54 protein-coding genes and 7 tRNA genes (2 of these 61 only partly in view) are annotated in these 57,671 nt (G+C 33.0%); 42 read left to right on the forward strand and 19 right to left on the reverse strand.

What is annotated here, in order from left to right; translation table 11 throughout:
- Window positions 1-189: the 5' portion of a rhodanese-like domain-containing protein gene (locus ACQY56_RS07380; RefSeq protein ID WP_428737283.1), read on the reverse strand. It extends 180 nt beyond the left edge of the window; only the first 189 of its 369 coding nucleotides appear in the window; the start codon lies at window positions 187-189; its stop codon lies off the left edge, out of view.
- Window positions 190-303: 114 nt separating this feature from the next.
- On the opposite strand from ACQY56_RS07380, the gene ACQY56_RS07385 reads away from it, so the two are divergent.
- Window positions 304-828, forward strand: a complete 525-nt coding sequence (locus ACQY56_RS07385) for a YtfJ family protein (RefSeq protein ID WP_428737284.1) — start codon at window positions 304-306, stop codon at window positions 826-828.
- Between the two features lie 134 nt (window positions 829-962).
- Here the strand turns inward: ACQY56_RS07385 and ileS are convergent, their stop codons facing one another.
- Window positions 963-3,722: an isoleucine--tRNA ligase gene (gene ileS / locus ACQY56_RS07390; RefSeq protein ID WP_428737285.1), complete on the reverse strand. Its 2,760-nt coding sequence runs from the start codon at window positions 3,720-3,722 to the stop codon at window positions 963-965.
- Window positions 3,723-3,844: 122 nt separating this feature from the next.
- Here ileS and ACQY56_RS07395 point away from each other — a divergent pair, with 122 nt between their 5' ends.
- The 8 genes from ACQY56_RS07395 (at window position 3,845) to ACQY56_RS07430 (ending at window position 8,374) form a co-directional block, all read left to right on the forward strand.
- Window positions 3,845-4,933 carry a CinA family protein gene (locus ACQY56_RS07395; protein ID WP_428737286.1) on the forward strand — a complete coding sequence of 363 codons (1,089 nt, stop codon included), beginning with the start codon at window positions 3,845-3,847 and terminating at the stop codon, window positions 4,931-4,933.
- Between the two features lie 76 nt (window positions 4,934-5,009).
- Window positions 5,010-5,085: transfer RNA gene (locus tag ACQY56_RS07400), tRNA-Lys, on the forward strand.
- A gap of 14 nt (window positions 5,086-5,099) precedes the next feature.
- A tRNA-Asp gene (locus ACQY56_RS07405) sits at window positions 5,100-5,176 on the forward strand.
- 5 nt (window positions 5,177-5,181) lie between these two features.
- A tRNA-Val gene (locus ACQY56_RS07410) sits at window positions 5,182-5,257 on the forward strand.
- A gap of 113 nt (window positions 5,258-5,370) precedes the next feature.
- A tRNA-Glu gene (locus ACQY56_RS07415) sits at window positions 5,371-5,446 on the forward strand.
- Between the two features lie 29 nt (window positions 5,447-5,475).
- A tRNA-Val gene (locus tag ACQY56_RS07420) sits at window positions 5,476-5,551 on the forward strand.
- Window positions 5,552-5,566: 15 nt separating this feature from the next.
- A tRNA-Asp gene (locus tag ACQY56_RS07425) sits at window positions 5,567-5,643 on the forward strand.
- 361 nt (window positions 5,644-6,004) lie between these two features.
- Window positions 6,005-8,374, forward strand: coding sequence for a putative bifunctional diguanylate cyclase/phosphodiesterase (locus ACQY56_RS07430; protein WP_428743743.1), 2,370 nt, complete (start codon window positions 6,005-6,007; stop codon window positions 8,372-8,374).
- On the opposite strand, the gene ACQY56_RS07435 is transcribed toward ACQY56_RS07430, so the two are convergent.
- The 3 genes from ACQY56_RS07435 to ACQY56_RS07445 all read right to left on the reverse strand — a co-directional run bounded on the left by ACQY56_RS07435 (window position 8,367) and on the right by ACQY56_RS07445 (window position 12,140).
- Window positions 8,367-9,269, reverse strand: coding sequence for a CorA family divalent cation transporter (locus tag ACQY56_RS07435; protein WP_428737288.1), 903 nt, complete (start codon window positions 9,267-9,269; stop codon window positions 8,367-8,369). The genes ACQY56_RS07430 and ACQY56_RS07435 overlap by 8 nt on opposite strands.
- Window positions 9,270-9,338: 69 nt before the next feature.
- Window positions 9,339-10,976 carry a hypothetical protein gene (locus ACQY56_RS07440; protein WP_428737289.1) on the reverse strand — a complete coding sequence of 546 codons (1,638 nt, stop codon included), beginning with the start codon at window positions 10,974-10,976 and terminating at the stop codon, window positions 9,339-9,341.
- A 51-nt stretch (window positions 10,977-11,027) separates the two neighbouring features.
- Window positions 11,028-12,140 (reverse strand): FtsW/RodA/SpoVE family cell cycle protein, encoded by a 1,113-nt coding sequence (locus tag ACQY56_RS07445; protein WP_428737324.1) that lies wholly within the window; start codon window positions 12,138-12,140, stop codon window positions 11,028-11,030.
- Window positions 12,141-12,243: 103 nt separating this feature from the next.
- On the opposite strand from ACQY56_RS07445, the gene ACQY56_RS07450 reads away from it, so the two are divergent.
- From ACQY56_RS07450 to ACQY56_RS07485, 8 genes are all read left to right on the forward strand, one after another.
- Window positions 12,244-13,239: an RluA family pseudouridine synthase gene (locus ACQY56_RS07450; RefSeq protein ID WP_428737290.1), complete on the forward strand. Its 996-nt coding sequence runs from the start codon at window positions 12,244-12,246 to the stop codon at window positions 13,237-13,239.
- Window positions 13,187-14,569 (forward strand): fibronectin type III domain-containing protein, encoded by a 1,383-nt coding sequence (locus ACQY56_RS07455; protein WP_428737291.1) that lies wholly within the window; start codon window positions 13,187-13,189, stop codon window positions 14,567-14,569. Before ACQY56_RS07450 ends, ACQY56_RS07455 begins: the two co-directional genes overlap by 53 nt.
- Window positions 14,569-15,738 (forward strand): tRNA (guanosine(46)-N7)-methyltransferase TrmB, encoded by a 1,170-nt coding sequence (trmB, locus tag ACQY56_RS07460; protein WP_428737292.1) that lies wholly within the window; start codon window positions 14,569-14,571, stop codon window positions 15,736-15,738. The genes ACQY56_RS07455 and trmB overlap by 1 nt, the downstream gene beginning before the upstream one ends.
- Entirely contained in the window at window positions 15,731-16,402 is a 672-nt protein-coding gene (locus tag ACQY56_RS07465; protein WP_428737293.1) for a cell division ATP-binding protein FtsE, read from the forward strand. Before trmB ends, ACQY56_RS07465 begins: the two co-directional genes overlap by 8 nt.
- The gene (locus ACQY56_RS07470) at window positions 16,389-17,201 is read left to right on the forward strand and encodes an ABC transporter permease (RefSeq protein ID WP_428737294.1); all 813 of its coding nucleotides are present in this window, start codon (window positions 16,389-16,391) and stop codon (window positions 17,199-17,201) included. The genes ACQY56_RS07465 and ACQY56_RS07470 overlap by 14 nt, the downstream gene beginning before the upstream one ends.
- Window positions 17,201-18,427, forward strand: coding sequence for a murein hydrolase activator EnvC family protein (locus ACQY56_RS07475; protein WP_428737295.1), 1,227 nt, complete (start codon window positions 17,201-17,203; stop codon window positions 18,425-18,427). Before ACQY56_RS07470 ends, ACQY56_RS07475 begins: the two co-directional genes overlap by 1 nt.
- 41 nt (window positions 18,428-18,468) lie before the next feature.
- Entirely contained in the window at window positions 18,469-19,941 is a 1,473-nt protein-coding gene (gene thrC, locus ACQY56_RS07480; protein ID WP_428737296.1) for a threonine synthase, read from the forward strand.
- A gap of 94 nt (window positions 19,942-20,035) precedes the next feature.
- A complete protein-coding gene (locus ACQY56_RS07485; protein ID WP_428737297.1) occupies window positions 20,036-20,446 on the forward strand; it encodes a hypothetical protein in 411 nt (136 codons plus the stop codon).
- A 5-nt stretch (window positions 20,447-20,451) separates the two neighbouring features.
- On the opposite strand, the gene ACQY56_RS07490 is transcribed toward ACQY56_RS07485, so the two are convergent.
- A complete protein-coding gene (locus ACQY56_RS07490) occupies window positions 20,452-21,054 on the reverse strand; it encodes a toxin-antitoxin system YwqK family antitoxin (RefSeq protein ID WP_428737298.1) in 603 nt (200 codons plus the stop codon).
- 57 nt (window positions 21,055-21,111) lie between these two features.
- Entirely contained in the window at window positions 21,112-21,873 is a 762-nt protein-coding gene (locus tag ACQY56_RS07495; RefSeq protein WP_428737299.1) for a pyrroline-5-carboxylate reductase, read from the reverse strand.
- A 59-nt stretch (window positions 21,874-21,932) separates the two neighbouring features.
- Between ACQY56_RS07495 and ACQY56_RS07500 the strand changes: the two genes are divergently transcribed.
- Window positions 21,933-23,165: a glutamate-5-semialdehyde dehydrogenase gene (locus tag ACQY56_RS07500; protein ID WP_428737300.1), complete on the forward strand. Its 1,233-nt coding sequence runs from the start codon at window positions 21,933-21,935 to the stop codon at window positions 23,163-23,165.
- A 10-nt stretch (window positions 23,166-23,175) separates the two neighbouring features.
- Here the strand turns inward: ACQY56_RS07500 and ACQY56_RS07505 are convergent, their stop codons facing one another.
- Window positions 23,176-24,330: a response regulator gene (locus ACQY56_RS07505; protein WP_428737301.1), complete on the reverse strand. Its 1,155-nt coding sequence runs from the start codon at window positions 24,328-24,330 to the stop codon at window positions 23,176-23,178.
- Window positions 24,331-24,455: 125 nt separating this feature from the next.
- On the opposite strand from ACQY56_RS07505, the gene rsmH reads away from it, so the two are divergent.
- From rsmH to ACQY56_RS07555, 10 genes are all read left to right on the forward strand, one after another.
- Complete coding sequence (gene rsmH, locus ACQY56_RS07510) at window positions 24,456-25,379, forward strand: 16S rRNA (cytosine(1402)-N(4))-methyltransferase RsmH (RefSeq protein WP_428737302.1); 924 nt, start codon at window positions 24,456-24,458, stop codon at window positions 25,377-25,379.
- Entirely contained in the window at window positions 25,379-25,657 is a 279-nt protein-coding gene (locus ACQY56_RS07515; RefSeq protein WP_428737303.1) for a hypothetical protein, read from the forward strand. Before rsmH ends, ACQY56_RS07515 begins: the two co-directional genes overlap by 1 nt.
- Before the next feature lie 13 nt (window positions 25,658-25,670).
- Window positions 25,671-28,781, forward strand: a complete 3,111-nt coding sequence (locus ACQY56_RS07520) for an efflux RND transporter permease subunit (RefSeq protein ID WP_428737304.1) — start codon at window positions 25,671-25,673, stop codon at window positions 28,779-28,781.
- The gene (locus tag ACQY56_RS07525; RefSeq protein ID WP_428737305.1) at window positions 28,781-29,218 is read left to right on the forward strand and encodes a globin; all 438 of its coding nucleotides are present in this window, start codon (window positions 28,781-28,783) and stop codon (window positions 29,216-29,218) included. Before ACQY56_RS07520 ends, ACQY56_RS07525 begins: the two co-directional genes overlap by 1 nt.
- 67 nt (window positions 29,219-29,285) lie before the next feature.
- A tRNA-Ile gene (locus tag ACQY56_RS07530) sits at window positions 29,286-29,362 on the forward strand.
- Between the two features lie 67 nt (window positions 29,363-29,429).
- On the forward strand, window positions 29,430-29,744 hold the full coding sequence (locus ACQY56_RS07535) for a hypothetical protein (protein WP_428737306.1): 315 nt from the start codon (window positions 29,430-29,432) through the stop codon (window positions 29,742-29,744).
- Between the two features lie 94 nt (window positions 29,745-29,838).
- Window positions 29,839-31,653 (forward strand): menaquinone biosynthesis decarboxylase, encoded by a 1,815-nt coding sequence (locus ACQY56_RS07540; RefSeq protein ID WP_428737307.1) that lies wholly within the window; start codon window positions 29,839-29,841, stop codon window positions 31,651-31,653.
- A gap of 99 nt (window positions 31,654-31,752) precedes the next feature.
- Window positions 31,753-32,088 (forward strand): cytochrome C, encoded by a 336-nt coding sequence (locus tag ACQY56_RS07545; protein ID WP_428737308.1) that lies wholly within the window; start codon window positions 31,753-31,755, stop codon window positions 32,086-32,088.
- 123 nt (window positions 32,089-32,211) lie between these two features.
- The gene (argH, locus tag ACQY56_RS07550; RefSeq protein WP_428737309.1) at window positions 32,212-33,612 is read left to right on the forward strand and encodes an argininosuccinate lyase; all 1,401 of its coding nucleotides are present in this window, start codon (window positions 32,212-32,214) and stop codon (window positions 33,610-33,612) included.
- Window positions 33,609-34,076 carry an OsmC family protein gene (locus ACQY56_RS07555; RefSeq protein ID WP_428737310.1) on the forward strand — a complete coding sequence of 156 codons (468 nt, stop codon included), beginning with the start codon at window positions 33,609-33,611 and terminating at the stop codon, window positions 34,074-34,076. Before argH ends, ACQY56_RS07555 begins: the two co-directional genes overlap by 4 nt.
- A gap of 15 nt (window positions 34,077-34,091) precedes the next feature.
- On the opposite strand, the gene ACQY56_RS07560 is transcribed toward ACQY56_RS07555, so the two are convergent.
- The gene (locus ACQY56_RS07560) at window positions 34,092-34,448 is read right to left on the reverse strand and encodes a histidine triad nucleotide-binding protein (RefSeq protein ID WP_428737311.1); all 357 of its coding nucleotides are present in this window, start codon (window positions 34,446-34,448) and stop codon (window positions 34,092-34,094) included.
- 112 nt (window positions 34,449-34,560) lie between these two features.
- Between ACQY56_RS07560 and pheS the strand changes: the two genes are divergently transcribed.
- The 7 genes from pheS (at window position 34,561) to serA (ending at window position 43,908) form a co-directional block, all read left to right on the forward strand.
- Window positions 34,561-35,553, forward strand: coding sequence for a phenylalanine--tRNA ligase subunit alpha (gene pheS / locus ACQY56_RS07565; RefSeq protein WP_428737312.1), 993 nt, complete (start codon window positions 34,561-34,563; stop codon window positions 35,551-35,553).
- On the forward strand, window positions 35,550-37,889 hold the full coding sequence (gene pheT, locus ACQY56_RS07570) for a phenylalanine--tRNA ligase subunit beta (protein WP_428737313.1): 2,340 nt from the start codon (window positions 35,550-35,552) through the stop codon (window positions 37,887-37,889). Before pheS ends, pheT begins: the two co-directional genes overlap by 4 nt.
- Entirely contained in the window at window positions 37,886-39,190 is a 1,305-nt protein-coding gene (aroA, locus tag ACQY56_RS07575; protein ID WP_428737314.1) for a 3-phosphoshikimate 1-carboxyvinyltransferase, read from the forward strand. The genes pheT and aroA overlap by 4 nt, the downstream gene beginning before the upstream one ends.
- Before the next feature lie 70 nt (window positions 39,191-39,260).
- Window positions 39,261-40,100 carry a 4-hydroxy-3-methylbut-2-enyl diphosphate reductase gene (locus ACQY56_RS07580; protein WP_428737315.1) on the forward strand — a complete coding sequence of 280 codons (840 nt, stop codon included), beginning with the start codon at window positions 39,261-39,263 and terminating at the stop codon, window positions 40,098-40,100.
- A gap of 75 nt (window positions 40,101-40,175) precedes the next feature.
- On the forward strand, window positions 40,176-41,837 hold the full coding sequence (locus ACQY56_RS07585) for a 30S ribosomal protein S1 (protein ID WP_428737316.1): 1,662 nt from the start codon (window positions 40,176-40,178) through the stop codon (window positions 41,835-41,837).
- Window positions 41,838-41,840: 3 nt separating this feature from the next.
- A complete protein-coding gene (locus tag ACQY56_RS07590) occupies window positions 41,841-42,320 on the forward strand; it encodes a hypothetical protein (RefSeq protein WP_428737317.1) in 480 nt (159 codons plus the stop codon).
- A 1-nt stretch (window position 42,321) separates the two neighbouring features.
- Window positions 42,322-43,908, forward strand: coding sequence for a phosphoglycerate dehydrogenase (gene serA, locus ACQY56_RS07595; protein WP_428737318.1), 1,587 nt, complete (start codon window positions 42,322-42,324; stop codon window positions 43,906-43,908).
- Window positions 43,909-44,047: 139 nt separating this feature from the next.
- Here the strand turns inward: serA and ACQY56_RS07600 are convergent, their stop codons facing one another.
- The 4 genes from ACQY56_RS07600 to ACQY56_RS07615 are packed head-to-tail and all read right to left on the reverse strand — an operon-like array spanning window position 44,048 to window position 49,453.
- Window positions 44,048-45,739: an efflux RND transporter permease subunit gene (locus ACQY56_RS07600; protein ID WP_428739624.1), complete on the reverse strand. Its 1,692-nt coding sequence runs from the start codon at window positions 45,737-45,739 to the stop codon at window positions 44,048-44,050.
- Window positions 45,739-47,352, reverse strand: a complete 1,614-nt coding sequence (locus tag ACQY56_RS07605; protein ID WP_428738715.1) for an efflux RND transporter permease subunit — start codon at window positions 47,350-47,352, stop codon at window positions 45,739-45,741. Before ACQY56_RS07605 ends, ACQY56_RS07600 begins: the two co-directional genes overlap by 1 nt.
- Before the next feature lie 2 nt (window positions 47,353-47,354).
- Entirely contained in the window at window positions 47,355-48,107 is a 753-nt protein-coding gene (locus ACQY56_RS07610) for an efflux RND transporter periplasmic adaptor subunit (RefSeq protein WP_428738716.1), read from the reverse strand.
- Complete coding sequence (locus tag ACQY56_RS07615) at window positions 48,107-49,453, reverse strand: TolC family protein (protein WP_428738717.1); 1,347 nt, start codon at window positions 49,451-49,453, stop codon at window positions 48,107-48,109. Before ACQY56_RS07615 ends, ACQY56_RS07610 begins: the two co-directional genes overlap by 1 nt.
- 187 nt (window positions 49,454-49,640) lie before the next feature.
- Between ACQY56_RS07615 and ACQY56_RS07620 the strand changes: the two genes are divergently transcribed.
- From ACQY56_RS07620 to ACQY56_RS07650, 7 genes are read left to right on the forward strand one after another with little or no spacing between them, the layout of a single operon-like run.
- A complete protein-coding gene (locus ACQY56_RS07620) occupies window positions 49,641-50,090 on the forward strand; it encodes a DUF4395 domain-containing protein (protein WP_428738718.1) in 450 nt (149 codons plus the stop codon).
- A gap of 55 nt (window positions 50,091-50,145) precedes the next feature.
- Window positions 50,146-50,355, forward strand: a complete 210-nt coding sequence (locus ACQY56_RS07625; protein WP_428738719.1) for a hypothetical protein — start codon at window positions 50,146-50,148, stop codon at window positions 50,353-50,355.
- A 9-nt stretch (window positions 50,356-50,364) separates the two neighbouring features.
- The gene (locus tag ACQY56_RS07630) at window positions 50,365-50,571 is read left to right on the forward strand and encodes a hypothetical protein (protein ID WP_428738720.1); all 207 of its coding nucleotides are present in this window, start codon (window positions 50,365-50,367) and stop codon (window positions 50,569-50,571) included.
- A gap of 15 nt (window positions 50,572-50,586) precedes the next feature.
- Window positions 50,587-50,907 carry a hypothetical protein gene (locus ACQY56_RS07635; protein ID WP_428738721.1) on the forward strand — a complete coding sequence of 107 codons (321 nt, stop codon included), beginning with the start codon at window positions 50,587-50,589 and terminating at the stop codon, window positions 50,905-50,907.
- Entirely contained in the window at window positions 50,907-51,524 is a 618-nt protein-coding gene (locus ACQY56_RS07640; protein ID WP_428738722.1) for a type III pantothenate kinase, read from the forward strand. Before ACQY56_RS07635 ends, ACQY56_RS07640 begins: the two co-directional genes overlap by 1 nt.
- The gene (gene hisG / locus ACQY56_RS07645) at window positions 51,518-52,144 is read left to right on the forward strand and encodes an ATP phosphoribosyltransferase (protein WP_428738723.1); all 627 of its coding nucleotides are present in this window, start codon (window positions 51,518-51,520) and stop codon (window positions 52,142-52,144) included. Before ACQY56_RS07640 ends, hisG begins: the two co-directional genes overlap by 7 nt.
- Window positions 52,137-52,820, forward strand: coding sequence for an SAM-dependent methyltransferase (locus tag ACQY56_RS07650; RefSeq protein WP_428738724.1), 684 nt, complete (start codon window positions 52,137-52,139; stop codon window positions 52,818-52,820). Before hisG ends, ACQY56_RS07650 begins: the two co-directional genes overlap by 8 nt.
- Window positions 52,821-52,856: 36 nt before the next feature.
- On the opposite strand, the gene ACQY56_RS07655 is transcribed toward ACQY56_RS07650, so the two are convergent.
- From ACQY56_RS07655 to ACQY56_RS07680, 6 genes are all read right to left on the reverse strand, one after another.
- Window positions 52,857-53,873 (reverse strand): cytochrome-c peroxidase, encoded by a 1,017-nt coding sequence (locus tag ACQY56_RS07655; protein ID WP_428738725.1) that lies wholly within the window; start codon window positions 53,871-53,873, stop codon window positions 52,857-52,859.
- A gap of 94 nt (window positions 53,874-53,967) precedes the next feature.
- Window positions 53,968-54,885: a 4-hydroxythreonine-4-phosphate dehydrogenase gene (gene pdxA, locus ACQY56_RS07660; RefSeq protein ID WP_428738726.1), complete on the reverse strand. Its 918-nt coding sequence runs from the start codon at window positions 54,883-54,885 to the stop codon at window positions 53,968-53,970.
- Complete coding sequence (locus ACQY56_RS07665; RefSeq protein WP_428738727.1) at window positions 54,882-55,667, reverse strand: pyridoxine 5'-phosphate synthase; 786 nt, start codon at window positions 55,665-55,667, stop codon at window positions 54,882-54,884. Before ACQY56_RS07665 ends, pdxA begins: the two co-directional genes overlap by 4 nt.
- 3 nt (window positions 55,668-55,670) lie before the next feature.
- Window positions 55,671-56,375, reverse strand: a complete 705-nt coding sequence (locus ACQY56_RS07670; protein ID WP_428738728.1) for a lysophospholipid acyltransferase family protein — start codon at window positions 56,373-56,375, stop codon at window positions 55,671-55,673.
- A gap of 31 nt (window positions 56,376-56,406) precedes the next feature.
- The gene (gene ppk2, locus ACQY56_RS07675) at window positions 56,407-57,333 is read right to left on the reverse strand and encodes a polyphosphate kinase 2 (RefSeq protein ID WP_428738729.1); all 927 of its coding nucleotides are present in this window, start codon (window positions 57,331-57,333) and stop codon (window positions 56,407-56,409) included.
- 11 nt (window positions 57,334-57,344) lie between these two features.
- Window positions 57,345-57,671 carry the end of a thioredoxin domain-containing protein gene (locus tag ACQY56_RS07680; RefSeq protein ID WP_428738730.1) on the reverse strand. It continues 1,605 nt past the right edge of the window, so only the last 327 of its 1,932 coding nucleotides appear in the window; its start codon lies off the right edge, out of view; the stop codon is at window positions 57,345-57,347.

Consider the following 57,671-nt stretch of genomic DNA (forward strand, 5'->3'; position numbering starts at 1 on the left):
GAGTTTGAGAAATACTTCTAAGTCAAATTGTCCTAGTGCATCAAAAAATGTGATTTTATGACTTCCTTCAATAACCCCATAATCTTCCCACTCATCATCTCTTCTTATATCAATAACAGCTATACCTTCTTCCCTTTTTTGTTGAAACTCTTTTGTTGAAAGAGATTTGAAAGGTCCAAAATCTAACATACAGTTCCTTTTGAGCAATATTTTAAAGAGGATATACATAAACTGTACTCAAAAATCTAGTTTCAGCTTGAACTAGATACAATAGTTTCAATATTTGAATTTTTGGAGAATGAGATGCGGGTAGTTTCTTTTTTATTTTTGATAGTATTTGGACTGAGTTTAAAGGCTATAACAATTGGTGAAATCCCTAAAAATGTAGTACTTTCAGGAGATAATGGTGGTTTAGTTAAAGATGGAACACAGTGGGATTCTACAACATTAAAAGATAAAGTGTTAGTGATGTTTTATGTTGATCCAGATGAAAAAGATCTAAATGAAGCATTTGCAGATGCTTTAAAAGAGAAAAACTTTGATAGAGAAAAGTTTGGAAGTGTTGCAGTGATAAATATGGCAGCATCATGGAAACCAAATTTTGCAATTCAGATGGCGTTAGAGAAAAAACAGAAAAAATTTCCACATACACTTTATGTCAAAGATATGAATAGTGTAATTGTAAAAGAGTGGGGTGTTGCTGATGACAATTCAGATATCTTGATCTTTTCAAAAACAGGGGAGCTTCTCTTTCATAAAGATGGAAAATTAAATGAAGAAGAGATTAGTAAAGCTTTAAAAATAGTGGAAGAAAATATTAGTTTATAACTACTTTATTTTTTTTCAATGTTTAGAGTTTTTCCCAAGTTTAACAAAAAGTATCCCTATAGCGATAAGTGCAAAGATTGCACCTATGCTTTCTAGGATAAAACTCATCTCTACAGGTTGAGTAAAATCAGGCATTATGCTACTACCTCAGAACATCTAGCACAAGTACAATCCTCTTGTGAAGCTTGAAATTTCCAACATCTTGGACATTTGTGAGCAGTTGCTTTAGCAATCGTAAATGTATCATCACCAACTTTAAAGCTTCCAAGAGCTTCCTCTTCAGGTTTATCTTCGTAAATTCCACTTACAACAAACCAATCTTCAGCATCAATACTTTTCATATCTAAAACAGTTTTAGATTCTGTATAGAGGATTAACTCAAGAGTTGCCTTAATGGTTTTCTCTTTTTTAAGTGCATCAACTACTGAACCAAAACCTTCACGTGCTTTTTCCATATATGCAGCATCAAATGGTGCACTCACTTCTGGAAGTGCTTCGTATGCTAGATCAAAGATATCTTCTGCATTACCTTTGAGAAGCTCAGGTGCATTTTCAATGATCTCATCTGCTGTATAAGTCAAAATAGGAGCTATAAGAAGTAACATTGATTTTGTGATCATTGCCATAGCACTTTGACTTGCACGACGACGAATATCATTTTTATCGTTACAATAAAGATTGTCTTTTGTCATATCGATATACATACCACTTAACTCATTTACGATGAAGTTATTGAGTGTATTCATCCCATTAACAAAGTTGTATTCACCAAAGAGTTTATGTATCTCATCAAACTTCTCTTTTGCAACACTTAGAATCCATTTATCAAGATCACCCATCTCATCAATACTAACTAGCTCTTCTAAGTCATTGATATTTGCAAGCATGATTCTAAATGTATTTCTTAATTTTCTATAGTTCTCTGCAACTTGTTTTAAGATGTCATTTGAGATTTTTTGATCGTTTTGAAAGTCACTCATAGCAACCCATAAACGAAGAATTTCACTTCCAAACTCTTTAATGATTTTATCTGGTGCGATAACATTGCCTTTAGATTTAGACATCTTTTCACCCTTACCATCCATTGTAAAACCGTGTGTTAGGATTGTTTTATAAGGTGCTTGATGCTCAACAGCAGTTGATAAAAAGAGTGAAGATTGGAACCATCCACGATGTTGATCACTTCCCTCTAAATAAAGATCAGCAGGGTAGGTACCTGCATCGTAGTTACGAGATTTCAAAACAGAATTCCAAGTTGAACCAGAGTCAAACCATACATCTAAAATGTCATTTACTTTCTCTAACTCTTCAGCTTTATAACCACTTCCAGGGTAGAGTAACTCTTCAATAGACATTGAGTACCAAGCATCACTTCCTTGCATCTCAAAAATCATAGCTACAAAGTTCATCACTTTCTCATCAAATAGTACTTCACCTGTAGCTTTTACTCTAAAAAATGCAATTGGCACACCCCAGTCACGCTGACGAGATATACACCAGTCAGGGCGGTTTTCAACCATAGAGTTTAGACGTTTTCTTCCAGTCTCTGGTACAAACTTAGTTTTTTCAACTTCTGCTAATGCAATCTCTCTCAGTGTTCTGTTTTCACCTTCTGGAGTACCATCTACCGAGATAAACCATTGTTTCGTTGCACGAAAAATGAGTGGTGTATGACTTCTCCAACAGTGTGGATATGAGTGCGTGAATTTTGTCACTTTAAGCACTGCATCACCCATAAGCTCAATAATATCATCATTAGACTTGAAAATATGACGCCCTAAGAAATCCTCAGCATTTGGAATCAGCTTTTCACGTACAATTGTTTGATCGTAACATCCAGTTTCATCAACAGGCATGATTACATCAAGATCGTATACAAGCCCAACACGGTAGTCATCCTCACCATGCCCAGGCGCTGTGTGAACACATCCAGTACCATTATCGACCAATACATGCTCACCTAAAACTATGCGAGATTCTCTACCATTAAGAGGGTTGATCGCAATCAAGTTTTCAAATACAGTGGCATCCAACTCTTTAGCAACTGCTCCACTAATTACACCATTTTCGATATTTGCATTATAAAGTTCTTTAGCAACGATATGCCCATCAGTTGTTAAAACATACTTTTCATTCGGATTTAAAGAGATACCAGTATTTGCTGGGATTGTCCAAGGTGTTGTAGTCCAGATAACAGGAGCTGCTTTACCAGTGATAGCAAGTTTTGCTTTTGCATCATCATTGAGTTCAAAGGCAATAAAAATAGAATGAGATTCTTTATCTTCATACTCAACTTCTGCTTCAGCTAAGGCAGTTCTCTCAGCCCATGACCAATAAACTGGTTTGCTACGCTCAACTAAAAGACCTTTTTTTGCAACTTCACAAAGTGTTCTATAGATATTTGCTTCAAATTTAAAATCCATTGTTACATAAGGCTTGTCCCAATCAGCAACAACACCAAGCATTTTAAATTCATCTCTTTGAATATCAACAAATTTTGCAGCATGTTCGCGGCAAAGTTTACGAATTTGAGCCGTTTCTAATTGCTCTTTTTTTTGTTTTCCACCAAGTTTTTTCTCAACTTGTTGCTCAATTGGTAGACCATGACAATCCCATCCTGGAGTAAAACGGACAGATTTACCATTGAAGTAGTTGTATTTAACAGCTATATCTTTAAGAATTTTATTGAGTGCATGACCAATATGGATATTTCCGTTTGCATAGGGAGGTCCATCATGAAATGTAAAGCTTTGCGCATCTCTGCGGTTGTTTTTCATTTTTTGATAAACTTTTTTCTCTTCCCAATTTTTATATCTGATAGGTTCATTATTTGTTAAATTACCACGCATTGCAAACGAAGTATTTGGTAAAAGTAATGTGTCTTTATAGTCCATATTTGCCTCAAATGTTTTAATAAAAGTTCGCGGATTATATCTTTTTTGCGTTTAAAAGTGGATAAAATGATATAATAGACTTCATATAAAAGATTTTAGTTGTAATTGAGGATAAAAAAAGAATGAAACTGCACGTAATGTTTATAGGAAATAAATTTATCTATAATGAACCTTTGCAAGAATACGTTTTAAGACAAATAACAAAAATGTGTGATCGACCAGAGTCTATAAACTTTTACCGAGATGGTGATAACTCTTTATTTTTAGAAATTGAAAAAGAGTTAAGTTCTCATCAACAAATTATTATTATCACAACTAAACAAAACTTTTCAACAATAGGAAAACTGATATCAACTGCTACAAATGATGTTCAAGTGTTAAAAGAGGGGAGTTTGATGCCCCAAAAAGCACTGATTTTTGAAGAGGGGAGCTATCTTCTAGAACATAGACAAACACTTGTAAATGTTATTCAGATGGATGAATCGATCAAAATGCCTCAAATTCTTTTAAAAAATGATGCTACAAATGCAACTGTCCATATATTTGATGAAGAGAAAGAAACATTAGTCAGTATATTGACTCCAATAGCACAAACATATGAAGTTACTTTTGATGTTACAACCATCATAGATGGTTGGCAGCAAATCGATATATCTTCAAAAATGTATGGGGATATCTCAAACTTTATAAGTGCATCCAAGAAACTTCTCTCAAATAAATTGATCCCTTTTGAGAACATTTTCGAGTATATCATTGAAACACTTGCATCTCAACATAAAAAGATTACATTTGCAGAGAGCTGTACAGGAGGATTGTTGAGTTATTATCTTACGAAAAATAATGGAGCATCTAAGATTCTCGATGGAGCACTTGTGACATATTCTAATGATTTAAAAGATAACTGGTTAGCTGTTAGCGAAGAGACGTTAGAAGCATATGGAGCTGTAAGTGCGGAAGTTGTAAGGGAGATGAGTGATGGTGCACTGCATGTAAGTCATGCAGATTATTCTATAGCTGTTAGTGGTATAGCAGGAGATGCAGGAGGGACAGAGTTAAAGCCAGTTGGTACTGTTTATATAGGTGTCAGAAGTCAACAAAAGCACCATGAAAAACACCTTCTTTTTAGTGGTGATAGAAATTTTGTACAACATCAAAGTGCTCTATATGCTATCAAAATGCTCTTGCTTTTAGACCAAGATACATTTTTTTAAAAATTTCGCCAAAACTCTTGACATAGAGTTGTAATTTGTCTATAATTCCAGCCTCTTAAATGAAAGAGAAATAGATGTCTTGTTAGCTCAGCTGGTAGAGCACGTCACTTTTAATGATGTGGCCGAAGGTTCGAATCCTTCACAGGACACCATTTTTAAATGAAATGCGGTGGTAGTTCAGTTGGTTAGAATACCTGCCTGTCACGCAGGGGGTCGCGAGTTCGAGTCTCGTCCACCGCGCCATTTAAGGGCGCTTAGCTCAGTTGGTAGAGCGCTACCCTTACAAGGTAGATGTCACTGGTTCGAGTCCAGTAGTGCCCACCATATTTTGATTATTTGCACTTAAGATTTTAGCTCACATAGTTTACTATGCTTCGCCAAAACCTTTAGCACAACTAAAACAAAATAACAACTATTAACCCTTTGTTAATGAGAGTGACCCTTTCGTCTAGTGGCCAAGGACACTATCACTTCATGGTAGTAACAGAGGTTCAAATCCTTTAGGGGTCGCCAAATATTGGTGTTTAAATTTCCCATTTTATGGGCGCTTAGCTCAGTTGGTAGAGCGCTACCCTTACAAGGTAGATGTCACTGGTTCGAGTCCAGTAGTGCCCACCATTTCTTTTTACATGCGCGGTGGTAGTTCAGTTGGTTAGAATACCTGCCTGTCACGCAGGGGGTCGCGAGTTCGAGTCTCGTCCACCGCGCCACTTTTTGATTATTTGTACCGAAGCTTTCAGCTCACGTACTGTTTGTACGCTTCGCTAAAACCTTAGGCACAACTAATCCAAAAATTAGAATGTTAATAAAACCTCTTTTTTTCGTCAATTTCATAAAATCTTAATTCTATTGTAGGTATTATCAAAAAAGATTATATATTAATGAGTGATAACCATGAAAATAAAAACCTTAAAAAATTCCTTTAGAATATCTATTTTAACTATTACAATCAGTTTATTTGTACTATTTTATTTTTTCTCTTCATATATATATACAAACATAACTATTCATGAAAATCAAAAAATATCAGAATCTTTATCAAAACAAGTTTTTAACTCAATGTATCAAGTTATGAGAAAAGGTTGGAGTAGAGAAGACTTAAAAGTATTCCTTACTGAAACAAAGAACTCTTTTGAAAATAGTAATTACGCTGTTGGGGTATATAGAGGAGAAAAAGTTGAAAAACTTTTTGGAAGTATCGAACAGGGAAAAATTAATGATGATATACAAAAAGTTTTTGATACAAAAACAAAACTTTCAAAAACTCAAAATAATAAAACAGAAATTTATACACCAATTATAGCAAAACAAGAGTGTATGCAATGTCATATAAATGCTCAAACAGGGGATGTGCTTGGGGTGGTTTCTGTTGAGTATGATTTCTCAGACATCATTGAAAGCTCTAAAAAGAAGCATTTACTGTTTTTTATTTTTATATTACCTATCATGTTTGTTGTAGTGTATATAATCTCTATTCTCTTTTTAAATAAAATCAATCTTTCTCTCAATGCATTTCAAAAGAAAATCAATGATGTAAATAGTGTTAAAGATTTTAAAAATCTTACCATTGTAAAGGACAAAAACTCATTTAAAGAGTTTGATCAGATTTTTGATGATTTAGATACATTAAGTAAAAAGCTCAAAGACATAGCTGTAGATAAAGATATCCTTGAGTTTGAAGTCAAACTCCTTGATAAAATGGTTATCACTTCAGATGTGATTAAAGACTGGAAAGATTATATTAAAGATTTATTGCATGAGATACACTTTGTTCTTCCTGTATATTGTTTGATTACAATTTTTAAGACAGAAGATGAACAGTATGAAGTAGAGGTATTTTGGTATGGGAAACCAAATGTAAAATTGATGGAACACTTTAATGGTGTTGCAACGGATATGATAAAACAGTTTCACCATTTAGAAACAAATGATACAAATATCAATCATAATTTTAGTGATGAGAATGTTTGTTTAACCGAATTAGCCATTAACGATATAGAGCATGAAGCAAAATCTTTACTTTTAGAAACTCCAAAAATTGGTGGTATTGTTGGGCTTGGTGTACAAGCAAGGTTAGAAAAAGATTCTATCCATTTAATTGTAATTGATTCTATTTTAACTACGCTTTTAAATTTAGTTGGTTCAATTAAAGCGATCAATAAATATACTGAACATTTAGAGTTTTATGCTACAAGAGACCCTTTAACAGGGTTATTTAGTCAAAGGATGTTTAGAGACCTTTTAGAGTATGAAGTAAAAAGGGCAGCAAGACATAAGTACTCTTTTGGGGTACTAGTAATCGATTGTGATAACTTTAAACCAATTAATGATACATATGGACATACTTTTGGAGATGATTTCTTAAAAGCATTTGCAGATTTACTCGAAGCATCAAAACGAGATGAAGATATCTTATCACGCTATGGTGGAGATGAATTTACATTAATCTTACCAGAGTCTTCCGCACAAGAGACTTATTCAGTAGCAAGTAGAATTTTAGATAATGTGCATAGTTTTGAGCTTAAAGCTCCAGATGGAAAAATGGTAAGCATGACAGTTTCTATTGGAATTGCAAGTTTTCCAGAACACTCTATGCAACCTAAAGAGCTTTTTGATATAGCTGATTCTATGATGTATAAAGCAAAATATGAGGGGAAAAACCTTATAAAATATCCTACAGATATAGATATTGAAGAGGTGCACCAAAAAGCACATGACCAATCTATTGCAGTGTTAGATGCCATTAAACAAAAAAGAATAGTACCGCATTTCCAACCTATTATGGATATTGAAACAAATCAAGTAGAGATCAATGAACTCTTGATGCGAATAGAGGTTGATAAAGAGATTATATCAGCAGCAGATTTTATAGAAACAGCCGAGGCATTAGGTGTAGTTCATCAAATGGATTATATGGTAATTGAAGCTGCTTTTGAAAAAATAAAAGCTATTGGATATACTGGAATTTTATTTATAAATCTCTCTCCAAAAGCACTAATGATTGGTGAGTTTATCAATAAAATAGTTGCACTAAGTACTCAGTATGATGTACAAAGAAGTCAAATAGTATTTGAAATTACAGAGAGAGAAACTGTAAAAAGTTTCTCTTTACTAGAAAAATTTGTGCAAAACCTCAAACTTGAAGGGTTTAGTTTTGCCATAGATGACTTTGGTTCTGGATTTTCAACATTCCATTATATTAAACGTTTTCCTATAGACTATATCAAAATAGATGGTGACTTTATAATCAATATTCACCAAGATAAAAAAGATTTAGCATTTGTGAAATCTATTATCTCTTTAGCAAAAGAGTTAGATATAAAAACAGTAGCAGAATTTGTTGAAAATGAAGAGATATTAACTTTCTTAAAAGCGATTGATATTGATTATGTTCAAGGATATCATATAGGAAAACCATCTAAAGAACTGAAAACTATTTAGACTGGTTATCGTGTGTTGTGAGTTTTTTTATCTTTGAAACAATTTTATTATAGATATGAAATTTACTAAGAATTTTTTGTAAAAAATATCCATGAATTAGACGTGTGAGTGGAAATATTATTAGTAATACTATAAATAAAAATATTAAAATAAACAACACATCATATGTCCCATCAGGATTGTTTGTAAAAAAGAGGTTTTGCGTATTCATCCCAAAAAAACCAACAACTAAATTGAGTGGTAAAAATATACCTGACAAGAGAGTCAATATATAGATATTATTGTTGATTTTGTCATTTTTCAAAGAGTTATAATAATTATAAAGTGTATCTAGTTTATGTGTATGAAGGTTTGCCAATCTTTGAAATCTTTGTGTATGTTCAATAATATTGGTCATGACATCACTTGGAAAATTACTATTTTTTTCGTTTACCTCTATATATTCTTTGAGAACGATATCTATACGATCAAGCATCCTATCTATTCTTGTGAGGTCTTTTTTAAGATCAAACCAAAGGTCTAAAAAAATAGCGGGTATTTTACGTGAATAAAGAGCATCTTCTAAAGTATCTATCTCGTCAATATAGCGTTTCACAAGTCTTTCTGCTTTTTTAGAATAAAGTTCAATAGAGTACAGCATATCTTTGAAAGAATTATATTGAACAAAATAGTTTTGGATTCTATCGTATCTAAAAAATTTATCGCCTTGAATAAGATAAGGGATAGAAACACCATGAAGTTCATCATTTTCAATTTCAAAAAATCGGATGATTAACAAAGAATACTCTTGTGTTGCAAAATAATAAGAGGGGTGTTCACGGTTGTTAATATCTTGAATATGTAAAGGATCAAGTGATGCACTTACTTTTGAAAAATCAACACTATTTGTTTGCATACTTAATCCTTTATGTAGAATATAGTTTCTTTGAATGATTATACATCAATTCTAAACTATTTGTTAGGTCTATTTTTTTGCTTTGAGTAACTCTTTTGTATTTTCAAAAAGAGCTTTTGAAGAGACGTTGTTTGGTAAGAGTTTAGAGATTTGATATAAATTAGATGCTGGTTTTTTACCTAAAATAATAATCTTTGGAATTATAAGGACATATCTTTTATAATATTTGAGAAAAGTATCTGCATCCATTTGTGCAAGTTGATCTTCGATAATAAGAACTTTTATACTATTTCTAATAGCCCATTTTAAAGCTTTTTTCTCATCTATAAAGGCTTTGATCTCATAATTGCTACCTAATTTTTTCATCTCAACTTCATAATCCATTGCATCTTGGGCAGAGCTTGAAACAAGTAAAATACAATCTTTATGTAGGGTGACTAAATAATCATAAACTTCATAAAGCTTTTTCGTCTCTTCATTCATTTTATTGCCATCTAATGAATCAAGATAATACTTCAAATAAGTTTTTGTATTTAATTCCCCTTCAATAGAGGAATTTTGAAAATATGCTTTTATCGCTTTTGAATGTTTTGCAACTTCCCAAAGTTTAGAGTCGAGTAAATATGCCTGAGCATTTAAGATATCTAGCAGATTTAATTTGTGTGCTTTAGTAGCAGAATCAAATAGTGCATTAAACTCCTGCTTATACTCTTTTTCAAAAGTATTTAAAAGCTCCATATCATGTTTATAACGCTCATCCAATTCACCCATCATATGAACGATATCTACATATGTACCATTTAAAGATCTAAGTTCATCTTGAAGAAGACCAAACTCAGCTGTATCGATATTTTTGGAAAGCTCCTCTTTTCTTACTTTTAAAGTACTCCCTATTTGTTCCTCACTTGTTCTTAAGCGAGAAAGTTTGTCCATCATATCTTGAGCACCTTTACTAATTTTTGTATACTCATCTTGACAGGCTAAAAAAACTTCTTGGTAAGCTAAAGAGGGATATTTTGTCTTTCGAAGTAAATCATAGTAGAGATTCCCCATAAGTTTTAAGTCGTCACTCAAAGTTTTGATTTGTGGAGTTATAATATTGCCATCTATCTCACGTAAATTGTTGAACATTGTCCATAAAAAGCGTCTAATTAAAAGATAGTTTAATCTACCTTTGAGTTTTTTATAACCCTCTCTATGAGTAATGTGTTCATTGATAATGTTAAAATAATTATTCACTGCTAGTTTGATATTAAGAGTTAGCGTAACACTCTCTTCACGTTCACCATACTCTTGATCTATGCCATACAGATGTTCCTCTTTTTCATGAGAGAGATCAAAGACCTCTTGATTAGCTACTACTTGGTCGGGAAATTCATACTCCTCTTCTTCTAAATCTTCTGACTTAGCTTGTTCTTGAATACTCCCTTCTATCTCTTGTTCAATTTCTTGATCTTCTTGTTCGAGAACATCTTCAGCTTTTGTTACAGTTTCGTGAGCCTGTGTAGGTATATCTGCTTCGTTTAAAGAGATATTTTTTATTTTACCATCTATATTTTCAAAGTAAACCTTTAAGCCAAGTTCAGGCATAACTTCAAAATCATTCCACTCTTCTATAGTAAATAAAAGTTTCTCTTTTGTAGAAGTTATAATGATTCCATGACCCTCTGTAAAGTTAAAAAAAAGTATTTTACCAAGTTGCTTCATAAGGTTATTGTACCTTTATTTTTTTGTAAGTGTCTTTATTTGAGATAGATTTTAGAGAAAACTTTTCGTTCCACGTTTATCGTACATATCTTTATAACGAAAAGTGATAAGATTTTGCATAATAGCAAAAAGGATCATAAAGTTTAAAAAACTACTGCCACCATAACTAAACATAGGCAGAGGTACTCCAACAACTGGTGCAAATCCAATAGTCATAGCAATATTGACCCCCATATAGATAAAAATCATAAAAGAGGTTGCCACAGTGACAACTTTTATGTAGTAGTCTTTGTTAAAGATACTTAAACTCAAAAGATGCAAAATTAAAATAATATAGTTCAAAATAAGTGCAAACGCTCCTAAAAAGCCAGTTCTCTCAACCACAAATGCAAAAATAAAATCACTCGTAGCAATAGGGAGAAATTTCATTTGTGTCTGTGTAGCATCTTCTTTGTCTTTCCCAGTCCAACCTCCTGAACCTATGGCAATAATCGATTGTTGCACATGGTAGGATGGTTTTTCACTTAGAAAGTCTTGAATACGCACCTTTTGATAGTCATGTAAAACATACTTGTATGCAAGTGGGGAGAGGATAAGTATAGAAGCAGCAATCACAGCTAAAATTTTCCAATAGATGCCAACAAAAAATAAAATCCCAAAACCGATAAGTAAAAGCACAAGCGCAGTTCCAAGATCAGGTTCTTTAGCTATTAAAATAAAAGGGATGAGGATATAGATACTTAAACGTGCAAAATCTTTTAGTTTGTAACCACCTATAGGTGGAGGTGTTTTGTCTATAAGGTAAGCTAGCATTAAAATGAGTGCTGGTTTTACAAACTCTGAGGGTTGGATAGTCGCATTGATAAAAGGGATATCGATCCAACGCTGTGCCCCTAGACGTGCATGACCAAAAAACTCTACACCTAAAAGTAAAAGTATGTTGAGCCAATAGATAAAAGGGATAACCCATTTCATTTTTCGGATGGGAAGAATAAAAACTCCCAAAAAAGCTATGATAGCAACACCTACATAGGCAAGTTGTTTTTCAGCAAGTGCAGGAACAGCTTCTCCAATGAGCCAATTTGATATGATAATAAGTGGAATAATGAGTATCATAGAAAAAAAGTCAAATTGTGATAAAATACTCTTATCAAATCTCCACAAGTTTGTAACTCCAAAAGAAATTAAGTTTTTAGCATAGTTATTCAAAGAATTTTCCATAATTATGCTAAAAATTTATAACGTGATTGTAACATAAAGGTAAGAAATGAGTGATGTAAAAGAGTATATTTGTGAAAAAGCGCAGAGATTAGATACATTTTTAGCTTTACAAATAACTCAAACACGTTCACAAATAGCACAACTCATTAAACAAGAAGCTGTTAGTGTAGATGGTAAGTTAGTAGCACGTCCAGGAGTAAAACTTAAGCTTGGGCAAAAAGTGAAGGTAATTTTTCCTAAACCACAGATAGATGAGGTCAATCACAATTTACTAGATGAAGTCAGCTGGGCAAAAGATGTTGAAATACTTTTTGAAGATGAAGATGTGTTAGTTATCAATAAACCTAGTGGGGTTACAGTTCATCCTGCTCCAAGTGTAAACGAACCTACTTTAGTTGATTGGTTGAAGTTTAAAGGGATACGACTTTCTACTATTAGTGGAGAAGAGCGTCATGGGATTGTACATCGCCTTGATAAAGGAACTTCTGGTGCTATGGTGATTGCAAAAAATAATGAATCGCACCAATTTTTAAGCGAACAATTACAAGATAAGAGTATGGGTAGATATTATCTTGCTATAATAGCACCTCCATTAAAAGATGATATCACTACTATTGAGTCAAATATTGGACGAAGTAGTGCAAATCGTTTGAAAATGGCAAGTGGATTAGAACATGGTAAAGCTGCTAAAACGGTTTTTAAACAATTGCTTTTAAGTAACGATGAAAAAATGCAGTTAATTGCTTGTAAACTTTTTACTGGAAGAACTCATCAAATTAGAGTTCATTTAGAAAGTTTACACAGACATATAATAGGTGAGCATCTCTATGCACAAAGCCCAAAAATGGAGAAATCGGAACGAATTTTGCTCCATGCATACCTAATATATTTTATACATCCAAGAACAAAAGAGTTGCTCTCTTTTAGGGCAGAGTATGATGAAAAAATGAAAAAATTTATAGAAAAAAAATTTGATATGGAGAAGATAAATGAAGTTATTCAAACTCAGTATATTACTAACAGTTTCACTGCTAACATTTAGTGCTTGTAGTGGTGTTAAACCTCAAGTAGATGAAAAAACAGCTATAGACAATACACTTCCAATAATTACACTTACAAATAATGGAATTATTAGTGATATGACAAGTATCGCATTTGAGTGGAATGCAATTGTAGACCCTAGAGTAGAGAAAATTTATATATATAGAACATCTCCAGAAGCTGAAAATAAAAAAGAGATGCAGTATTATGATACGATTAAAGGTAGATTTAAAACACACTATGTAGATGATAGCGTAAAACCAAATACTATTTATTCATATAGCTTTAGAGTTGCAACAGATGACTCACAAGGAAGATTGAGTAAAGTATATAAGGTAAATACAAAACCTGTCTTGCAATCTGTTTCATGGATACATAGTATTACTGGACTCCCTAGAAGTGCAAAAATTATTTGGCGTCCACATTCAAACCAAAGAGTACAAAAATATATCATTGAGAGAAAAACGCTTGAAGAGACAGAGTGGAAAGAGTTAGATACCATTAATGATAGATTGAATGCAGAATATCTTGATGGTGGTCTAAAAGATAATTATGTGTATATGTATAGAATTAGAGTAAAAACTTATGATGGAATAGTCTCAACACCTTCTCAGTTAGTTAAAGTTGTGACAAAACCACTTCCAAAAAGTGTAACAGATATAAAAGTAACACAAAACCTTCCTAAAGCGATTCAAATTGATTGGGAAGCTACAACACAAGAAGATTTTGATAGATATTATGTTTATAGATCAGAAAATATAAATGGAAATTATGAATTGATCGCAAAATTACATAACAATACATTTTCAGATAAAATTGATGCAGATGGAGTACGTTACTTTTATCGTGTGAGTGTTGTGGATAAAGATGGGTTAGAGAGTGAAAATGAAAAACATAGTGTAATGGGGATGACTCTTCCAAAACCTACGGCACCATCGGTTTTAAAAGCAGAACTTTCTGGTTCTTCTATTGTTTTAAATTGGTCAAATAATGATCCTCGTGTAAAAAGTTATATAGTTGTAAAAGAGACAAAAACAGGTTGGCTGGATACAAAAAGGGATGAGTTTAGAGATATAAGCACAACAAACTTTCAAGATACTGCAATTACAGCAGATACAACATACACATATAGTGTCTACAGTTTAGATGAAAATAAGATACTTTCAAAAGCAAGTGAACCTGTAGTTATTGTGACACCTGAATCTACTCAAAGAGTTGAAGCACCAAAAGCAAAAGAGGTTAAAGAAGAGGTTGTAAACAAACCAGTAGAAGTAAAAAGTAATGATAAAGTGATAGTACCAACAGAAGACTTGAATATGAACGAGTTATAATGCCGCATTTACATATTAAAGAGTTTAAAAAAATAGCGTTTCCTTGCACTGTTGATGAGGTAGAGTTTAATTTCTTAGCAGATAATATAACTCGTGATGATGAACAGCTTATCTCTACAACGCTTGATGGAGAAACATTCTTTTTATTAGTTAAAGTGGATGAAAATAGAGTATTGTTAAAAACAGATAAACTCACTCGTCCAGCTTCTATTACACTTGTGCATCGAGCACTTCTTGCTTATTCAAAAGCTGCTTCTTTAGAAGTGTTAGCTTCTAATGTTATTGATCGAAAAAATGTACATTTAGATGAGTCAACAGCTTTAAAAAAGATAGAGTATTTTGCAAAAGAGTTTCCTCAAGAAAAAGAGGTGCGTATAGAGGTCGGATTTGGTTCTGGACGCCATCTATTACATCAAGCAACAAACAATCCAGATGTACTTTTTATAGGGATTGAAATTCATCGACCATCCATAGAACAAGTACTGAAACAAGTAGTTATTCAAAAGCTTAATAATTTAATGGTACTTGATTATGATGCACGTCTTTTTATGGAGTTAGTACCTTCCAATTTAGTTGGAGCTGTGTATGTTCATTTCCCAGTTCCTTGGGATAAAAAGCCACATCGTCGTGTGATGTCAACTGCATTTATACAGGAGTGTAGACGTGCATTGAAAGTTGGTGGAACGTTGGAGCTTCGAACAGATAGTGAAAACTACTATGCGTATTCGTATGAAACATTTATAGCGTTTAATAAAACAATTTTGCATATCAACAAAAATAAAGATATTGCTATAAGTTCTAAGTATGAAGATAGATGGAAAAAGATGGAAAAAAACATCTATGATGTAATCATGATAAATGATGAAATTTCTGAAGAACTTTCAATCGATGGTGACTTTAGTTTTGATAAAGTACAACTATCTGATGGCGAAATGGTACAATTACATACAAAGACGCACAGATTTGATGGTGGTTTTATCCATTTTGAGCGGGTTTATAAACTTGAAAATGGTGTCATGTTGCGTATATCTATGGGAAGTTTTGACAGACCAGAACATCTTTATGTTATAGTTCAGGACTCTGAGGCAAAGTATTATCCAGAGTTTCCATTGAAATCACGAAGTAATTTAAAAGCGCACCAATATTTAAATGAGGTTCTACATGGATAAAGTTATAATTGCTGAAGATCTATCCTTATCGTATTCAAGTGAAGAAACTATCATAAACAAAGCAAACTTCTCTATTGATTCGAGTAGTTTTGTTTTTATTACAGGGGCAAGTGGAAGTGGAAAATCTACACTGCTAAAGTCTCTTTATGGTGCATTGAAACCTAAAGAGGGCTCACTTGTAGTTGGTGGAGTTGAACTTAAAAATGTTTCAACTTCAAAACTTAACTTTTTACGAAAACATTTAGGGATAGTTTTTCAAGATTATAAACTTGTAAAAGAGTGGAGTATTGAAAAAAATATCATGCTGCCACTTATCATCAATGGATATGATAAAACGGTAACACAAAATCAAGTAGATTCACTCCTTAAACATGTAAGACTAAAACACCAAGCTGGTAAATATCCGATGGAGTTAAGTGGGGGTGAACAACAGCGTGTGGCAATGGCGAGAGCTTTAGCACATAATCCGATTTTAATTTTAGCAGATGAACCAACAGGGAATCTTGATGATTATTCATCACAACTGATTTGGAACCTTTTAGAGGGTGCAAATGAGCAGCTAAAAACTACAGTGATTGTTGTAACGCACCATATTCCAGAAAATATGAAAGTAAGTTACAAACATTATCATATAGAGTTTGGAGATATTCGTGAAGTCCTTTAAAAACCATGTATCATTAGTGTTAGCTTTACTTGGAATCTTGTTTTCCTTACAAGTATTTTTGGTAGTTGAACGCTCTATCGATAGTTATAAAGAAAACTTGACAAATAGTTACTCAATGGTGGTTGTAAGCGAGAAAAATCTTCAAGAAAAAGAGCTTAAAGATATAAGTGACTTAGTTGCAAATGTAGAAGTTCTTTCACCAGACAATATTATAAAAAAGCTTGACCAGAGTATTACAAAAACCAATATGGATTTACTAAAAATTACTCTCCCAAAATTTTATAAAATTAGTTTAAATCATTATCCATCACCAAGCGAATTAAAAAAATTAACTAAACAGTTTTTAAATAATAAATACATCACAAAAGTTGAAACTTTTGAAAAGACACACGATACAACTTATAGATTATTACTCCTGTTCAAAAGTGTCATAGGTGTTTTTGCTTTAACTGTTGTACTTGTTACCATCTTGCTTATATCAAAAGAGCTACGAATTTGGCAATTTAAACATCATGAACGTATGAGTATCATGGGGCTTTTTGGTGCAGCAACTTGGCTTCGTTCGGCTGTACTTTTTCGTTTGGCTATTGTAGATGCTTTACTTGCATCTTTTTTAGCATTTATCCTTTTTGCATATGTTCAATCACTTCCAATTATCACGGAGGAGTTTAATCATATAGGGATAAAAGTAGTCTTTTTTGACTATGTTTATGACTTTGTATTAATGCTTGGAGTATCGATATTTGTATCAATTATGTTAGCAACTTTCGTCGTTTTAGGTCATAAAGAAGAGGTCTAATGATTCGAATATTTTTTCTTGTTTTTTTCTCTACTTTAGTACTTCTTGGTGCAAACGATATTGATAAAAAAATAAAAAATACCAATCAGCAGTTAAGTAGCTACAATAAAAACTATTCTAAAATCAATAAAAAAATGGCACAAACAGCCAAAGCTATAATTGAGCAAAAAAAAGAGCTTTCTAAACAAGAGCGATATCTTCAAGAACTAAAAGCTGAACTTGATTCAAAATCTACAAGTTATAAAGACAGTACTATTCAACTTGGAGAGTTGAAAAAAAAACAAGAGCTTTTAAAACAAAAACAGCAAAAGATAGAAGAAGAGCTTGTTTTTGTTATCGCAAAAAGTGTATCTCTTTCAATCATTTTACAAGAGAGTTTTAAAAGTGATGCAGATTCACTTATTGAGTTAGAAGTTTTAAAATCTATGTTAGAGGATTCTAAAAGAAAAGCACAAGAGTTAAGCAATAAATTTTTACAAACTTCCAATGATGTAGACTCTCTACGACAAAATGCTTCAGTATTAGAAGGCTCAATTAAAGAGATAGATGGTAAACGGAAAAAACTTTTAGTTACTCAAAAAGAGAATAAAAAAGCTTTACAAAAATTAGAAACTGCAAAAGCTTCATATAAAAAAGAGTTAGAAGCTCTTTTAAAAAGACAAAATACACTTAAAGAGACACTATCGCAATTAAATATTATAAAAGTTGATCAACAAAAAAAGGCACAAGAGGAAAAAGAGCGCAAAGAGGCATTATCTAAAAAAGATATTTATGTTGATAACACAAACTTACCTACAGTAAAAAAACATGGTAGCTCCTATCAGGCTATGAAAACTATAAAATATACAGGTCCAAAAACGATAGCACCAATTAATGGATACAAAATTACAAAAAACTATGGAACATATACTGATCCTATTTATGGAATCAAAATATTTAATGAATCTATCTCTTTAAAACCAAATACACCAAATGCAAAAGTAAGAACTGTATTTAATGGAAAAGTTATATACGCAGATAAAACAGCGGTATTAGATAATATAGTTATTGTTGAACATGATGGTGGTTTACATACTATTTATGCAAATTTATCGCAAATCGCTCCAAATATTCAAACAGGGAAAAAAATCAAAAAAGGGTATACAATAGGGCGTGTTAAAGATGAACTTATTTTTGAAGTTACTAAAAAGACATATCATATAAATCCTATAAGATTATTTAGATAGATTTCGCTATAATTGCGAAAAAATTTTAGACTGGAAATGATATGAACTTTATACAAACACGTGGAATTGATCCTACAAAACCTGCAACTGTGACTTTTTCACAAGCGATTTTAGACCCGATTGCTTCTTATGGTGGATTGTATGTTCCACAAAAACTTCCTGAACTAGGTGCAGCATTTTTAGATAAACACCTTAATTCGTCTTATAAAGTTTTAGCAAAAGATATGTTAGATGCTTTTAATATTGATATTGATTCTTCAGTGATAGAAGAAGCTCTCAATCTTTATGATAAATTTGATGATAAAAACAATCCTGTTCCTGTTGTAAAAGTAAAAGAAAATCTTTATGTAAGTGAACTTTATCATGGTCCTACACGTGCGTTTAAAGATATGGCTTTACAACCTTTTGGGATAGTCCTCTCATCAATTGCGCAAAAAAAGAATGAAAACTATCTGATCCTAGCTGCTACAAGTGGTGATACAGGTCCAGCAGCATTAGAGACTTTTAAAAATCGTGCAAATGTTAAAGTAGCTTGTTTGTATCCTGATGGTGGAACAAGTGATGTGCAACGTCTTCAAATGGTAACAGAGGATGCACAAAACTTAAAAGTGATCGGGATTCATGGTGTGTTTGATGATGCTCAATCTGCACTTAAAAGATTACTTGCTTCAAGTGAATTTAAGTCTGCACTTTCAGTGAAAAATACAAAACTTTCAGCTGCAAACTCAGTAAATTTTGGACGTATTATTTTCCAAATTATTTACCATATCCATAGTTACTTAGAACTTGTACGTAAAAATGTAGTTACAATGGGTGAGAAAGTTTACCTAAATGTACCAAGTGGAAACTTTGGAAACGCTCTTGGTGGATACTATGCTTGGAAAATGGGACTGCCAGTTGAAAAAATCATCATCTCTTCAAATGAAAATAATGTTTTAACACGTCTCATTAAAACAGGAAAATACGATCTTAACGGTTTTGATGTTGTAAATACAACATCACCTGCAATGGATATCTTAAAATCTTCAAATGTTGAGAGAATTTTATTTGATATGTTTGGAGAAGCTAGAACAAAAGAATTGATGCAAGACTTAGAAGAGAAAAATGTATATGAGTTGAGCACAGATGAACTTGCTACACTTCGTGAATCTTTCGATGCAGATTTTTGTAATGGAGATGAAGGTAAAGCTTATATAAAAGCTACTTTTGAAAAAGATGGTTATTTAATGGATCCACATACTGCTACTTGTTTTAAAGCTTATGAAACTTGTTGTGATCCAAAAATAAAGTCAATTATCTATTCAACTGCGGAGTGGACAAAATTTTCTCCTGTAATTGCAAATGCTTTAACTGGTGAAGTTGATGCTGAGGATATTATAGCGTTAGAGTCTATCTCAAAAACTGCTGATTTAAATATTCCTACAATGGTAAAAGAACTTTTTTCAAAAGAGATAGTGCAAAAAACTGTAATAAATAAAGAGAATATTGAAGAAGAGATTTTAGATTTTATTTAACCTAAAATCTGTAAAAATTAATTTTTCTTATAACTTTTAGACTTGTTTAATGATTAATGTCATAAAATAGTGGCATATACTAACAGGATTAGTGATGAGTATTGATGAAGAATTAGAACAAAAACGTCATATGATGTACTACAATCAAGTATTACAGAGTGATCGTCGAACAAAATTAAAGGGTGAGAAAAAGCGTAGAAAAAAAAAGGTAAGCTTTGGGGCACAAAAAGTTGACTTTAAAGATTATATATTTGTACCTGATAACTATGAAGGGATAGCATATATCATTTATTTTACTTTGATCCCTTATATTGCTGGTGCGATTTTTTTATTTTTGTTTATTGCTGGTGGTGATTTTCATAACTTTATGTTGCTTGATCTAAACTCGTTTATTATAGTCTGGTTAATAGGGTATGAGATAGTTGCAGCGTTCTTACTCTTTTGGATATTTATTATGTTTTTACAATATGAAAAGGATGATGACGAAGATATTGGGTTTGGATGAGAAAATTATCTCAACCTCTGTTCTTTTGCTGCATCTTTTGGAACAAGCCCATATTTTGAAAGATCGATATAAATATCTTCTCTTTTATCTTTAAGAAGTTTTTGTATTACAGGATTTCTATCCATTTTATACGTTTCGGTTTTGACAATACCGCCCTTATGGTCGTAGTACTTTTTTAATCCAACTTTATAATTGTTTTTATAATACACCTCTGAGTAAAGAAAACCTTCTTCGTCCCACTCTTTCATAACACCTTCACGTCGCCCCATATTATAATCTACTGTAGAGCCTAAAACACCATTGTCAAAAAAGATTTTTTGTATACCATCTTTTTGTCCATCAACATATTGAACAACAAGTTTTTTTGCACCATTATCATAAAACGATGTGTATAAACCTTGCTCTTTCCCATTTGTAAAATTTACTTGAGATTTTATCTTACCTGCATCTGTATACCAGTACGTCATACCATTTCTCTTACAGTTTTTATAAGTAGATTTTTGAGTATGATCCTTAACTATGTACTCATCTGGATTAGAACAGTAAAATTGTGTATCATTAGCAAAGATAGTTGTAGCAATTAATGCTAAAGAGAGATGCTTTAACATAATAATTCCTTATAAAATAAAGTTTTATTATGATAGCAAATTATTGTTATATTTTTATCACGATAATTCAGTAGCTCTTTTATATGCAGCTTCTATCGCATCGATACAAGCATTTCTAACATTACCTTTTTCAAGAGCTGCATATCCAGCGGCAGTCGTACCACCTGGACTCATAACACCATCTTTTAAAAGTGCTGGATGTACTTCATTAATTAGTTTTCCAAATCCGCCAAAAAGTCCACGCATGATTGCCATAGCATCATCGCGTTTTAAACCTTGTTTTACAGCTCCATCAGCTAAAGCTTCAGCTATAAGTGCTAAGTATGCAGGTCCACTTCCAGCAAGTCCAGTAGCAATATCAAGCTCTTTTTCACTTCCCAACCATACAGTTGGACCAATACAGTTAAATATCTCTAAAGCACTCTCTTTGAAATCTTCATCACCTGTTAATGTAGTCATAGAATGGTGTACTGAAGCTGCTAAGTTTGGCATAGTTCGAACAACTGTATTAGTATTAAAATTGTTTTTAATTTTTTCAATTGTACTTCCAGCAAGAACAGAGTAAATCACTTTAGATTTTCCACTTAATTGTTTGGATACTTCTTCAATATTATAAGGTTTTACACATAATATGATAGTTTTGTCTTGGATATTAAAACCATCTATTAGTGATTTTTCAACTGATACCCCTAGCTCTTGCTCAAATTTTTCAAGTTTAGAGATATTGCGACCAACAACTTCTATTTTATAGCGTTCTTTGAGACCTTTAGCAATACTTAACGCCATATTGCCATTACCAATAAAAGTTATTGTTTTCATAATTTCATCCTCAAAATTTTTTATGTTATTATAGCATTAATATTTCAAAGGAATTTTTGATGGAACAATTTTTACAAAATGCGAAAAATGGAAGTAGAGTTTTAAACAAATTAAGTGGAAAAGAAAAAAATAAAATTTTAAAAGAGATGGCAGGTGCATTACGAGCAAATGTGATGGATTTGATTGAAGCAAATGCAAAAGATATGGCAAATGGAAAAGTAAATCAACTCTCATCAGCACTTATGGATAGACTGTTTTTAGACGAGGGTAGAATTGAAGGGATGGCAGTAGCTATTGAAGAGATAGCAGCACTTAAAGAACCAACAGGAAGAGTACTTGATGGTTGGATCACAGAAACAGAGTTAAAAATTGAAAAAGTTTCTATCCCTATAGGTGTAATCGGAATCATTTATGAATCTCGTCCAAATGTAACGAGCGATACAGCTGCACTTTGTTTTAAAAGCTCAAATGTATGTGTACTCAAAGGTGGAAAAGAGGCAGAGAACTCAAACCAAGCAATTGCAAAAATTCTTCAAGCAGTACTAGAGAAAAATAACTTGCCAAAGGAGCTAATTTCCCTATTACCAGATAGCTCTCGTGAGGGTGTTGCAAAGCTTATAAAAATGGATAAATATGTTGATCTTATCATCCCTCGTGGTGGCGAAGCACTGATCCGTTATGTAAGTGAAAATGCAACTGTAAGTGTTGTAAAACACGATAAAGGTTTATGTCATACTTATATAGATAGTGACGCAGATATTGATAAAGCACTTAGAGTATGTGTCAATGCAAAATGTAGACGTGTAGGTATCTGTGGAGCAATGGAAACATTACTTGTAAATGAAACAGTAGCACCAGAAATATTACCAAAACTTCAAGAACAATATATACAATTTGGAACTCTACTAAAAGGGTGTGAAAAAACACAACAGATTATAAATGTTGAAGAAGCAACTGAAGAGGATTTTGAGACTGAATATTTAGATAATATTCTCTCAATCAAAATCGTGGCAGATGTTGATGAAGCGGTTGCACATATTGAGAAATATGGTTCAGCTCACTCTGATGCAATCATTACAGAAAACTATACAAGTGCAGAGATATTTTTAAATAGTGTAGATTCTGCGTGTGTATACTTAAATGCTTCAACGCAGTTTACTGATGGTGGAGAGTTTGGTTTTGGTGCAGAAGTTGGAATTTCAACAAATAAACTCCACGCTCGTGGACCTATGGGAATAGAAGGTTTAACAACGTATAAGTATAAAATCTATGGAAAAGGGCAAGGAAGATAAAAAGAGGTATCTATCTAAGATACTCTTTTATATCTTGAAGAAGTCTTTTTAGATGGTGTTGGTATTGCTGCATAAGTGTTAAGTAGCTTTTTTCTTCACTATCTGAAAGAGAATCTTTTATAGTTGTAGCTGTTTCATTGAGTCTTATAGCTCCAATGTTAGCTGATACACCAACAATATCAAGAAGTAGTCTATCTGCTTCTTGTAATTGTCCAGCTTCTAACATCGAAATAAGTGTTTCATCTGAATCACTATATGTTTGTAAAAATTCGCTCAATATTTCATGATAAAATACTTCATCACCACCACAAATATCTAAACCTTTTTCTCCATCAAGTTCTTTGGTAGAGACAACGATGATTGTATCTGGTTCATTTTCATCACGTTTATCATTTTCACTGCTGTAAGCATAAAAAATATCATAAAGAGCATCCATTTTTAAAGGTTTTTCCAAGTGCTCAGCCATACCAGCTTCGTTCATTTTTCTGATATCATCTGCAGCAGTATCTCCACTGAGTGCTACAACTACAATATGATTATATGTATTATTTGCACGAATTTGACGCGTTGCTTCAAAACCATCCATAATAGGCATATGAGCATCCATTAAGATAAGCATAAAATTAGTATCATTTTCTAAAATATTTAATGCTTCTTGTCCGTCATTTGCAATAATAATTTCAATACCACTATCTGCCAATAACCCCATAATAACCTTTTGGTTAATTAAGTTGTCTTCTGCAAGAAGTATTCTTTGTCCTGCAAACTCTTGAAAATTCTCTTTTGTGATTTTTGCATGTGGAGGAACATCACGTTTATGAATAGTTGTTGATTCTATATCGTCTTGAGGTTCTTGTTTCCCTTGCTCTTCATCAACTCCAAAATCTCCCTCTTCAGAGCCCATTTCTGGAGATTCTATATCCATCTCTTCAACATTTTTTTGAGTAGTTTCTTCCTGAGTTATTTCATCTTGAGTTTCATCATATTCATCTGGTAAAAGATTTGCATCAAGTTTTATAGATTGAAGTTCCTTATCTAGTTCATCGTCTATAAGAGATTCTGGGGATTTTTTTCGACTTATTTTGTATACTACCAACCCTATTAAAAGTATCACTGCAACAGCAATACCAATAAGATCTAAATTATTTAACAACTCTTCTACCATTCTTGTCTCTTTATGTTGATTTCTCTAATAGTACACTAACTAAAATTAAAGATAAATTATATTCTTTCCACGGTGCTTTACAATTTTGAGGTATAATCTTAAGAGATTATTTAAGAAGGAAAATTTTGGAAAATATTCCACATATCCCCGTTTTATATAGAGAAGTTATAACTACTTTTGAAGATATAAAAGATGGAATAATTATAGATTGTACGATGGGATATGGTGGGCATTCAAGTCTTATTTTAGAGAATAATCCAAATATTAAACTCATAGCGATTGACCAAGACCAAACAGCAATAGATTTTTCTACAAAAAGACTTGAAAAATATGGTGATCGAGTAGAGATTAGAAAAGGGCGTTTTTCTAATGTTATTCAAGATATCTTACGAGAGTACAATAAAAAAGAGCTCAAAGGGATTCTAGCTGATATTGGGGTTTCATCTTTGCAGTTAGACCAAAAAGACCGAGGTTTTTCTTATGAGAGTGAAAATCTTGATATGCGGATGGATAAAGATGCACCCTTAAGTGCATCTAATGTTGTAAATGAGTATTCACAAAACGATTTAGAAATAATACTGCGTGAGTATGGTGAGATCAAAAATTATAAAAAGATAGCATCAATTATTATGCAAAAAAGACCTTTTCACTCTGCAAAAGAGTTAAGTGAAAAGTTAAACCCATTTTTACTAAAAGGAAAGAAAATTCATCCTGCAACATTGCTTATGCAAGCAATTCGTATAGAGGTAAATGATGAACTTGGCGAATTGAAAAACTTACTTCAAGCGTTAGAAGATGCAAAACTTTCAGATGCAAAAATAGCGATTATTTCATTTCATTCCTTGGAAGATCGCATCGTAAAACAAACATTTGCATCATGGTCAAAAAGTTGTATTTGTTCACCTCAAGCGATGCGTTGTGAATGTGGAAATAATCATGACTTAGGGAAGATTTTAACGAAAAAACCGATTGTTGCACAGGATGATGAGTTAAAATCTAATGCGAGAAGCAGAAGTGCAAAACTTCGAGTTTTTCAAATGGATTTATAATGAGTGAAAAAACAGAGCTTTTAGAAGAATATGATAATCTAATTAAAATCAAACAAAAGTTAGATTTTAATTATTTTTTATATATGCTTTTAGTCATTACTTTTATAGCGATGTTTGCATTTCCAAAAATATATATAAACCAGCAAATTTACTACACAAGTAGAGATGTTGCAAAATTACAAGTTGAGTATGAGACCTTACAAGAAGAAAATAAGCTCATTCGCTCCTCAGTTGAATCGATAAAATTCAAAAATCAAGTTTTAGATACTATGTTTTAGTTAAGGAATTATTTTGATACGTAGTTTTATTAGGTTTTCTATAGAAAAACCTCTATTAAACCATATACTTTTAGCGTTTATTTTTATGTTGTCAATTTTTGCGTATGTTAATATACCAAAAGAGATTTTCCCACCTATGAATATGGATAAGATTGTCATTACAGGTGGATATTCTGGAACCTCTGCGGATGTTCTTGATAAGATGGTTGTACAAACCATTGAAGATGATATGCAAAATATCGATGATCTTGAAGATATAAAAAGTAACATTAAAAATGGTGCTTTTACAATTATGGCAGATATTAAACCATCTGCGGACAATATTTTGGTATTAAATGATGTAAAAGATATTGTCAGTGGTGTAAAAAAAGATCTCCCTGCAGATATGAATGAACCAATTGCCAAAATTCAACTCCATGCTTTTCCTCTTGCACTCATTGCACTTTCTGGAGATGTTTCAAAAAAAGAGCTTTTAGTAAAAGCTGAAGAATTAAAATCAGAACTCTCAAAATTTAAAGCTTTAAGTGATATCACAATTCGTGGTGATGCCGATGAAGAACTTGATATTGTCCTAAATAATGACAAGATTCATGCATATGGATTGCAACCAGCATTAGTTGTTTCAGCTATAAGTAACATCAGTTCTATCTTCCCAATTGGGACCATTAAACAACAGGCAAATCACCTCTATATCTCAACATTTAATGGAGAAAAAACAAAACAAGGTGTTGAAGATACACTTATCGATGTAGGTGGAAAAAAACTCAAAATTTCTGATGTGGCAGATGTTTCTTTTACCCTCAGTGATGAAGCGGAACTTTCACACTACAATGGAGTCAGAAATATCTCTGTAAATGTAACTAAGAGTAAAGATGGTAATGCGATAGAGCTTGTAAAACAGATTCGTGAATTACTCAAAGAGTTACATAAGAAAAATCCAACATACAATTACGATGTGTATACAGACACATCTGTATGGATTAAAAACCGTCTCAATGTTGTGTTTTCTAACATTATGTTCGGATTACTCCTCGTATTTACAGCGATGCTTATTTTTATCAACCGTGGGATTGCTTTTGTTGTGGCACTAGGTATTCCTGTTAGTTTTATGATAGGTCTTATTGCTACAGAACTTTTAGGTGATAGTTTAAATATGCTCTCCCTTTTAGGTGCTCTCATTGCACTTGGAATGCTTGTTGATGAAGCAATCGTAGTAGCTGAAAATATCTATAGGCATTTAGAAGAGGGAATGGATCGGAAAGAGGCAGTGATAAATGGTGCAGTTGAAATGTTCCCAGCTGTACTTACTGCGACACTTACAACTGTATTTGCTTTTTTACCAATGTTACTTATGAGTGGTGAGATGGGAATGTTTATAAAAATCATCCCAATTATGATCACTGTTTTACTACTCTCTTCACTTTTTGAAGCATTTTACTTTTTGCCATTACACTCATATGAGTTTTTAAAGGTCTCAGAAGAGGGTAGTTTTACAAAAAGATTTTGGGAAAGAATGTATGAGCGCTACAATAGACTACTACACTTCTTTTTTAGAAGGAAAGTTTTTTCTCTTATTACAATGGTGACACTTATTTTAGGTGCGACATTTGTTTTCGCAAAACTCTCAAAATTTCAACTTTTTCCAGAATTTGATACAACACAAGTGTATGTGTATGGAAAAGTAGATATCAATAATGAGCTTGAAGACACAGAAAAATATGTTACAACTTTAGAAAATATTATTTTAAAAAATATTGATAAAAATAATGTTTCATCTGTTACCTCTGTTGTTGGTTTTAAAATGGATGCAAAAAACCAAGCTGAAATAGGGGAGAACCTTTTTCATATATTTATTGACCTCAAAGAGAGGGCTCCTGTAAACTTTTTTGACAAATATATAAGCCCTTATTTTTCATTAGAATATGACAGAAGTATTAAAACAAGAGAGAAAGATTCACGTGATATAGCAGAGGATTTAAAAAAAGTATTAGCTGGTGAGGCAAAAAAATATGAAGAGTTTGTTGTTAAAGTTCCAGGTGCTGGAGTTATTGCCAATGATATTGAGATTGGACTTCGTTCAAAAGATGGAAGAGATGTTGTAACTTATTTGAAACAACTTGAAGATGAGATTTCAAAAATTAATGGAGTTTTTAACATCTCAGATGATGCGACCTTAGGGGAAAAAGAGTTAAAAATCCGTATAAATAAATATGGGCAAGAATTAGGATTTAGCGAACAAAGTATCTCTAACTCTTTACGTGCGTATTATTTAAAAGGGGAGTATGGAAAACTTTTTAATAAAAGTGGATTAGTAAGAATTAAAATCGAGAGTAATTTAAATGAAGATATAGGTTCTTTAAAAGATTTAGAGTTAAAAATCCCATCTTCTGAACAGTACGTACTTCTTAAAGAGATTGCAGATTTTATCTATGTTCAAAGTTATGTAACTCTTAAAAAAGAGGATGCGAAACGTATTAAAAGTTTTTATGCCTCTATTGATAAAAAAGTTATTACATCTTCAGAGGTTATGGCAAAGTTAGAACCAACATTTAAAAAGTTACAAAAAGAGGGATTAATTATTGACATCAAAGGGGAAGAGAAAGAGAACCAAAAAAATATGAAAGAGATGGGACAATCTTTCTTAATTGCAATATTTTTGATATTTATTACTCTTGTTTGGTTGTTTGATTCGATTAAAAAATCACTCATTGTCATTAGTACTATTCCATTAGTACTTTTAGGGGTATATGTAGGGCACTTTATCATGGGGATAAATCTTACAATGCCAGGGATGATAGGTATAGTAGGACTTGCTGGTGTTGTTGTAAATGATGGACTTATCATGGTTGACTTTATTAAAAAAGCAAAAGATACAGAGGAGTTGATGAGAAGAGCTAAAACAAGACTTCGTCCAATTTTACTCACATCACTCACAACTGTTCTTGGACTTTTAACACTAATCTTTTTTGCTTCAGGTCAAGCAAAAATACTCCAACCTATGGCAGTGTCATTAGGCTTTGGTATAGCATGGGCAACAGTGCTAAATCTTATCTATGTACCACTTTTATATGCAGTGGTTTATAGAATAAAAACACCTAAAAAAATTGAAGGGAATGTAAATTAATGAAACTTGAAATTGCATATGCACAATTTGGTGCAAGACCAGCTGTAACAAAACCGATACCTGAGTTTTTGATCGAAGCAACAGAGGATGGTATACGAAAGCTAGTCTCAGATCATTATGATGCTATAAAAACGAGTGATATTGCACATCTTTTTCCAAGAGATGATGAAGGACTTGCAAAAGCAAAACAACATGCAGCTGATTTTTTGATCCAAATTTGTGGAGGACCAGCGTACTTCAATCAAACAAGAGGTGCTCCAAGAATGTTAGGGCGTCATGCTCCTTTTAGAATCGATGCAAAAGCAAGAGAGACTTGGGTGGCTTTATTTATCCCTTTACTTGAACAACTCCATGAAAATGGAGTAACTGAAACCTCTATACGCTCGATCTGGGATTACTTAAATCTCTTTTCTATCTGGATGATCAATACACAATAACACTATCCCTATAGTAAGCTATCTCTAAGCAATCGCTGAGTATAATTTCGCCCTACCAAAAGAAAGTGGGTTCGTAGCTCAGTTGGTTAGAGCCCTCCGCTCATAACGGAGTGGTCCCGTGTTCGAGTCACGGCGAACCCACCACTTTTTACTTCACAATCACTCCACAATTATTTTTTATACTGCTTCTAGTTCAATTAAGGAGTCAGTTATGAAATTGATCAAATTATTATTAGCAAGTTTATTACTAGCAGGTGCCCTACAGGCAAATGAATACAAACAAAATCATAATAATGCAACTGCTTATGCAGTAGGTTTAGCTAGTGGCATTATTATTTTCAACGCTTTGGCTTCAAGACATGAAGCAAGACCGACTTATGTTGTTTATCCAGAACCTAAACATCATAAATCATATCCAAAACCTTACTATTCACATAAAAAACATGTACAACATAAACATTATTATGCGTATGAACATGAATTTAGAGGAAGAGATTCTTATTTTAGAGATGATAGAAGAAGATAAATTTTTTTCTTATGGGTTCTCGTGTTTTACTCACGGTGAACCCACTACTTTTTATGCTACAATTTCTTTTTTAAAATAATTATAAAGATACAAAATGAAAACCACGATTAGTTTATTGCAAAAGCACGATCAGTTAAAAGTGATCGATACAGAGTTAGATATCTATTTGGAGATAGCGCACATTGCATATGCAGAAGTAAAAAAAGAAGAGGGTGGGAAAGCTTTACTTTTTACTAATGTTGTAGATAAAAAAAAGGGACATAAATTTGAAGAACCAGTACTTATGAATGTATTTGGTTCATATAAAAGATGTGAGTTACTTTTTGGTCGTACGATTGAGAGTGTAGCAGACGAGATAACAAAACTACTTCACATGAAGCCACCAGCGTCATTTAAAGAAAAACTATCGATGGCTAGTGAACTTTTTCAACTTAAAAATATTTTTCCCAAACGTCTAAAAAGTAAGGGTGCTTGTCAAGAGATAATTCATCTTGAAGATGAGATTGATTTATCTAAGTTACCAGTGCTTACAACATGGGAACAAGATGGTGGACCATTTATAACTATGGGACAAGTATATACTCAGTCACTAGATGGTGAGATGGTCAATCTTGGGATGTATAGATTACAGGTGTATGATAAAAATCATCTAGGGATGCACTGGCAGATACATAAAGATTCTTCACACTTTTTCGATCAGTATCAAAAAGCAGGGAAAAAGATGCCAGTTTCTATAGGTATTGGAGGTGATCCATTATATACTTGGTGTGCAACTGCACCACTTCCTTATGGTGTAAATGAACTTCTTATGTATGGTCTCATTACGAAAAAACCTGCTGAGTTAGTTCGTTCAATTACAACACCACTTTATATCCCAAAAGATGTTGATTATGTGATTGAAGGGTGGGTTGATCCAGAAAATTTAAAAGTTGAGGGACCTTTTGGTGATCATACAGGATATTACACACTTGAAGAGCCATATCCAGTTTTAGAAGTTTCAGCTATCACTATGAAAAAACAAAGGACTTTTTTAGCTACAGTTGTTGGAAAACCACCACTTGAAGATAAATATATGGGATGGGCTACAGGAAAAATATTTTTCCCACTTTTAAAAACAACTACACCTGATCTCATTGATTATCATATGCCAGAAAATGCAGGTTTTCATAATCTCATTTTAGCAAAGATGCAACCACTTTATAAGGGACATGCAAAACAATTTATGCATGCTTTTTGGGGCGCAGGACAGATGAGTTTTGTAAAACACGCAATCTTTGTAGATGAAAATGCACCTTCACTTGAAAACTATGAAGCATTTGCAACCTATGTACTCAACCGTTTTACACCAAAATCTATGTTTATCACAGAAGGAATTTTAGATGCACTTGACCACTCATCACCTGAAGCTTTAGTGGGTGGAAAATTAGGCATAGATGCGACAGGCGCAAATAAGGTAGAACCTCCACATTTACTTGGAGATGAAGAGCTACTGAAAAAAGTACAAGAGTTTATCCCAGATGTTCAAGACTTACATCAATTTATGAGAAGAACAAATAATCCTATTACCGTTATAAGTGTTAATAAAACTAAAGGCGCAAAAGAGTATTTTGATGCACTTTTACCACTCTCAACAAATATGCGTATAGTTGTATTTGTAGATGCACAAAAAAATGATGTAAATAATGCTTATATGCTTGTATGGAGAGTTACAAATAATATTGATGCAAAGCGTGATATATTTCAATCTGGTCTCATGGTTGGTATCGATGGTACAAATAAAAATGAATTAGATGGCTTTACAAGAGAGTGGCCTGATGATGTTGATTGTACAACTGGCGTAGTAAACCATCTTAAAAACATCGGTGTATGGGATTTAGACGATACATTATTCAAAAAGTTTCAATTGTGACATTTTTGTGATAATAAGCACAAAATTGTACCTACTCTAAGCTTACTATAATAATTTCTAATGTAATATGAGTTACAATTATATTTTTAAGGCTTGGAAATGACTAAATCTGTATTTATTGCGTTAGCAATTCTAATACTTTCATTCTCGTCAGCTGATGCAGCTATATATAAGGGACAAAAGGAGTTTGTAAAAAACTGTCTAAAATGTCATGATAGTGGACAAACTTTTGTTGCTAAGTATACAATGCGATACTGGAAAAAAGTTATGAAAAAAAAGGGTAAGAAGCTTGCTGAAATACACTTAAGTAGTGAAAAAGCAAAAAAATCTTGGAAGTACTTTGAAAGTAGTAAATATACAAGAAAAGCAAAACATCTTAAACAATTTCTCGTTGAGTACGCAAAGGATAGTGGAAACGTACCTGCTTGTAACTAAAAACTTGTAGACTTACAAAATTTGTAAGTCTATCTCTCCTCTTTGTAAAATCATCTATATTTCGATAAAATACCAAACTTAAAAAATTAGACTTATGCAAGAAGTCTAGGCAAGGAAACTGTTATGGATAAAATGTGGTCAGGTCGTTTTAGTGCAAGTGCATCAAGCTTGTTAGACCAATTTAATGCTTCAATCATGTTTGATAGAAAACTTTATTTAGAAGATATTGAAGGTTCAATAGCTCACGCTACGATGCTTACTAGACAAGGAATACTAACAGACGAAGAACTCCAGCAGATCAAAACTGGTTTGACACAAGTAAAACTCGAAATTGAATCTGGTGAGTTTGAGTGGAAAATCTCTGATGAAGATTTACATATGGGAATTGAAAAACGCTTAACTGCGCTTATCGGTGATGCTGGGAAGAAACTCCATACTGCAAGAAGTAGAAATGACCAAGTAGCAGTTGATTTTCGACGTTGGACATTAAAGAAAAATCTCTCATTAGTTGAAGCTATTAAAGCATTAATGAGTGAACTTTTAATTGTGGCGGAAAAACATACTGAAACACTTATTCCTGGAATGACGCACTTACAACATGCACAACCAATTAACTTTGGTTTTCATTTAGGTGCATACCTCTCAATGTTGAAACGTGATATTGAACGATTTGAGAGCTCCTATAAAAGAAATAATATCTCTCCTCTTGGATGTGCAGCATTAGCTGGAACGCCACATAAAGTTGATCGTGAATACACAGCAGAATTACTTGGGTTTGATAGTGTTAGCATTAACTGTTTGGATACTGTAAGTGATAGAGATTTTGCATTAGAAATTTTATTTAATATCTCGACAATGATGATGCATATTTCACGTCTAAGTGAAGAGCTTATTATGTGGTCATCTTATGAATTTGGATTTGTAGAGTTAAGTGATGAGTATTCAACTGGAAGCTCGATCATGCCACAAAAGAAAAACCCAGATGTACCTGAACTTTTGCGTGGAAAAACAGGACGTGTTTTTGGTTCACTTATGGGACTTTTAACAGTTATGAAGGGGCTTCCACTTGCATACAATAAAGATACTCAGGAAGATAAAGAGGGTGTTTTTGATGCAGTTGAAACAGCTGAAATTTCACTTGAAATTCTCAAAGAAGCGATCAAAACAATGACTGTAAAACCGCACAATATGGAAAAAGCGTGTGCAATTGGACATTTAAGTGCAACAGACTTGGCAGACTACTTAGTAGAAAAATGCGATATACCTTTTCGTGAAGCACATTTTATCACTGGACGTGCAGTAGCAAAAGGAGAAGAGTTGGGTGTTGATCTAAGTGCTATGGAGTTTAAGTATCTTAAAGAGATCGATGAGCGAATAGGTGAAGATGTAGTCCCCTTTTTAGCACTTCGCCACTCTATGAATGCAAGAACGTCACAGGGTGGAACAGCATCTGTAAGAACAATGGAACAACTCGAATTTTTTAGAGAGTTCTTAAATAAAGCAGAGGAGACTTTACTTATATGAAAATAACAGTATCACACCAAGATGCAATGAAGTTTGAAGCAAAGACTGAGAAGTCGAGTTTTGTTATAGATTGTCCAACTATCTCACCAGTTGAGTATTTTTTATCTGGAATAATTACATGTAGTGCAACAGATATCATCTTAATTCCTAAAAATCAAGGCAAAACAGTAACTGATTTAGTAGTTGATGGTGAAGTAATTCGTGCTGAAGATCACCCTAGAAAGTTTGTAAAATTACACCTAACATATAGCTTTAATTCAGATGCAGATGATGATACACAAGCTGCTCGTTGGGTTATGGCATCAGTTGAAACTTACTGTTCGACAATCAACACTATTCGTGATAGTACAGAGATTTCATACTCTATTTCACATAATGGTAAACTAATTCGTGAAAATGAAAAGATGATTAGTGGTGGAAGAAGTCAAATCGATCTTGGCGAGATCGATGCATGTTGTAGCTAGAGGTTTATCTCTAGCTTATAGAAAGTCTTTTGGGTCTGCATCGCTAAAATGTCCCCATTTTAGTTTTGCCCCACCCAAAATGTGGAAATGGAGGTGTTTTACCTCTTGCCCACCATTTTCTCCAATGTTTGTTATAACTCTATATCCTGTATGATCAATTCCCGTCTCTTTTGCAACCTCTTGGATAAACTTTGTCATGGCTGCCATTGTTTCTGAACTCACTTCATTAAAACTATCAACATGAAGTTTTGGGATTGCTAAAATATGTACAGGTGCTTTTGGATTGATATCATGAAATGCTAAAAAATCATCATTTTCAGCAATAATATTTGATGGGATCTCTTTATTTACTATTTTACAAAATAGACACATATAATTATCCTTATTTTTTGTCTATTGTATCACATAATTCTCTAAATGAAGCTGTTTATAAACAATATTTGATATAATCACTTTTAAATTTTATAACTATGGGTGAATAGATTTGAAAGAGTGGTACGATAAGATAAATGAAGCACAAAATGTTGAATCTCTTGAAGAGATTCGCATTGCTGTTTTTGGGAAAAAAGGTGTACTTGCAGCAGAGTTTGCAAAGATGAAATCAGCACCAAATGAAGAAAAATCTAAAATAGCAAAAGATTTAAATACACATAAAACAGCGCTTACAAATGATCTGAATACAAAAAAAATTGAGTTACAAACAAAAGAGTTACAAGAAAAAATGCAAGCAGAAGCAATTGATGTTTCATTATTTTCTCAAAGAAGTTCAGCGGGGGCATTACATCCTGTAATGCAAACAATGGATAGAATTGTTGAGTATTTTGCTTCTATGAATTTTGCAGTAAAAACAGGAAATATGGTAGAAGATGACTTTCATAACTTTGAAGCATTAAATTTACCAAAATATCATCCAGCTCGTGATATGCAAGACACATTCTATTTTAAAGATGAGATGTTACTCCGTACCCATACATCTCCTGTGCAAATTAGAACAATGATGTCTACAAGACCACCTATTCGTATGATCGCACCTGGTGCTGTTTTTAGACGTGATTATGACCTTACACATACACCAATGTTCCACCAAGTTGAAGGTCTGTTAGTAGATGATGCAGGTAAAGTTTCTTTTGCAAACTTGAAGTATATTTTAGAAGATTTTTTAAAGTATATGTTTGGTGATGTAGATGTACGTTTCCGTCCATCATTTTTCCCATTTACGGAGCCATCTGCAGAAGTTGACATCTCTTGTGTATTTTGTAAGGGTGATGGGTGTCGTGTATGTTCACATACAGGATGGCTTGAAGTTTTAGGGTGTGGAATTGTTGACCCAAATGTATTTGAAGCAGTAAATTATGAAGATGTGAGTGGGTACGCTTTTGGTTTAGGTGTAGAGCGTTTTGCAATGCTTATTCATCAGATTGGAGACTTGCGTTCACTTTTTGAAGGCGATATTAAACTACTGGAGCAATTTCAATGATAGTAACTAGATCTTGGTTAAATGAATGGATCGATTTAGATGGAATCTCGAATGAAGAGATTGCAAAAACATTTAATTCTATTGGTCTTGAAGTAGATAGAGTTGAAGAGTTTAATATTCCTAAAAAAGTTGTTTTTGGTAAAGTTTTAGAGTGTGAAAAACATCCAGATGCTGATAAACTCAATGTTTGTAAAGTAGACCTTGGAACTGCAACACGTCAGATCGTATGTGGTGCATCTAATGTTCGTGTTGGTCTTACAGTAGTGGTTGCTACAATTGGTGCAGAACTTCCAGGTGGAATGGTGATTAAACCAGTCAAACTTCGCGGTATAGATTCTGAAGGGATGATCTGCTCACCTGGTGAGATAGGTCTTCATAGTTTTTGTGATGGAATTATGGAACTTGATGAAAGTCTTGGAGATATTTCTCTTGGTAAAGAGGTATGTGAAAACCCATACTTTAATGATGCACTCATTGAGATAGAACTTACAGCAAATAGAGGTGATTGTCTAAGTATTCGTGGTGTTGCACGTGATTTAAGTGCGGCATTTGATAGACCTCTAAAAGATTACACAGTATCTGATAATGATGATATGCGAGGAATTGGTAGAATTTTATCACTTGTGCACGATAAAGATTTAGATGTAAATCTTCGCTATAAAGCTCTAGAATTAGATGCATTATCGTTACCATTTTTAGTAAAGATGCGACTTGCTCAAATTGATGAGAAAAGAGAGAGTGATGTTGAGTCTATTATGCTTTATGCAACACATGCAACAGGTGTTATTATGAGAGCATATTGCCATGACTTTTTTGTGAATGACAAAGATGAAAAAATGGCAAAGGTCCATCTAAATGAAGATGAACAAGGATTTGCATCTATAGTGACTGATGATGATAAAATCGCTTCAACAGTTGGAATTATTCAAAAAGAGGAATCAAAAGTTATTTCAAGTAATGGTGTGATTTTAATAGAAGCGAGTTATATCCCACCAGATGTTATCTCAAAAAAGATGGATGAAAATAAAGTTGAATCTGGACCAATGTTTTATAAAACATCACGTGGAAGTGAGCCAGAGTTAGAAGCTGGTCTTTCATTCTGTATCGATCTTATAGAGCGTTACTCTAATTCATCTACGTTTGGTGGCACTATCGAGTTAATGAACTCTGTGAAAGAAAAAATAATCACTGTCTCAAAACAAGAGATTGATGAGATTATTGGTGCTGATATTGATAAAATTGTAATAACAAAAATCTTGAAAAATTTAGGTTTTAACACAGCAAAATCTACAACTGAGAACTTTGTAATCTCAGTGCCACAATATCGTCACGATATTGTTAATAAGCAAGATATCGTAGAAGAGATAGTAAGAATGGTTGGAATTGATAATATCCCAGTAAAACCATTTATTTTAGCAGAAGAGAATCGTTTAGAAGATAACTATTTTGAGTATAAAAAACGTACCTTTTTTAGAACACGTGCGGCACAAAGTGGATTTTTTGAGTCTGTGCATTTTGTATTTGATGAGAAAAAAGTATTAAACTCTTATGGGTTTGAAACAACAAAAGAGGAATTAGAGCTTTTAAATCCAATTGTACAAACACTAGATACTTTAAGACCAACACTGTTAAGTGGACTTTTAAGATCAGCTTCACAAAATAAAAAAAACGGTTATGACTCTATAAAACTTTTTGAAGTTGGATCAGTATTCTCTCCAACAAGAGAGGAAAGTCTTCAAATGGCATTTATTTTCAGTGGTGCTAAGGAGGAAGAATCCTTACTTAATGGTGGAAAACCGGCAGTTATTGATTTTGGAACTTTTGCGCAAAAAATTTCTGATATCATTGGAGATATAGAGCTTCGTAAATTTAAAACAACACATACTCTTTCAAATCCCTATCAATGTGCGGAAATCTTTGTAGGTGGCAGTAGAGTGGGTGAAATGTTTAAAGTGCATCCTGAAGTTCAAAATGATTATGATTTAGAAGATACTTATATGTGTGAACTTGATTTTAAAGCACTTTCACATAAATTAAAAGTAGCGCATAAAAGCTCAAAATATCAAGCATCATTTAGAGATTTAAGTTTGTTAGTGCCAAATGATGTTAGTTACGAAAAAGTTAAAACGATTATTGAACAGAATGGGACAAAAGAGCTTGTTAGATTTTATCCTGTTGATAAATATAGCGATGAGACTTTAGGTGAAAGTATTAGTTTAAGTTTACGTTTTGTATTACAATCTGATGAAAAAACTTTAGAAGAAGAAGATATTACTAACGCTATGGAGTCTGTTTTAACAGCTTTAAAAGATGAATTAGGAATAGGTCTTAGATGAGTAAAGTTGAAGTTTTTTCAGCAAAATCATTTTCACTAAAAACATCTGAAATTGCACCAGACAAATCGATTTCACATAGAAGTGTTATGTTTGCAATATTAGCAGATGGAATAAGCACAATTGATAACTTTTTAAGAGCAGAGGATACACTTAATTCTTTAGAAATTATAAAAAATTTTGGTGCATCAGTTGAAGACGATGGAAAAACTATCAAAATCTCTTCCAATGGGATACAAGAGAGTTTTGAAGTGCTTGATTGTGGAAACTCTGGGACGGGAATGCGTCTTTTTTGTGGACTATTAAGTTCAGCTAACGGGCATTTTGTTTTAACTGGAGATAAATATCTTCGTCGCCGTCCAATGAAACGCGTTACTGAGCCACTTAAAAGTATAGGTGCAAAAATCGATGGACGTGAAGATGGAAATTTAGCACCACTTTCAATTCGTGGTGCATCACTTAAAGCGTTTAATTACGAGAGTAAGATTGCATCAGCACAAGTAAAATCATGCATGATTTTAGCAGCACTTAGAGCTGATGGAAAGTGTACATACACAGAACCTGAACTCTCTCGCGATCATACTGAGAGAATGTTACAAGGGATGGGTGCTGGAATTGAAGTAGATGGATTAAAAACGACCATTAAACCGATGGAAAAATTGCTTTCACCACTGACAATCCGTGTTCCAGCCGATCCTTCAAGTGCTTTCTTTTTTGCAGTTGCAGCTGCAATTACAGAGGGAAGTGATGTAACTCTACAAGGTGTGACACTCAACCCAACTCGTATAGAAGCATTTAAAGCTTTGGAGAGAATGGGTGCAGATATTACTTACACACTAACAGAAGATAAGTATGAGCCTATAGGGGATATATGTGTAAAATATGCACCTTTAAAAGCGATTACAGTTGAAGAGAATATCTCATGGCTTATAGATGAACTTCCAGCACTTAGTATTGCGATGGCGTGTGCAGAGGGTGAGAGTATAGTTAAAAATGCAGAGGAACTACGCGTAAAAGAATCTGATCGTATTTCAACTGTTGTAGAAGGTCTACGTGCTTGTGGTATAACTATTGAAGAGTATGCAGATGGTTATAAGGTTACTGGTGGAAAACTTCAATATGCAAAAGTAGATAGTGATGGTGACCATAGGATTGCAATGAGTTTTATAATTGCTGGTCTTAAATGTGGAATGGAAGTAACAGATCTAGAGTGTATAAATACTTCGTTCCCAAACTTTTTTGAAATTTTACAAAAGATCACTACTCTTGAATTTGATGAAGAGATGAGAGCAAAAAGATTCTAGCCGACAGGCTTAGCTTTAGTGAGAGGAATTTAGCAAAGAATTCACTTCTTTGATAAAGGAGACAACAATTATGAAAATTGAGTTAGCAGAGAATTATGGCTTTTGTTTTGGTGTAAAACGTGCGATTAAAATTGCAGAAGAAAACCAAAATGCTGCTACTTATGGACCACTGATCCACAACTCTCGTGAAATTGCACGTTTAGAGAAAGATTTTAAAGTTGGTCTAACTGACAATTATAAAATTTTTGAGGCTGGTGATAAAGCGATTGTCCGTACGCATGGGATTCAAAAACAAGAGTTAGAAGAGTTACAAAAAAAAGGTGTGAATGTTGTCGATGCAACATGCCCTTATGTAACAAAACCCCAAGAGATTGCTCAAGAGATGAGTGAACTTGGATATAGCGTTGTTATCTTTGGAGATGAGGAACATCCAGAGATTAAAGGGGTGAAATCGTACGCTACAAATGGTGCAATTGTTGTAATGTCACCCGAAGAACTTTACGGAGTAAAACTTCGTGAAAAAATAGCTTTAATCGCACAAACAACGAGAAAAGTTGAAGATTATATGAAGGTTGCAAATTATTTAATTCCTCAGTATAAAGAGGTAAGGGTTTTTAATACAATTTGTAATGCAACTTTTGAGAATCAAGATGCAGTTCGTAAGCTCTCAAAACGTGCAGATGTTATGCTTATTATCGGTGGGAAAAACTCATCAAACACAAAACAACTCTTCAAAATTTCACAAGAAAACTGTCCAGATTCTTACCATATAGAGGATGAAAAAGATTTAGATTTCTCTTGGTTTGCTAAAAAAAACCTATGTGGAATTTCTGCTGGTGCTTCTACTCCTGATTGGATCATTCAAAACGTTATAGAAAATATTCAATCTAATATAACGAAAAACTACTAATTCTTCGTATTATTAATACAATTGTAACTATTTTTAGTTATAATTGCACAATTTTTATGTAACAGAGGATAGGTAATGGCGTTCGATAACGAATCATTCGAAGAAGAAGAGAGTTTTGCAGAGCTTTTTGCTGCAAGTGAAAGACAACAGGAAACAAGTCGCATCGTAGAGGGTGAGATAGTTGAAATACAAGCTGATGATAACAGAGCATTAGTTGGTGTAGGTGACAAATTAGAGGGTATTATTAACCTTGATGAGATTCGTGATGCTGATGGCGAATTAAAATTTGTTACTGGCGATAAAATAAAAGTAATGATTACTGGATACTATAATGAGCGTCCAAAAATCTCTTACAAAAAAGTTCTTGAGCAAGAAAAAACTATTGAATTTATAGATGCACATAAAGAGAACTTTGAAGATTTGATTATTGAGGGTGTGATTACAAAGAAAAATCGTGGTGGATATGTAATAGAAGCTGATGATGTAACTTTTTTCATGCCACGTTCATTAGCTGCATTTAAAGATAGTGATGACGTAGTTGGGAAAAAAATCAAAGCACAAGTTGTAAAAATAGATCCAGCAGACAACTCGATTGTTCTTTCTCGTCGTAAACTTTTTAATGAAGAGCGCAAAAAGAAAAAAGAGATTATTGACAAAATAATGGCTGATGATGTTGTTGTTGAAGGTGTAATTAAAAAAATCACTAGCTACGGAATGTTTGTAGATGTTGGTGGTGTTGATGGTTTAGTTCACTATAATGAAATCTCTTATAAAGGTCCAGTTAACCCTGCAAAAATTTATAAAGAGGGTGATAGTGTAACTGTTAAAGCAATCTCTTACGATAAAGACAAACGTCACCTTTCACTTTCAATAAAAGCTGTTCAATCTGATCCTTGGGCAGAAGTTGAAACTGAGTTAGATGAAGGTGATACAATCACTGTAACTGTTTCAAATATTGAAAACTATGGTGTATTTGTTGATCTTGGAAATGATATTGAAGGTTTCTTACATATCTCAGAAATCACTTGGGATAAAAACGTTAAAAACCCAGGTGATTATTTAGAAGTTGGTCAAGAGATAGATGTTGAAGTTATTGAGATTAATCCAAAAACTCATAAGCTTCGTGTATCACTCAAAAGACTTCTTCCAAAACCATTTGATGAGTTTATGAAAAAACATTCTGAGGGTGAAGTAGTGACTGGAACTGTTACATCTTTAACTGATTTTGGTGCATTTGTCCGTATTGATGGTGTTGAAGGTTTACTTCACAATCAAGATATTTCTTGGGATAAAGGAACAAAAGCAAAAGATATTTTAAAATCTGGTGACGAAGTTGAAGTGAAAATTGCTAAAATTAATGAAGCTGATCAAAAAATCTCTTTAAATAGAAAAACTCTCTTAGAATCACCTGTTGATAAATTTGCTTCAACACATAAAGTTAACTCTGTTGTAACGGGAACTATCCGTGATATTAAAGACTTTGGTGTATTTGTATCTTTAGAAGATGGTGTAGATGCACTTATTCGTGATGAAGACTTAGCTCCATTAAATAAAGAAGAGTTAGAAGCTGGTCAAACAATAGAAGCAGCAATCGCAAATATTGATACTCGCCGTGACCGTATCCGTTTATCTGTTAAAAAATTAGACTATATTAAAAATCAAGCGATGTTAGAAGAGATTAACGATACTGAATCTCATTCACTTGGCGACTTGATAAAAGATCAAATCAAAAAGTAATTTATGAAAATTATTTTAAAATGGCTCACTCCTGTGATAGCGCTGGGAGTGGCTGTTTTTATACTATTTTTCCTTATCTCAATCAATTCAAGTGAACCTATAGCAGAGGGGAAACCTTTAGAGCTAAAAACTGAGCTCATTCAGCAAACTCCCCAAAAGGTATGGTTAAATCATTTTTCTGAATCTGAGAGAAAAGGGTATAGTTATCCTGTAAATGAAGTTTTTGTAAAACTTGATTTAGATGAAAAAATAACTAAAACTAAAACCTATAAATTATCTGCGAAAGTAAAAGACCCTTACCAACTATTTTGTTTGCAAGAGGAACTTAAACGTCATCAATTAAAGTATTATCTTCAAAAAGATAAAGTAGGGATAGGTTTACTTATTTATTCACAAAATGTAGATAAATTAAATAACTTAGTAAAAGTTCTAAAAAATTATAAAATTCAGGCTCAAATAGAGCTATTTAAAGAGGAATATTAAAATGCAAAAATATACAATTGTAGTTTGTGATCATATCCATACCGCTGGTTTAGAGATGTTGCAAAACGATGAAAATGTAAACTTCATTATGGCAGCAGATGAGCCAAAAGATAAGCTTGTAAAAGAGATTATACCTCAAGCTGATGTCGCGATTACTAGAAGTTCTACAGATGTTGATGCTTTCTTTTTAGAGTATGCAACAAATATGAAAGCACTTGTACGTGCTGGTGTTGGTGTAGACAACGTTGATATTCCTGGATGTTCAAAGCAGGGTATTATCGTTATGAACGTTCCAACTGCCAACACAATCGCTGCAGTTGAGCTTACAATGGCACATATGCTTTCTTGTATGAGAATGTTCCCGTACTCTCATGATCACCTGAAAAATCAACGTATTTGGAAGCGTGAAAAATGGTATGGTTATGAGCTTAAGGGCAAAAAACTTGGTGTTATCGGTTTTGGTAATATTGGTAGCCGTGTTGCAAAACGCGCAAAAGCATTTGAGATGGATATTGTTGCATACGATCCATATATCCATCCATCTAAAGTAACTGATTTAGATATGACATACACGAAAAATTTTGATGATATTTTAGCATGTGATGTTATAACTATCCATACTCCTAAAAATAAAGAAACTATAGGAATTATTGGTGCAGATGAAATTGCAAAAATGAAAGATGGTGTAGTTTTAGTAAACTGTGCTCGTGGTGATCTATACAATGAAGACGCACTATACGATGGACTTAAATCTGGAAAAATCCGTTTTGCAGGGATCGATGTATTTGGAAAAGAACCAGCAACTGATAATAAATTGCTTGATCTTGATAACATCGTAGTTTCTCCACACTTAGGTGCAAATACATATGAGTCTCAATATAATATCGGTGTACAGGCAGCTGAAAATGCAATTGCAGCTGCAAAGGGTATAGCATATCATAATGCACTTAATTTACCAATTGATGAGTCAAAAATTCCAGCATTTGTAAAACCATTTTTGGAAATGGGACAAAAGATTGGTTTCTTAGCATCTCAAATAAACAAATCGCAAATCATCTCTATCAAAGTAAGTGGACGTGGTGAGATGGGACAATATGTAGATTCATTAGCTACCTTTGTAACAGTTGGTGCAATGAGCCAAAGCTCTGATAAAATCAACTATGTAAATGCTGATTTTATCGCAAAAGAAAAAGGTATAAAAATAGAATCTGAAGATTTAGGTGATTCTACTGTTTATAAAAATCTAATTTCTGCAAAACTAACTACATCTGAAGGAACAACGACAATCAGTGCTACTATTTTTGATGATGGTGTACAAAGAATGGTTGCACTTGATGGTTTTGAGATAGAAGTACCTCTAAAAGGGAATATGATTATGTTTAAAAACTCTGATGTCCCTGGTGTTATTGGAAGTGTAGGAACTACGCTTGCAAACAACAATGTAAATATTGCAGATTTCTCATTAGCACGTAATGAAAATAAAGAAGCCTTAGCTGTTATCTTGGTAGATGGTACTGTAAATGAGACAACACTCAAAGAATTAGCATCACTTGACGCTTGTTTAAGTGTAAACTACGCACGCATATAATTTTCTATCTACTTTTCTTTTTTTCCTCGTTCCCATCGTCTCGATGGGAATGCATATAACTAAAATCACAAATACAACTTTGTAAATCATATATATACACTCCAACGCAGAGCATTGGAGCGAGAAGAAAGCTATCTATTTAGATAGCTTTTGTATTGTCCATAAGAATTGGCACAAAGATAATAGATATAACTACTGCTACAACAGTACCAGAGATAAGCGCAACACCAAGTCCCCCAAAGATTGGATCACTAGCAAGTAATGCTGAACCTAAAATAATTGCTATAGCAGTTAATAAAATAGGTTTTGCTCTTGTTGCACTTGCAATTGCAATTGCACGTTTTTTCTCTATATGATGGTTTGCTATAAGATCTTTTGTAAAATCAACGAGCAATAAAGAGTTTCTTGAACTAATCCCCATAAGTGCAATAAATCCAATAAGACTTGTCGCTGTAAGAAAGAAAGTGTCTGCAGTTACGATATCGGCTACTAAATGCCCTAAAATAACTCCAATAATAGATAAGAAACTACCACCCAAAATAATTCCACTAATTGCATACGACTTATAGTAAATTACCATCAGTAAAAAAATAAGAATAAGAGCAGCGATAAAAGCAGCTCCAAGGTCTCTAAACGTATCAAGTGTAACCTTCATCTCTCCATCCCAACGAAGTAGATACTCTTCACCTGTTTTTTTATCTTTGAGTGTTAAGTCAAACATAAACGTTGACATCCCTGCTTCTTTAATAACTTCATACCCCTTATTAGAAAAGTACTCAATCATTTGTGATCTTGCATCTAAAAGAGGGTATACCTGGCTTTGATTATCTGTTTCTGCTGTAACATTAATCATAGTTCTTAAATCTTTATGATAGATTGTTCTATCAGATTGTACCTCTTGAATATTTACAACTTCAGTTAAAGGGATCATCATCCCTTTTTTATTCATAAGATATAAAGAGCTTAGTTTTGCTCTTAAAGAGTTCAGAGAGTTTTCATTAATATCTTTTGAATCTTTACTGAGTGATACAAAAATACCAACTTGATCGTTCAGTTCAATTGTATTTTTTACAGCAACTACCATCCCTTTAAAAGCTAAATATAGGATTTGATTTACTTGTTCAACACTTAATCCACTCCTAGCAATTTTTTCAGAAATAGGCATTAGTTTATATTTGTCGTAAGGTGTTTCACTCATTACATCTACATCTACAATCTCATCTGTTTTTGTTAAAACATTTGAAACTTCATGTGCAATATTTGCTACTTTAGTATTTGAATCACCATATACCTCTACAACGATAGAAGCCATTGTTGGAGGACCTGCAGGCATCTCAATCATTTGTATAACCGTATCAGGTACTTTTGCTTCACACTTTTTGATAGTTGGTCTCAGGCGCTGAACCATTAAAAAAGATTTTTCATCTCGTTCATGTTTATCAGTAAGATTGACAACTATCTCTGCAAATCTCTCACCTTGTTTCATACCACTCCCTTTTACAAGACCAGCATAATCAAGTGGTGCACCTTCACCTATAAAGCTTTCTATATCAATAACCTCTTTTTCAGCTTTCAGAGTATCTTCCACACAATTTACTACCTCTTGTGTTTGTGAGATAGAACTACCAGCAGGTGTTTTTACATAAACACTAAAGGTATTTGAACTTTTCCCAGGAAGCATTCTAGCCATTACGATTTCAGTAGGAAGCATCATAATAGTTATAAACAATGATGCAAAAACAAGACCAATTACTGTTAGTTTTTTTGATCTATTTTGTAATATATCAAAGATAAAGTGCTCAAATCTTTTACCTTTATGATGGTGTGGCATTAAGCACCCCCTTTATTTTCTTCATGGTGATGATGTGCCCCATCATCCTCTATTTTTAATAGTTTTTTGCTTAAATATGGTGTAAAAATATATGCAACAATTAAAGATGCAACAAGTGCCACAGGGACATTGAGTGGAATAGGTTTCATAAATGCACCCATCATACCACCAACAAATGCCATTGGCACCATTGTTAAAATGATTGCTAATGTTGCAATATTTGTTGGTGCTCCAATCTCATCTGTAGCTTTTACAACTAATGTGTCAATATCTTTATGTTCACTGTCATGTGAATGCAGATGTCTATGGATATTTTCAATAACAATAATAGCTGCATCAACAAGTAGACCTAAAGAGAGCAAGAAAGCAAAGAGTGTAATTCTATTGATCGTTTGTCCACTAAGATATGCGATAAACAGAGTCGCAGCAAGAATTGCCGGTACAGTAAAAGTAACAATTGCACTCTCTTTGTAGCCGAGGAAGAACACAAGCATTACAGCAATGATAATAATTGTAATAATAAGGTGCTCAACAAGTTCACTTACTGCCTCATCTGCACGTTTCCCATAATCTCTTGTGATTCTATAGTTAATACCTAGTTTTTTGAGTTTTTCATCATATCTTTCAAGTAACTCTTTTACATCGTCTGCAACAAAAACTGCATTTGAACCAGCAAGTTTTGATACACTAAGAGTTATTTGTGAATATGATTTTTTTACTTTTGTATCATTAAGTGTAATTTTAGCTGAACGTTTATTGTCGATATCGATTCCATCTTCTACACTAGCAATATCTTTTAGATATATTGGAGAACCCATATATTGTGCAACCATAATGTTTTTAACATCATCAACACTTTCGATCACATTTTGGACACCAAATACTACAAGTTTATCCTCTTTAGTATTTGTATCTACATTAGGAGCTTTCATTGAGATAGCTTTAATTGCTTGAACAATCTGCCCTAAAGAGAGATGGTAACCTTTGAGTTTGTTAAGGTCAACATCAACATTAAATTGTTCTTTATGCTCCCCTTTGAGATCAGTCTTAGATACATTGTCAATTTGTGCAATTTTTACTTTAAGATCTTCAATAGTTTTGAGAAACTCTGGGTATTTTAGTTGGTTATTTGTTTGATAAAAAGCGATGTTCACAATAGGGATATCGATATCAATATCAAAAGGTTTTACTAAAGGTTGCATGATCTCTTTTGGCATTGAGTCCATATTTTGCATAACTTTATCGTAAAGTTTCAAGTTTGATGCTTCTCTATTTTGCCCAATATAGTACATTACATTGATGATACCAACATTATCCATACTCATAGAGTAGATATGCTCAACCCCGTTAATCTCACGAATTTTTTGCTCTAAAGGTTGGACTATAATCTTCTCAACCTCTTTTGGTGAGAGACCAGGAGCTGGAACTATAATACTACCACCACTAATTGCAATCTGTGGATCTTCTTCACGAGGCATAACCTCTAAAGAGATATATCCAATTGCAAGTAAAAAAACTGCTAGAACGGCAGTAAGTGGATTATAAAGAAAAGATTTTGCGAGTTTTCCCGCATAATCACTAACTTTTATCTTACTAAGATCTTTTTCTTGCATTGCTATTTCACCTCAATGTCTACAGTTGTATACATACCTGGATAGATTTTTTTATTTTTTTGATTTAAAGATATTTTGATTTTAAATGTATGTGTCATAGGATTTGAACTTGGAATAATAGCAGCTATTTTTCCAAGAGTTTGAATCTCTAAAGATGGGATAGAGATTTTTACTTGTTTTCCCACGTATATGCTTTTCATATCTTGTTCAGCAACTTCAATCTCAATTTTTAAATTACTTAAATCAGATAAAATGATTGCAGGCATTCCTGGGATTGCCATCTCTCCAACTTTAATATTTTTAGAGATAATTACACCTGCATTTGGTGCTTTTATATTTAAGTATTGGTATTGGTTTTGTACCTCTTGTAATCTTGCTTGTGCAATATTTATCATATCTTTGAGATTTTTCTCTGCAAGTTCAAGGTTCTCTACTTCATACTTTGAAACCATATCTTTCTCTAAAAGTCTTCTGTGGCGCTCTAGATTTATCTCTACATTTGTGTATTGATTTTGATACATTTGTAGTGAAAGTTCAGCTTGACGTTTTGCTGAGTCTATCTCACGCGAATCAATAGTATATAGTACTTGACCTCTTGTTACTCTATCGCCTTCACTTACATTAACACTTGTAACAAACCCCATAAAACGGCTTGTAATCATTTTTTGGTTGTCAGATATAACAGTTCCTGAGAGTGTTAAAGTTTCTGCAACTAATGCCGTTGCTAACGCGATTAAGGCCATTATTTTTTTCATTATTTTTCTCCGTTTGCTAGTTTTTCAAGTTCAAAGATTTTTTCATTTCTTTTATTTTTTGCTACTAAAAGTTGTAAAATCTTTTCTATTTGAGATGATTGTTTAATTATAACATCATTCATAGATACAAGCTTCTCTTTATATCTTGCTTCATAGTTTTTATAGATTGCGTTTGCTAAATCTAACTCTTTTGTAAGTGAGTTGATCTCTTGATTAGCACTTTTGATCTCAGTTTTGATTTTTGCTAATTGCAAGGATATACCTTTTTTTGCCAGTTGTACTTGCGATTGCATTTTTAGTTGTTCAATTTTAGCTTTTTCAACTTTTGCACTATCAATACCACCATTAAAGATGTTCCAAGTGAGTCTAGCTCCTACTGTGTAGGCTTTATGATCACTAGCTTCACCTAAAAAAGTATCATCAGCAGTTGCAATTTCACCAAATGCTCCTAAAGTTGGATAATAGTTTGCTTGACTTGCTTTTAGCATACTTGCTTTAATCTCTAAAGCAGTTGTTGCTTTTTGTATATCCAAATTTCGCTCTAATACAGTGTCATCGCTAAAATTTGGTTCTTTGATCTCAGTTGTTGGGAGTTCAATGAGTTCAACTTTTTCGTTAAGTAAAAAACTAATATAGTGGTAAAGTAGTTCCTCATTCGCTTTCATTTGCACAAGTAAACGCTCAACATTCCCTTTTTTAGCTTTTACTTCAAGGAGGTCAACTTTTTTTGCATACCCTACATTAATCATCGTTTTTGTAGTATTTTCAAGTGCATCAATATTTGACAGTATCTTTTGCATATTTGTAATTGATGACTCTAATAAAGCCATATCATAATAACTCTTTTTAAGTTGAAATACTTTTTCATTTAAAGTTTTTTCTTTATCAAGAGATTTAATGTTTTTAACCTCTTTCATGATATTTTCATAACTAGTTATTGCAAACCCCGTAAATAAAGGGAGTTCATATTTAAGTTTTGACTGAAAGAAGTTTCTTGCATCTGGATAGTTTAGATCTTCTGGTTCTACTGTTAAGATATCTGGATTTGTTAGACTAAAATCTGAAAAACCAAAATCACCAAAATTTGCTTCACGAGATGTAAGTTTAAAACCAAATACCATTCCAGCATCATTTGATTTTGCTATATCTTGTGTAAAATCTAGCTTACCCCAGTTTAGACCAGAGGTTTGATCTACATCTTCTTGGGCACTTTTGACCTCTAAAGAGGCGGCTTTAATCTCTAAATTGTTGTTTTTTAATATTTCTAATGCTTCATTAAGTGTCAATGGAGCGTTAGATGCAGATAAAAATAGTGGTAGAAAAAGAGCACTAACTATTTTTTTCATTTATTTTCCTTGTTGTCAATTTCGTAAGTGTAATTTAACTATAAATTATAACATATATATTCTTAGATTATACAAAAAGGCATCTGGAATTTATGAAATTATAAAGAACAAATATAAGAAAAAAATATAGTTAAAGTTTAAGGAAATGTGATTAAAATTTGATAATTAGTTTGTAAAAGGGTCGTAAATGTCAGCAGTTTGTCCATTAAATTTTGAAAGAGTAGATGCAAATGTTACTCGGTTTTCAGCGTTATTTGTTGCAGCATTAGTTGGATTGTATCTGTATACAACTAATGTATTTATTTTATACTTTCTCACTTTTGATTTTGTGATGAAACTTTTTTTAAATCGTGGGATTTCTCCTATAAGTATGTTAGCGGAGTTTTTAAAAGGAGTATTTAAAATTAAAAATCATTTAGTTGATGGTGGTGCAAAAAGATTGGCAGGTTTTTTTGGTTTGTTTTTTGTACTTTTATTAATAGTGACACACTATTTAGACTTATGGGAAGCTTCTGTAATTGTAGCGGTGATATTTCTATCATGTTCTTTACTAGATGTATTTTTTGGTTTTTGTATAGCTTGTAAAATATACTTTATAATCAAGAAAATCTATCCAAATTTTATGAATAATCTGTAAGTTTCTTAAAAAAAAGTAGTACAATGGTATTCAAGCTTGTATGAAAGGATAGGAAATGGATGCAGTTGTAAAAGATTTGATCTCAAGAAAAGCAGAGATCCAAGCAGAAGTAGATATGTTGTTTCAAGCAAATATGAAATTTACTGACTGGAATGTTCCAGAAGCTAATGATAAAGAGGCGGCAAAGGTTATTCTTGATATGATTCAAGAACAATTAGATAAAATTAAAACTGACGTAGAAGCTGGTCAGTACGATTATTATTAAGGAAAACCTATGAGTCATAAACTAAAAGATCATTTAGAAAAGATTAAAGAGGATATCTCAACCACAGATATGCTTGATGAAAGTCAAAAAGCAGATAGTGTTAAAAGAATTGAAGAGTGGGCTATAGAAGATAAAGCATTTGGAACATTGAAAAATGAACTTTTTGAGATGAGTGTATTTTTTGAAAAGCTTTTTGCTGAACTTGGAATTGAATAAAGGTATATTATAGATATGCAAATGGTTGTTGATTCCCTTAGAACAAAGGGAAAAATATTTAAAAAGATGCGAGAAATTAATCCTAAAGAGTTAGGGATTAGAAATAAGATTAAAATATTTGTAGCAACTGATATAAATGGTTACTATTGGGCTGTTTTTGCGGTGAGTCAAAAAAGTAGATTATTAATGAAAGATGTTCATAAATTTGAAGAAATATACTCAAAACTGACACTTTTTTGTGAACATAATTTTAAGCAGAAAATACTTTTCATCGATGCACCTTTATGTTTAAAAGCACAAAAAGCTTTTAAAGAAGTAGGCTGGAAAATCCAGTAATGCTTCTTTGTGATATAGGCAATACTTCGTACCATTTTTATAATGGTACACAAGATTTCAGATATTCTGTGGATGAGTTTAACCCACAATCTATCGCAGAACAAACTTTTTATATCTCTGTAAATCACACACTTAAACAAAAACTTCACAACTTAACGAACTGGATTGATTTAGAGCGTTTTATTGATCGAAAACAATTTTATGAAACTATGGGGATAGATCGCATAGTGGCGATTGAAACTATAAAAAACGGTGTTATCATAGATGCTGGAAGTGCTATCACTGTTGATGTCGTAAAAGAGGGTGGTTTTGAGGGTGGTTTTATCTATCCAGGGATGAATGCAATGGCGCAGTGTTATAAAAATATCTCATCTGCACTTGATTACTCATTTAACTTTGAGCTAGATTTAGGTAAAATGCCAAAAAATTCACAAGATGCAATCAGTTATGGGTATCTCAAACCATTTGTAGATGAGATAAAAAGTAAAAATTTACCTATTATTTTGACTGGTGGAGATGCATTAGAGTTTAAAAAAATATTTCCCGATGCACAACTTGACCAAGAGTTGCTATTTAAAGGGATGAAAAAGATTATAACAAAGGCAAATTTATGCTAACAGTTGCACTTCCAAAAGGGCGTATAGCACAAGAAACACTAGAGATTTTTGAGACTATTTTTGGAGATAGTTTCAAGTTTGATGATAGAAAGCTTATTTTAGAGACGCCAAAGTTTCGCTTTTTACTTGTAAGAAACCAAGATGTAGCAACATATGTGTATCATCAAGCAGCAGATATTGGTGTAGTAGGGCTTGATACTTTGGAAGAGCAGGGGTTAGATGTTGTTCGTCTATTAGATTTAAAACGTGGTGTGTGTAAAGTAGCTATTGGGATGAAAAAAGGTGAAAAACTTGACCTTAGTAAACCTGAGCTAAAAGTTGCATCAAAAATGGTAAATATTACAAAAAAATACTTTGAAGAGCGAGCTGTGAGTGTTGAGATTATTAAACTTTATGGCTCAATAGAATTAGCACCGTTAATAGGTCTTGCTGATATGATTGTAGATATTGTTGAAACTGGTACTACGATGAAACAAAATGGTTTGGAAGTTGTACAAGACATTATGACTAGTTCAACATATCTGATTGCAAACAAAAACTCGTATATCGCTAAAAAAGATGAAGTGTTAGATATATATGAGAAGATTAACGAGGTTATCAAAGCGGAGCAAAATGACTAACCTTGATCTCTATGCAAAAGCTGAACATCTTTTGGGGATCGAAGAAGCGACAGAAGCAATGTATGATCTTTATAGATCAGAACTTGAAGATTATAAGGTAAAAACTTTACTTGATGTTGGTTGTGGACGTGGTGGTTTTATGCGTCGTATGAAAAGTGACGGAGTAAAATGTCAAGGTGTTGATCTTAGCTCTGTAATGATAGATGAGTGCAGGGCACAAGGCTTGGATGCTCAGTGTTTAGATGTAAGTGAAGTAGATGGAACTTACGATGCAGTTGTAAGCATCTTTGATGTACTTAATTTTATGGATAAAGATGCACTTACAAAGTTTTTAGATGCAATTGCAGATAAGTTAAATGATGATGGAATTTTTATAGCAGATATCAATACTTTGTATGGTTTTAGTGATGTAGCTGAAGGTACTATGAGTAATGATAGTGAAAAAGAATTTTTAAGTGTAGATGCTGTTTTTGAAGACAATGAACTTCACACAACATTCACATTATTTGAGAAAAATGAAGATGGAAACTATACAAAGTACCAAGATACGATTGTGCAATATTTTCATAAAATAAAATTCTTTCAAAATCTTACTTCACTAAAATTAGTAGATAAACAAACATTTTCACTCTATGATACAGAGGATAAAACACTTTTAATTTTTAAAAAGAAGTAATACTAAAAGAGCTTTGTGCTCTTTTAGTTGATCTGATTATTTTAAATCAGGAAGTGGTGTTGCAGCAGTAGAAGCTGGCAACATTGGTAAAGAGATAGCAGGTTTTCTACCATCTAAAGATTTTAAGAAAGTTTCAATCTCACTTACTTGTGTATCTGTTAAATCAGCTCCAAGTTGTACACGTCCCATCTCTTTAATCGCTGCTGGAAGTGTTTTAATCATACCATTATGAAAATATGGCGCAGTTTGTGTAATATTTCTTAGTGTTGGAACTCTTACAAGTCCGTTAGCATCACCTTTAAAATCACCTACATCATTGTATTTGTAAGTATTCACAACGTTAAAACCATTTAAATCTCCACCAATACCTACACCTGTATGACATCCTGTACAGCCAACTTGAATAAATGTTTGTAAACCTTTTTGTTCAGCTTTTGTAAGTGCTTTGTCATTTCCATTTAAAAAGTCATCAAATCTTGATGGTGTCACTAAAGTTCTCTCAAATACACCAATGGTATCTGCAACTTTTACGATATCGATCTTTACATCTTTTCCGTAAATGCTTTTGAATGCTTCTACGTACTCTGGCATAGAAGAGACAACATCTGCAACATGTTGTTTTGTAGCTGCCATTTCTGGTGCTGCTTGCATAGGCCCTTGTGCTTGATCTTCTAGGTGTGGACTTCTTCCATCCCAAAACTGAATAGAGTTAAACACAGAGTTATACACAGTTGGAGAGTTTAAGTGGTGTGGATTTACTGTCCACATATGACCAACAGCAGCCTCTAGTCCATCATCACCACCTTCACTTAGATTGTGACATGAATTACATGAGATAAATCCACTTTTTGAAAGCCTTGGATCGAAGTAGAGTTTTTTCCCAAGTTCTACTTTTGCATCAGTAATAGGATTCTTAGGATTGTCAATGAGTTTCATTAACGCTTTTTTATCGTTTGGTATAGGTGCTAAACCAGCATCTTTTGCTTCTTTTGTTACATTGTTTGCCATTAAAGAACTTACAACTGCCACAGAAAATAAGATTATTTTTTTCATAATTAACTCCAGTAAAAAATATTAAAGGATAAAAATTATCCTTTATAGACGCTAAAATTATAACCTCTAATGCTTAAGTATATCTTCTACTTATTTAATTATTTATAAAATTTAATGCAGATTTTATTCCATTGAGATAACTCAGATTTTTTGCGTCACCTTTGTAGGCGATATCAAAGGCTGTACCGTGGTCTACTGAGGTACGTATAATAGGGAGATTTAGAGAAATGTTGACGCTTTCATCAAAGTAAAGTGCTTTAAGTGGTGCTAAACCTTGGTCGTGGTACATCGCTACGTAGTAGTTAAAGTTCTCTCTAAATGAGGGGGTAAAAGCGATATCAGGTACAACTGCACCATGAAATAGTTCTTTTCCTATGGTTTTATTTACATGTGTAATTGCTTTTTCGATCTCCCGTTCCTCATTACCTAAAACACCATTATCTCCAGCATGTGGATTTAACCCTAAAACTGCTACTTGTTTATCACCTAAACTTTTATGCAAATCAAATAAAAAATTTGCAACTTTTTCAAATGTAACATGAGATGACACTTCTTTGAGTGGTATATGTTCAGTAAATAAGGCTACAAACATCGCAGGAGATCCAAGCATCATAATGGCATCTTGGTTAAAATATTTACGAAGCAGATCGGTATGCCCTACAAAATCAAGCCCAGCTAACTTCCATGCTTCTTTATGTATAGGCATAGTTACTACTGCATCAGCTTGTTTTATCTCGCACAGTTTTATAGCTTCCACAAAGGAGTTGTATGAGTATAATCCACTCTCATAACTAACTTTTCCTGCTTCAATTTCAAACTCTCCAGTAACTTCATGGAGTTGTAGATTATCTGGCAGTTCAAAGTTTAAAAGTTTTGCACCTTGATGAAGCATCGTGTAGTTTATACAATAGATAGGGGAACAGAGTTTTGAGACTTCATCATGTGATTTTAAAGCGATCTCTAAACCTACACCGTTTAGATCGCCTATGCTAATAGCAATTTTTTGTTTCATCTTCTAGTAGTGAGCTTTTTCATCTCTTTTACAGCACTCTGTAGTCCTGTAAAAACACTACGAGCTACAATGCTTTGCCCAATATTTAACTCTATAATTTCGGAGATTTTTACCATCTTATATACATTATGGTAGTTAAGTCCATGTCCAGCAGCTACTTCTAAGCCAAGCCCAACTGCATGTTTCGCTGCTGTTTTAATCTTCTCGATCTCATTAGCTAATTCCTGTTCTAATGTTTGTCGAGAGAGCTCTAAATCTTTTATAGAGTGGTTAGAGTAAGGAAGTGAAGAGTTCAGCATTGCAAAAAGGTTTGCAAAATGTCCAGTATGGAGCTCAACCATTTGTGCACCAAGCTCTTTTGACTTTTCCATAGTCTCTATGCTTGGATCAACAAAAAGTGAAACAGGAATCTCAGAAGCGTTTAGTTTTGCAATAGCTGTTTTTATATCTTCACTATGATTATAAAGTTCTAAACCACCTTCAGTTGTAATTTCATGGCGTTTTTCTGGAACTAAAGTTGCACGATGTGGTTTGTTTTGACATACAATCTCTATAATATCTTTATCGATTGCACACTCTAAATTTACAGGTACTTTTGAAAGCATCACAATATTTTTGACATCAATATCTTGGATGTGGCGTCTATCTTCTCGCAAATGAATAGTGATTTGATCAGCACCGCTTTGACATGCTACATAGAGAGCTTGTAGAATATCTGGATCATTTACTTCTCTAGCTTCACGAAGTACTGCAACATGATCTATATTTACCCCAAGTTTCATATTTTATTCGCCTTTTTGAAGTGATTGTGTATAGTGTGAGAGGTATTTTTCTTCTAGGTTATGATGTTCATCCACCTCACCAATATGAACTTTGATTTTGTAAGTTTCTTTGTAAGGTGCGCCTTTAAAAACACGTTCTAGTTGATCGTTTATAAACACAGGGACAACTTTTAAGTTATTTGCTTTTGCAATTTTTTCTGCACCACTTTGAAATTCTTTTATCCCCTCTTTTTTATATCGCTCTCCTTCAGGAAAAATATAAAGATTCATATTATCAACTTTTGAAAAAGTGTTTTTAATAGATTTAAAAAAACTAATAAGTCCTTTTTTTGTCTCTAAATCTACGCTGATACAGCCACTATATTCAAAAAACTTTCCATAAAAACTATCAAATAGCTCTTGTTTTGCTATCCATGTTCCGTTTTTATTATGTTTTGAAAAGATATGCTCCATCACCATAATATCTAGAAGTGATCTATGATTGATTGCATAAAGAATCTTATTTTCTTGTGGAATCTGACCGTCAATTTCTACCTCAATATTTAAGAATTCTAAAACTATATTTGAGTAGTCTTGTCTTGATTTTGAGAGTTCTTCATAAGCATATTTTTGTGCTATAAAGGGATGGAAAAATGTTTTTTTGAAGATATAAATGTACTTTATTCCAAGTTCTATCATAAAAATATACTTACCAAGATCTTTTACCATATGTACCCCATTTAAAAATAGTTATTATAGCTTATTTTTTATTTTTTTGTAGAGTCATTTCTGTTTCCATGATTTTTATCTCATTAGTTGCAACGAGTCTGATATCATCATCTTCTATAAGCTCTTTGGCATCAATTTTATTTGGATAATCAAAGTTATTCAAAATGTGCTTAATCGTATTGATTCGTGCTTTTTTCTTATTATCAGATCGAATCACTGTCCAAGGAGAATGTTCAGTATGAGATGCGAGTAACATAGAGTATTTTGCTATGGTATATTGATCCCAAAGTCCTTGTGATTGTGCATCAACAGGGGAAAGTTTGTATTGTTTGAGTGGATCGGTTTTTCTTCTGTCAAAACGTTTTTTTTGTTCCTCTTTAGAAACAGAAAAATAAAATTTAAATATACGGATATTAGAGTTAACAAGCATCTTTTCAAACTCAGGAACTTCTTGTAAAAACTCTTGATGTTCCTCTGGTGTACAAAACTCCATAACTGGCTCAACACCTGCACGGTTATACCAGCTTCTATCAAATAATACTATTTCACCAGCAGATGGCAAATGGTGTACATAGCGTTGAAAATACCATTGTGTTTTTTCAGTGTCACTTGGTTTATCAAGGGCTACTACTCTAGCACCACGGGGGTTCAGATGCTCCGTAATACGTTTAATTGTACCACCTTTTCCAGCTGCATCACGTCCTTCAAAAATCATTAAAACTTTCTGTCCCGTATCTTTGATATAGTTTTGCATTTTTAAGAGCTCTATTTGAAGTTTTTTGAGCTTATTTTCGTACTCTAAAACTTCTTTTTTAATCCATACAGAGACTCTGCTTTTTCCTTTTCTTTTTTCATGTTTTGGTGGTTTTAAACATTTTTTTCGTCTATCTTCATGTACAATTTCTTCGATGATAGAACCATCAACAAACTCATCTGCAACCATGTTCTTTTTACCCATAATCACTCTCCCTATAAACTATTTTCTATAAGTTTGTTTAACTCTTTTAAATCATCTGTATTTGCAAAACAGCTTTTTTCTCCGCATACCATAAAACCTTTATCTTCACTCGATTTTAAAAGTGTAAATGGATATTTTAGTGCTTCAAGATCATAACTATTGTTTTGTAAATTTTGAAGACTTGATTTAATTATTCGATCCCCTTTTAAATAACGTAAAGTTTGTGTGAGCAAATAGGGGTAATAGATTGGACGGCGAAGCAGGTCATAAGAGTTATACTCCATTGTTTTAAAAGCAAAGTGAATATATTTTTCATCTTCTAACAAAGAGCCTAATGT

The sequence above is a fragment of the Sulfurimonas sp. genome, assembly GCF_050296975.1.
Taxonomy (GTDB): Bacteria; Campylobacterota; Campylobacteria; order Campylobacterales; family Sulfurimonadaceae; genus Sulfurimonas.

What these genes read in the sequence shown, in the direction of transcription:
- ACQY56_RS07385 (WP_428737284.1), top strand. Translation starts at nt 304, where the DNA reads ATGCGGGTAGTTTCTTTTTTATTTTTGATAGTATTTGGACTGAGTTTA.
- ileS (WP_428737285.1), bottom strand. Translation starts at nt 3,722, where the DNA reads ATGGACTATAAAGACACATTACTTTTACCAAATACTTCGTTTGCAATG.
- ACQY56_RS07395 (WP_428737286.1), top strand. Translation starts at nt 3,845, where the DNA reads ATGAAACTGCACGTAATGTTTATAGGAAATAAATTTATCTATAATGAA.
- ACQY56_RS07430 (WP_428743743.1), top strand. Translation starts at nt 6,005, where the DNA reads ATGAGAAAAGGTTGGAGTAGAGAAGACTTAAAAGTATTCCTTACTGAA.
- ACQY56_RS07435 (WP_428737288.1), bottom strand. Translation starts at nt 9,269, where the DNA reads ATGCAAACAAATAGTGTTGATTTTTCAAAAGTAAGTGCATCACTTGAT.
- ACQY56_RS07440 (WP_428737289.1), bottom strand. Translation starts at nt 10,976, where the DNA reads ATGAAGCAACTTGGTAAAATACTTTTTTTTAACTTTACAGAGGGTCAT.
- ACQY56_RS07450 (WP_428737290.1), top strand. Translation starts at nt 12,244, where the DNA reads ATGAGTGATGTAAAAGAGTATATTTGTGAAAAAGCGCAGAGATTAGAT.
- ACQY56_RS07455 (WP_428737291.1), top strand. Translation starts at nt 13,187, where the DNA reads ATGAAGTTATTCAAACTCAGTATATTACTAACAGTTTCACTGCTAACA.
- trmB (WP_428737292.1), top strand. Translation starts at nt 14,569, where the DNA reads ATGCCGCATTTACATATTAAAGAGTTTAAAAAAATAGCGTTTCCTTGC.
- ACQY56_RS07465 (WP_428737293.1), top strand. Translation starts at nt 15,731, where the DNA reads ATGGATAAAGTTATAATTGCTGAAGATCTATCCTTATCGTATTCAAGT.
- ACQY56_RS07475 (WP_428737295.1), top strand. Translation starts at nt 17,201, where the DNA reads ATGATTCGAATATTTTTTCTTGTTTTTTTCTCTACTTTAGTACTTCTT.
- thrC (WP_428737296.1), top strand. Translation starts at nt 18,469, where the DNA reads ATGAACTTTATACAAACACGTGGAATTGATCCTACAAAACCTGCAACT.
- ACQY56_RS07485 (WP_428737297.1), top strand. Translation starts at nt 20,036, where the DNA reads ATGAGTATTGATGAAGAATTAGAACAAAAACGTCATATGATGTACTAC.
- ACQY56_RS07490 (WP_428737298.1), bottom strand. Translation starts at nt 21,054, where the DNA reads ATGTTAAAGCATCTCTCTTTAGCATTAATTGCTACAACTATCTTTGCT.
- ACQY56_RS07495 (WP_428737299.1), bottom strand. Translation starts at nt 21,873, where the DNA reads ATGAAAACAATAACTTTTATTGGTAATGGCAATATGGCGTTAAGTATT.
- ACQY56_RS07500 (WP_428737300.1), top strand. Translation starts at nt 21,933, where the DNA reads ATGGAACAATTTTTACAAAATGCGAAAAATGGAAGTAGAGTTTTAAAC.
- ACQY56_RS07505 (WP_428737301.1), bottom strand. Translation starts at nt 24,330, where the DNA reads ATGGTAGAAGAGTTGTTAAATAATTTAGATCTTATTGGTATTGCTGTT.
- ACQY56_RS07515 (WP_428737303.1), top strand. Translation starts at nt 25,379, where the DNA reads ATGAGTGAAAAAACAGAGCTTTTAGAAGAATATGATAATCTAATTAAA.
- ACQY56_RS07525 (WP_428737305.1), top strand. Translation starts at nt 28,781, where the DNA reads ATGAAACTTGAAATTGCATATGCACAATTTGGTGCAAGACCAGCTGTA.
- ACQY56_RS07535 (WP_428737306.1), top strand. Translation starts at nt 29,430, where the DNA reads ATGAAATTGATCAAATTATTATTAGCAAGTTTATTACTAGCAGGTGCC.
- ACQY56_RS07540 (WP_428737307.1), top strand. Translation starts at nt 29,839, where the DNA reads ATGAAAACCACGATTAGTTTATTGCAAAAGCACGATCAGTTAAAAGTG.
- ACQY56_RS07545 (WP_428737308.1), top strand. Translation starts at nt 31,753, where the DNA reads ATGACTAAATCTGTATTTATTGCGTTAGCAATTCTAATACTTTCATTC.
- argH (WP_428737309.1), top strand. Translation starts at nt 32,212, where the DNA reads ATGGATAAAATGTGGTCAGGTCGTTTTAGTGCAAGTGCATCAAGCTTG.
- ACQY56_RS07555 (WP_428737310.1), top strand. Translation starts at nt 33,609, where the DNA reads ATGAAAATAACAGTATCACACCAAGATGCAATGAAGTTTGAAGCAAAG.
- ACQY56_RS07560 (WP_428737311.1), bottom strand. Translation starts at nt 34,448, where the DNA reads ATGTGTCTATTTTGTAAAATAGTAAATAAAGAGATCCCATCAAATATT.
- pheT (WP_428737313.1), top strand. Translation starts at nt 35,550, where the DNA reads ATGATAGTAACTAGATCTTGGTTAAATGAATGGATCGATTTAGATGGA.
- aroA (WP_428737314.1), top strand. Translation starts at nt 37,886, where the DNA reads ATGAGTAAAGTTGAAGTTTTTTCAGCAAAATCATTTTCACTAAAAACA.
- ACQY56_RS07580 (WP_428737315.1), top strand. Translation starts at nt 39,261, where the DNA reads ATGAAAATTGAGTTAGCAGAGAATTATGGCTTTTGTTTTGGTGTAAAA.
- ACQY56_RS07585 (WP_428737316.1), top strand. Translation starts at nt 40,176, where the DNA reads ATGGCGTTCGATAACGAATCATTCGAAGAAGAAGAGAGTTTTGCAGAG.
- ACQY56_RS07590 (WP_428737317.1), top strand. Translation starts at nt 41,841, where the DNA reads ATGAAAATTATTTTAAAATGGCTCACTCCTGTGATAGCGCTGGGAGTG.
- serA (WP_428737318.1), top strand. Translation starts at nt 42,322, where the DNA reads ATGCAAAAATATACAATTGTAGTTTGTGATCATATCCATACCGCTGGT.
- ACQY56_RS07600 (WP_428739624.1), bottom strand. Translation starts at nt 45,739, where the DNA reads ATGCCACACCATCATAAAGGTAAAAGATTTGAGCACTTTATCTTTGAT.
- ACQY56_RS07605 (WP_428738715.1), bottom strand. Translation starts at nt 47,352, where the DNA reads ATGCAAGAAAAAGATCTTAGTAAGATAAAAGTTAGTGATTATGCGGGA.
- ACQY56_RS07610 (WP_428738716.1), bottom strand. Translation starts at nt 48,107, where the DNA reads ATGAAAAAAATAATGGCCTTAATCGCGTTAGCAACGGCATTAGTTGCA.
- ACQY56_RS07615 (WP_428738717.1), bottom strand. Translation starts at nt 49,453, where the DNA reads ATGAAAAAAATAGTTAGTGCTCTTTTTCTACCACTATTTTTATCTGCA.
- ACQY56_RS07620 (WP_428738718.1), top strand. Translation starts at nt 49,641, where the DNA reads ATGTCAGCAGTTTGTCCATTAAATTTTGAAAGAGTAGATGCAAATGTT.
- ACQY56_RS07625 (WP_428738719.1), top strand. Translation starts at nt 50,146, where the DNA reads ATGGATGCAGTTGTAAAAGATTTGATCTCAAGAAAAGCAGAGATCCAA.
- ACQY56_RS07630 (WP_428738720.1), top strand. Translation starts at nt 50,365, where the DNA reads ATGAGTCATAAACTAAAAGATCATTTAGAAAAGATTAAAGAGGATATC.
- ACQY56_RS07635 (WP_428738721.1), top strand. Translation starts at nt 50,587, where the DNA reads ATGCAAATGGTTGTTGATTCCCTTAGAACAAAGGGAAAAATATTTAAA.
- ACQY56_RS07640 (WP_428738722.1), top strand. Translation starts at nt 50,907, where the DNA reads ATGCTTCTTTGTGATATAGGCAATACTTCGTACCATTTTTATAATGGT.
- hisG (WP_428738723.1), top strand. Translation starts at nt 51,518, where the DNA reads ATGCTAACAGTTGCACTTCCAAAAGGGCGTATAGCACAAGAAACACTA.
- ACQY56_RS07650 (WP_428738724.1), top strand. Translation starts at nt 52,137, where the DNA reads ATGACTAACCTTGATCTCTATGCAAAAGCTGAACATCTTTTGGGGATC.
- ACQY56_RS07655 (WP_428738725.1), bottom strand. Translation starts at nt 53,873, where the DNA reads ATGAAAAAAATAATCTTATTTTCTGTGGCAGTTGTAAGTTCTTTAATG.
- pdxA (WP_428738726.1), bottom strand. Translation starts at nt 54,885, where the DNA reads ATGAAACAAAAAATTGCTATTAGCATAGGCGATCTAAACGGTGTAGGT.
- ACQY56_RS07665 (WP_428738727.1), bottom strand. Translation starts at nt 55,667, where the DNA reads ATGAAACTTGGGGTAAATATAGATCATGTTGCAGTACTTCGTGAAGCT.
- ACQY56_RS07670 (WP_428738728.1), bottom strand. Translation starts at nt 56,375, where the DNA reads ATGGTAAAAGATCTTGGTAAGTATATTTTTATGATAGAACTTGGAATA.
- ppk2 (WP_428738729.1), bottom strand. Translation starts at nt 57,333, where the DNA reads ATGGGTAAAAAGAACATGGTTGCAGATGAGTTTGTTGATGGTTCTATC.